This is a genomic window from Streptomyces sp. NPDC093801, from assembly GCF_040701585.1.
Classification (GTDB): domain Bacteria; phylum Actinomycetota; class Actinomycetes; order Streptomycetales; family Streptomycetaceae; genus Streptomyces.
In genome coordinates this window covers 57,366-114,250 of record NZ_JBFBDP010000012.1, presented here as the reverse complement: position 1 = coordinate 114,250, position 56,885 = coordinate 57,366, and the positions used below count along the sequence as shown (strand labels likewise).

Here is a 56,885-nt window from a genome sequence, read left to right as displayed (position 1 = left end):
CGACGCCGCCGCACCCGCCCCGGGTCCGGCGGCGTCCGCACGTCCCTCAGCCCCGCCGGGCGGCGTCCTCGTACACGCCGAGCAGGGTGTCCAGGACCGAGTCCATGGAGAAGGACTTCGCCGCCAGCTCGCGGGCCGCGGTCGACGCCGCGGTGTTCGCGGCCGGGGACAGGAGGTCCAGGACGGCCTCCGCCACGCCCTGCGGGCCCGGGTCCACCGCCCGGCCGGCGCCGGACGCCGCGATGTCGCGGGCCAGGCCGTTGGAGTGGGTGACCACCGTGGGGACTCCCACCGCCAGGGCCTCCAGGACCGACATGGGGAACGGTTCGTCCACCGAGGGCAGGACGTAGACGTGGGCGCGGCGCAGCTCCGTGAGGACCTCCGCGGTGGAGAGGGCGCCCGGGACCGTGAAGCGGTCCGCGAGGCCCAGGGCGGCGATGCGGGCGCGCACGGCGGCGAGTTCGCCCTCGTCCGGGCCCGCCACCACGAACTGCGCGTCCGGGTGGACGGCCAGGACCGCCGGGGCCGCGTCCACGAAGTCCACCGGACGCTTGCGGGCCTGGAGGCGGGCCGAGTACAGGATGCGGGGCGGGCCGCCCAGCGGCGGCCGCTCCTCCTGCGACGGGGTGCCGTTCACCAGGCGGACCGCCTGGGAGAGGGGCGGGGTGCCGACCACCGCGTCCAGGCCCGCGCGCTCGTGCGGGGTCAGGTACAGCACCGCGTCCGCGCCGCGCAGCAGGCGGCGTACGGCCACCGCGTCCAGGACCTTCGCGAGGAGCTTCCCGCTCGGGTCCACCATCCCGTGCGTCTGGAGGACCAGCGGCCTGCCCGCCCGCAGGGCCGCCAGCGCGACCGGCAGGGTGACCAGGTCGCGGGCCAGGTGGACGTGGACCACGTCCGCGTCCCGGACCAGACGCGACGCCGAGGCCAGCAGGGCCGGCGAGGTCATCCCGCTGAAGCCCAGCGGCAGCAGGCGGCGGGCCGGGAACAGCTTCGCCGGGACGCCCTCCACCGACGTCGGCCAGGGGTCGAAACCCTCGCCGAGGGCCACGAGCCGCGCCTCGTGGCCCCGGTCCCGCAGCCCCTGGGCCAGGTTCAGGGCCACCCGCACCGGGCCGCCGAAGGCGTGCGAGGGGGAGTGGAGGGTGACGGCGTGCAGGATCTTCACTGGGGCTCCTCCACCGGGCGGCGGCGGCCGTCCTGGGTCTGCAGGGTCAGGGCGGGGAGGTCCTGGTGGACCACCGAGCCGGCGCCGGCCACCGCGCAGCGGCCCACCGTCACGCCCGCCAGCACCGTCGCCCGCACGGCCACCCACGCGCCGTCCTCGACGGTGATCGGGGCGTTGCGGTAGCGGAAGTCGGCGGCGCGGTGGTCGTGCGAGCCGGTGCACAGCATCGACTCCTGCGACAGGCACACGTGCGCGCCGATCTCCACCGGCTCCAGGTTGAGCAGCCAGACGCCCTCGCCGATCCAGGTGTGGTCGCCGACCTTCAGCTTCCACGGCCACAGCACGCGCACCCGGTGGCGGATCAGCACCCCCTCGCCGATCTCCGCCCCGAACGCCCGCAGCAGCGCCACGCGCAGCCGTGCCGGGCAGAACCAGGCCATGAACAGGGTGTTCATCACCGCGAACCACAGGGCCTGCGCCAGCAGCCCCCGCCCCTTGTCGTATCCGCCCAGCGTGAAGGCAGGAAGATTGCGCACCGGTCGCCCCCGTCGTCCCACGCGCCTCCCCTGGCGCGGAACGCTCAGATTAGACTGCGCGCGGATCACGCACATGGGGTGGGGGCAAAGGTGGCTACGGACATACGCACGCCCAGCGTGAAGGAGGCGCCGCCGACACCCGGGGACGAGGCGCAGTGGGGGCGGGTCACCACCCCGCGCACGCTGCTCTCCCGGGCGCTGTCCGTGCCGCTCGCGCTCGGATTCACCGTCTTCCTGCCGGTGTTCGTCGCCGCCCAGTCCGGCGACGGCCAGGAGGACGCGGCCTTCTGGCTCCAGCTGCTGCTCACCATGTACGCGGGCGCCCGGCTCTCCGCCATGGTGCTGACCAGCCGCCGCAAGCTCCTCCAGGGGTCCTTCTGGCTCTTCGTCTACATGGCGATGGGCGTGGCGCCGCTCGCCCAGGCCGTGTTGGGGAGGGTGCCGACGCCGGTCGTCGGGCCGCGCTCCGACCTCACCCTCGCCATCGGGCTGGTGCTCCTCGGCTGCGCCGCCTTCGACGTCGGCGTGCTGCTGGCCCGCCACCGGCCCGCGGGCCGCGCGGGCGGCTCCCCGAAGGAGCCCCGCCCCGTCATGGCGCACCGGCGGCGGCTCCAACTCCTCACCGTCATCGCCTTCGTGTGCAGCACGGCGTTCATCCTCAAGCTGGGCGGCCCCGCCGTCTTCTTCTCCAGCCGCCAGGAGATCATCGCCGGCATCCAGGACGCGGGCGTCTCCAACGGCGACGGGCAGGCGGGCCAGGCCCTGCTGCGCGGCTTCGGCACCGTCCCCGCGCTGCTCGCCATGCTGCTGTACACGCGCTGGCTGATCACTTCGACGTACGCCCGCCGCAAGGTGTCGGTCATCGTCACCTGGGCGGGGCTCCTCGCCCTCAACCTCGTCGTCAACAACCCGGTCTCGAACCCGCGCTACTGGTTCCTGACCGTCATGTTCGCGATGCTGTTCACCCTCTTCCCGGTGAGCGCCGCCATGTACCGCGTCGCGCTGTCCATGGCCGTGGTCGTCGCCCTCCTCGTCTTCCCCTTCGCGGACCGCTTCCGCTACGACGAGAAGAACTACAAGCCCGTCGAGACGACCTCGTTCCTGGAGCCCATGGCGCTCAAGGACTACGACCAGATCGGCATGTTCGCGAACACCATCACCTTCGCCGACTCCGGCCCCGGCCACTCCTACGGCCGCCAGCTCGCCGGGTCCGTCCTCTTCGCGGTGCCCCGCTCGGTGTGGCCGGGCAAGCCGCGCGACACGGGCGTGATGGTCGGCCAGTGGATGGGCACGGTCAACACCAACCTCTCCTCCCCGGTCTGGGCGGAGCTGTGGCTGGACTTCGGCCCCCTGGGCATGGGCGCCGGCCTGCTGGCCATCGGGTACGCCGCCGCGCGCGTCGACCGCCGCTACGCCAGGCGCGCCACGCGCAGCTCGCCGCCCGGGAGCCTGATCTCGGTGGTGGTCCCGCTGGTGGCCGGGTACTCCTTCATCCTGCTGCGCGGGCCGCTCCTCCAGGCCTCGGGCCGGGTCGCGATCGCCGCGATGTGCCTCGCGCTGGTGGCCACGTACCGCACGGACCCGAACACCACCCTGCGCCGGTGATCCCGGGCATGCGGGGCCCGGGCCGGGCGCGCAGCATGGAAGCAGTGCGGGAGCAGCCCACGCCCCCGTACGCCGGGAGCCCCGCATGGACCACCGCCCGCTGGCCGCCCGGCGCCGGGCGGCCCCCGCGGTCGCCGCGGGCGTCCTGGCCGCCGTCCTGGCCGCCGCGGCGGCCGGTGCCGCGCCCGCCTTCACCGGCGGCAACCACGAGGAGGTCACCCGGGCCGCGCTGCCCTGGCAACCGCTCACGCTGACGGCGATGGCCGACGCCCGCGACGGGGCGGTCAACGCCGACGACCGCCACCCCTACTTCGACATCGGCCCCCTGCACTGCGACAACGCCGACTACCTCGCCCCCCGCTACGACCCCCGGTACCCCCGCTCCCGGGCCGAGGCCACCGACGAGCTCCTCGCCTGCATCCGCTCGGCCGTCGTCCGCTTCCGCAGCGGGGTCCGGGCCGCCGACGGCCTCGTCGACGCCGACGGCCGGGTGCGCGCCGACCAGAGCGACCTGTCCACCCCCTGCACCTGGACCGGGCGCTCCGACCGGGCCAAGTGCGCGGTCCTGGAGCAGCTCGGCCGCGGCTGGCACCAGATCGAGGACTTCTACGCGCACTCGAACTGGGCCGACCGGGCCGCCCCGGGAGAGATCGGCACCGACAACCCGCCCGGCCTGGGGCGCACCGGCGTGGCGCCGTTCCTCGACATCCGCCGCTACAGCACGATGAAGGACGCCGACTGGATCCGGCAGGTGCGGGAACTGATCCCCGCGGACCTCACCACCGGCTGCTACCCCGACGCCGATTCCACCGGCGCCAGGAGTCTCGACTGCCGCGGCCGCGTCACCCACAACCGGGCCCTGAACAAGGACACGGCCGGGTCCGTCCGCTCGCGGACCGACGACGACTTCCGCCGCGCGACGGCCGGAGCCACCGCCGAGATCACCCGCCAGTGGAAGGGCTTCGAGGCCGCACTGCGCGCGGCGTACCCCGGGCACCGGCGCGGCGAGCGGATGATCTGCGCGCTCACCCACGACACCCCGGCCACCGCCTGCGCCTGACGCGCGGGGCCGGCGAGGCTACGCCGCGTCCTGCGCGGCGGCCGGTGCCGGGACCGGGGCGGGCGGCTCCAGCCGGGCCACCCGCAGCCAGCCCGCCGCCGCCTTCGCGGCCGAGCCCAGGGCCAGGCCCCAGGCAGCCCCGGCCACGCCCCAGGCGGCGTACCCGCCCAGCAGCAGGGCCACCGACAGCAGCGAGAACACCACCTGCAACGACAGGGTGGCCTTCGGGTTCAGCACGCGCAGGGTCAGCAGCGCACAGGTCCCCAGGCCCATCACGGCGTACTGGGCGCCCGTCGCCGGCAGGAGCGCGGAGGCCGCCTCCCAGGTGTCGCCCAGCAGCTGCCGGCCCAGCCGGTCCGGCAGCGCGTACAGCACGGCCGCCCACCCGGCGCCGACCACGGCGAGGGCGGCGCCCGCCAGGGCGGTCAGCCGGACCACGCCCCGCTTGCCCGCGGCGCGCCCGACGATCGGCGGCCCGAAGGCGTTCGCCGAGTTGAACAGCACGTTCAGCGGACCGAACAGGGTCGTGGCCCCGCGCAGCGCGCCCACGGCCAGCGGGGTCGCGAAGGCCCCGAGGCCCAGCACCGCGAGCTGGCTGGAGCCGTTGCCCACGGCGAACTCGACCACGAACCGCTGCCCGAGGTGCCCGCGCCGCAGGTACGGCCGGACGTCGGCACGGGCGCCGCGCACGTACGGCCGCAGCAGCCACAGCCCCAGCCCCAGCGCGGGCAGCGCGGACAGCCCCCACACCAGCACCAGCCGTCCCGCGGAAGCCCCCTGCGGCTGCACGGCCAGCGCCGCGACCACGCACACCAGCCGCAGCGCGTCGGCGGCCAGTGCCCGCTCGGGCACCCGCAGGGCGGAGAAGCAGTACCGCAGCCCGTCCTGGACGAGGACCGGCGCCAGGACGAGTCCCAGCGCGGCGAACGCCCATCCGGCGTCCGCCGGCACCAGGGGGCCCGCCGCGGCCAGCAGCAGCCCCGCCACGGCGGCCGCCCCGGCCGTGAACAGCACCGACGAGCGGCACACCGCCCCCAGCCCCGGGCCCTTCTCCAGCACCACGGTCTGGCCGACGTAGGCCATGTTCAGCCCGAGGAGCACGCTGAAGGCCACGTACACCATCGAGAAGTCGGCGAAGCCCGACGCCGAGGACAGCCGGGCGGCCAGCACCAGCACCAGGATGTTCGTGGCGCTGGAGGCGGCCTGGTCGAGGACCGAGGAGACCGCGGCGAGGCCCCGCCGGCTCACCTCCGGCCCGAACGGACCGTGCGCAGGGCCACGGTGTCGCCGCCCTCGCCGGGGAGCCGTCCCCCGGCCGCGTCCGCCTCGCGGGCCGGCGGGGGCTGCACGGCCTCCGGGGCGGGGGCGGCGGACGCCGCCTTGCCCTTGCCGCGCTTCTCGCCCGGCAGCGGGGAGTGCAGCACCGCGCCCAGCACGGTCCCGCCGGCCCCGCTGATCAGCTCGCGGATCCGGGCCAGGTCGCTGCGGTGCACCGCGCGCGGGTCGCAGACCACCAGGACCCCGTCGACGCGGTCGACGAGCGCGAGCGCGTCGGCGTACGAGAGCACCGGCGGCGCGAGCACGACCACGGTGGAGTTGGGGGAGTCGGCCTCGGAGATCAGCCGGGTCGCGCGCGGAGAGGTCAGCGCGCGGGCCACGTTGCGCACCCGGTCGCCCGGGATCAGGTCGAAGGCGCCCGACTCCCCGGCGTCCACCACCAGCTGCCGTCCGTCCGGCCAGTCGGACTCGGGCCCGCCCGTACCGGGGCCGCCGGTCATCTGGCTCCAGCGCGGCCGCCCGCCCGCGTCCGTCGGCAGCTGGCTGGCCAGCACCGGCGTGCGCAGGTCGGCCTCGATCAGCAGGACGTCCTTGCCGGTCTCGGCGAAGGAGGCGGCCAGGTTCACGGCCACCGCGGCGGCCGTCTCGCTGCTGCCGCGCGGCGCGACGACCAGCAGCCGCCGCCGGTCGGCGAAGCGCGCGTCGTAGGCCAGCCGGAAGGCCACGGAGCGGTACTCCTCGGCCAGCCGCGGATCGGCCTCGCCGGCCGCGAGCAGCGGACCGCCGCCCGTCTTGTCCCGCGGCAGGTAGCCCAGGACGGGTGCGCGCAGGGCGCGGGCCACGTCGCCCTCGGAGCGCGGCGCCGGGTCGAAGACCAGCCGCACCCAGGCGGCGAGCAGGCCGAGGGCCAGGCCCGTGGCCGCGCCGAGCGCGAGCGACATGGGGATGCCCGGGCCGTCGGCGGCGGCGGGCGGGGCCGCCGGGCTGGTGACCCGTCCCGGGGTCATGTCCAGGGCCTGGAGCTTGGTGATGTTGTTGTTGAGCGTGTTGACCTTGCTCTGGAGGTCGGTCTTGGAGCCCAGCGCCGCGTCGCGGGCCGCGCCCGCCGGCATGGCGTTGATCTGCTTGGCCAGGTCGTCGAGCTGCTTGGCGACGGGGTCGCGCTGGTCCGCGTAGCCCTTGACCATCGTGTTGCGGGTGACGTCGAGGGCTTCCTGCCGCTTGTGCAGGTAGGCCTGGGCCATGCCGTTCGCACGCTTGGCGGCCTCCTTGGGGGAGGAGGCGGTGTAGGTGAAGCGGAGCACCATCGTCTGCGGCGGGTTGGTCACCTGGAGGCCGGCGCGCAGCGCGGGCACGCCCTTGTCCGGGACGCCGAGGGTCTTCGCCGCCTGCTCGGCTATGGAGCTGGAGAGGGCGACCTGCCGCTCCGAGCCGATGTTGATCGCCTTGTCGGGCGCCAGGCTCGGGTTGAACGGGTCGTCGGTGGGGGCCCGCAGCACCACGTCCGCGACCGACACGTAGGTGTCCGCCGTGGAGATGCCGAGGTAGACGCCGCCCAGCAGGCCGATGCCCACGCCGGCGCCGAGCAGCCGGCGGTAGCGCAGCAGCTGCCGGAACTGGTCCCTCAGGAGGTCCGGTTCGTCCTCGGGCGGGGCCGCTGCCGGGCGGTTCGTCTCGGTCACGACTGGGGACCCCCAAGTGCTTCGTCGATCAGTGCGTCGATGCGGGCCAGGCCCGCTTCACGGCTCAGGTGGGCCGCCACGTGGACGGGACCGGCCGCGCCCAGCGCGTCCGCGCCCTCGGGGTCCTCCACCAGGGACCGGACGGCCCCCAGCAGGGCCTCGGGGTCCTCCGGCGGTACGAGCACCCCGGCGCCCGAACGCTCCACCTCCTGGGCGGTCCCGCCCTGCGCCGCGACGGAGGCGACGACGGGCCGGCCGGCCTGGAAGTAGGAGGTGAGCTTGGACGGAACGCTCATGTCCAGCACGGCCGCGTGCTGCGTGACCGCGAGCACGTCCGCCGCGGCGAGGATATCCGGGAACTCCCCGTCGGCGGCAGGGGGGATGATGTCCAGGTTGGGCACGTCGGCGGCCAGGGCCGCGAGGGCCGCGCGCTGGCTGCCGTCGCCCATCAGGACGAAGCGGACGCGGGGGTCGAGCCGGGCGGCGCCGACGAGGACCTCCAGCCCCTGCTTGAGGCCCATGTTCCCGGAGTGCAGCACCACGGTCTGGTCCGGCGCCCAGCCCAGGTGGTGGCGGGTCTCCCCGCGCGGCCGGGTGGGCCGGGGGACGTGCGACCAGTTCGGCACCAGGCGGATCCGCGCGGGGTCCACGCCCATGCCGACGACCCGTTCCACGAAGGTCTCGTGGATGACGCCGACCAGCGCGGCCCGCTTGAGGGCGTACGCCTCCGCCCGCCCGGCCAGCGCGGCCGCCTTGTCCCCGCCGCTGATCCCGCTCTGCGCGGCCGCGGCCCCCATCAGGTCCTGGACCACCGGGACGAACGGGACCTTCCAGCGGGCGGCGAGCCGCGCCGCGAGCACCCCGCCGGCCAGGCTGGGCATCTGGGCCATCACCGCGTGCGGCCTCGGCATCCGGGGCGGGGCCGCGGCACCGTGCAGCAGAATCGATCCTTCGAACAGGGCCCGCTTCACGGCGGTCTGCTGCGCCGGCACGGTGTGCGCACGCCGGTGCACGGTGACCCCGGCGCGCCGTTCGGTGCGCCGCAGCGCCCCTTTGTACTCGGGTTCCAGGGACCAGGCCGGGTAGTGCGGCATGCCCGCGAGGACGTGGGTGTCGTGGCCGGTGCTCGCCCAGTGCTCCGCGATCTGGGTGGCGTACGGGCCTATGCCCGCGTGCTCCGGGGCGTAGTTGGTGGAAACCAGCAGCAGCCGCCGCCGGTGGCCGGATGTGGACACTGGACGTCCCCTTCTCCCCTGGATGATGCGCACGTCACCCTATGCGTTCACCGTCGGGCAGTGGAACGTGCGCGCTATTGTCTGGTCATTCCGCCGCACCGGGGGGTGCGGCCTGTGGGGGGGTAATCGATGACGGAGCATCACATGTCCGATGCCGCGCGGTCCGCGCGCCGGCCGTACCGGGTGGGCTACGCCCCCGGTGCCTACGACCTGTTCCACATAGGACACCTCAACATCCTCCGGCACGCCCGCAGCCAGTGCGACTACCTGGTGGCGGGCGTGGTCTCGGACGAGATGGCCGAACTGGCCAAGGGGCGCCGCCCGATGATCCCGCTGGTCGAGCGGCTGGAGATCGTCCGCAGCGTCAAGTACGTCGACGCCGCCTTCGTCGAGACGGTCCCGGACAAGGTCGAGACCTGGAAGCAGGTCCGCTTCGACGTCATCTTCAAGGGCGACGACTGGCGGGGCACGCCCAAGGGGGACAGGCTGGAACGGGACTTCGCCGCCCACGGGGTCGACGTCGTCTACTTCCCCTACACCGTGCACACGTCCAGCACCCAGCTGCGCCGGGCCCTGGACGCCCTCGCCCAGCCGCAGGCCGTCCCCCTGCACCAGCCGCCGGCCGGCCCCCTCACCGCCGAACGGCGCTGAGCTCCCGGAACCACTTCGCCAGGAACGCCAGCAGGAACAGCACGGCGACCGCGCCCAGGCCCGCGTACGCCCAGCGGAACAGCGTCCCGCCGCCGAGCAGCAGGAACACCAGGCAGAACACCCCGTAGTCCACGGGGAGCAGCGCCACCGCGCGCAGGGTCGACGGCGCGGCGGCGGGGCTCCCCGGTGCGGCCTTGGGCTTGAGCTTCTCGGTGAGCAGCCCGCCGAAGAAGGTGACCACCGCGGCGAACTGGAAGCCCAGCGGCACCAGCAGCCAGCCGTCCGGGCCCGTGCCGTAGGCGTCGGGGAAGCGGTAGAAGGCGATCAGCACGCAGGAGTGCAGCGCGGTCAGCTTGGCGGCGTCCACGACGTGGTCCAGCCATTCGCCCGCCGCGCTGCCGCCCCCGCGCAGCCGGGCCAGCTGTCCGTCGGCGGAGTCGAAGGCGAAGCCGACCGCGAGCGCGGCCCACACGGCGATCCCCAGCCCCCACGAGGGCGCGGCCAGGGCGACCGCCGCCACGGCGGCGAAGCTGAATGCGGCACTGACCAGCGTCACCTGGTTGGGCGTCAGCCCCAGCGCGTACGAGCCGGCGGCCAGGTACCGGCCGGCGGGCCGGTTCACGAACCGGGAGTAGAGCGACACGCCCTTCGCCGTCTTCTGCGCCCCGCGCAGCTCCCGCAGCGCCGTCCCTGCTCTGCCCATGCGTACTCCTGTTCGTGTGCCCGTGTGTTCGTGTGTTCACGGGAAGGGCACATCATCGCAGGGTGACCGAAGGATTCCGCTCCGGATGTACGCGGACGTCCGGAATCGGCCGCTTGTACCTCCCCTCCGCGGCCCGGCCGCCCCCTCAGCCCGCCACGCGCAGCAGCAGCACCGACCGCGCCGGCACCGTCAGCGGCCGCCCGCCCCGGTGCCGGGTCCCCGGCGCGGCCTCCTGGTCCTCCCGCGAGGTGTCCAGGACGAGGTCGTACTCCCCGGCCCACGGCGGCCCCGGCAGCACCCACTCCACCGGCCGGTCCCCGGAGTGCAGCAGCGCCAGGAAGCTGTCGTCCGCCACCTGCCGCCCCCGCTCGTCGCGCCCGGGGATGTCCCGCCCCGACAGGTACAGCCCCACCGCGGACGCCGGCGCGTACCAGTCCCGCTCCGTCATCTCCGCCCCCGCCGGGGTGAACCAGGCCAGGTCCCGCAGCCCGTCCGCGCCCTGCGCCCGCCCCGAGAAGAATGCCCGCCGCCGCAGCACCGGATGGGCCCGGCGCAGCGCCACCAGCCGCCGGGCCAGCGCGAACAGTCCGCTCCACGCCGGATCGGAGAGCAGCGACCAGTCCACCCAGCCCGTCTCGTTGTCCTGGCAGTAGGCGTTGTTGTTACCGCCCTGGGTCCGCCCGAACTCGTCCCCCGCCACCAGCATCGGCACGCCCGTCGACAACAGCAGCGTGGTCAGCAGGTTGCGCAGCTGCCGCCGGCGCAGCGCGGCGATCCGCGGATCGTCCGTCTCGCCCTCGGCCCCGCAGTTCCACGACCGGTTGTCGTTGGTCCCGTCCCGGTCGCCCTCGCCGTTCGCCTCGTTGTGCTTGCGTTCGTACGACACCAGGTCGCGCAGGGTGAACCCGTCGTGCGCCGTCACGAAGTTCACCGAGGCGTAGGGCCGCCGCCCGCCCCAGGCGTACAGGTCGCTCGACCCCGACAGCCGGTACCCCAGGTCCCGTACGTCGGGCAGTGCGCCCCGCCAGAAGTCCCGCACGGCATCGCGGTAGCGGTCGTTCCACTCCGTCCACAGCGGCGGGAACGCCCCCACCTGGTAGCCGCCCGAGCCCACGTCCCACGGCTCCGCGATCAGCTTCACCCGGCGCAGCACCGGGTCCTGGGCGATCACCGCGAGGAACGGCGACAGCATGTCCACGTCGTGCATGGACCGGGCCAGCGCCGCCGCCAGGTCGAAGCGGAAGCCGTCCACCCCCATCTCCGTGACCCAGTACCGCAGCGAGTCGGTGATCAGGCGCAGCACGTGCGGCCGCCCGGCGTGCAGGGTGTTCCCGCAGCCCGTGTAGTCGGCGTAGCGGCGCTGGTCGGACTGGAGCCGGTAGTAGCCCCGGTTGTCGACGCCCCGCAGCGACAGGGTCGGACCCAGCTCCCCGGCCTCCGCCGTGTGGTTGTAGACCACGTCGAGGATGACCTCGATCCCCGCCGCGTGCAGCGCGCGCACCATCCGCTTGAACTCGCCCACCTGCTGCCCGGCGGTCCCGCTGGCGGAGTAGCCGGCGTGCGGGGCGAAGTAGCCGACCGAGTTGTAGCCCCAGTAGTTGCGCAGCCCCCGCCGGAGCAGGTGGTCCTCGTGCGCGAACTGGTGCACCGGCAGCAGCTCCACCGCCGTCACCCCCAGCCCCACCAGGTGCGCCACCGCCGCCGGATGCGCCAGCCCCGCGTAGGTGCCGCGCAGCTCCGGCGGAACACCCGGATGGCGCATGGTGAACCCGCGCACGTGCAGCTCGTAGATCACCGAATCGGCCCAGGGCGTCTTCGGCCGGACGTCGTCCGCCCAGTCGTCGTCATCGTGGACGACGACCCCCTTCGGGACGAACGGCGCCGAGTCCCGGTCGTCGCGCACGGTGTCCGCGATGTACTGCTGGGGCCAGTCCCGGACGTGCCCGTACACCTCCGGCGGCAGCGAGAAGTCCCCGTCGACGGCCCGCGCGTACGGGTCCAGCAGCAGCTTCGCCGGGTTGTACCGGGCCCCCGTCCAGGGGTCCCAGCGCCCGTGCACCCGGAACCCGTACCGCTGCCCGGGCCGCACGCCCGGCACGAAGCCGTGCCAGATCTCGTGCGTCAGCTCGGTCAGGGTGCAGCGGGTCTCCGTGCCCAGGGCGTCGAACAGGCACAGCTCCACCGCCTCCGCGCCCTGCGCCCACAGCGCGAAGTTGGTGCCCGCGACCCCGCCGGGGCCCTCGTGGAACCGGGCCCCCAGCGGGTGCGCGGACCCCGGCCACACCGCCGGCCCCGGGTGCGCGGCCGCCCGCAGCACCCGTGCCTGGACGCGGTCCCGTACGGCGTCCATGTCCGGGCCGCCCCGGGGGGCGGCCTCGGTGGTATCGCTGGCGGCGGCATCCACCGCCTCTTGCTCGGCTGCGCTCGACACTGCCCGCCTCCACGGCTCCTGGGTACCGGCGGGGGAGTGCGGCCCGGCGTCCCGGCCGGGGCCCGCCCCCGTCTGGTCCTTCCCACTGTTCTGCCCTGACTGCCGTACCCGGAACGTGTCCGGCCCTCACGTTTCCCCCGGAGGGCCCCGGTCGTTGGACGGGACGTGACACTTCTGACGAGGCGGGCAGGGGCGGGATGGGCCGCCGTGGCGGTGTGGGCGGCGCTGCTGGGCGGGCTCACCGGCTGCACCGGGGACGGCGGGTCCCCGGTCGAGGTGGCGCTGCCCGGCAAACCCCGCTCGCCCGACGAGGCCATCCGCATCACCCCCGCCGACAACGCCAAGGGGGTCCCGGCCGACGGCCCGCTGAGGGTCAACGTCCCGGAGGGCCGGCTGGAACGGGTCGTGGTCACCAAGGTGGAGGACGCCCAGCAGGAGCAGGTCCCCGGGTCCATCGCCGCGGACGGGCTCAGCTGGAGCCCCGACCCGGAGGCCGGGCGGCTCTCGCTCGCCGCCAAGTACACCGTCGACGCGGTCGCCCTCGACGGGCACGACCGCCGCCAGGCCCGCCACACCACCTTCACCACCTATGTCCCCGAGGAGCGGTTCATCGGCTACTTCAAGCCCGAGAACCGCTCCACCGTCGGCACCGGCATGATCGTCTCCTTCAACTTCAGCCGGGGCGTCAAGAACCGCGCCGACGTCGAACGGGCCATCACCGTCACCGCCGAACCGGCCGTGCCCGTCGTCGGCCACTGGTTCGGCTCCGAGCGCCTGGACTTCCGGCCCCGGGAGTACTGGAAGCCGGGCACCCAGGTCACTGTGCGGATGAAGCTGCGCGACGTCGAGGGCGCGCCGGGGGCGTACGGCATCCAGGACAAGAGCATCCGGTTCACCATCGGCCGCTCCCAGGTCTCCACCGTCGACGCGGCGGCGCACACCATGGAGGTCCGGCGCGGCGGCGAGCTGCTGTCCACCATCCCCATCAGCGCCGGGGCCCCGAAGAACACGACCTACAACGGCAAGATGGTGGTGACGGAGATGTTCGACGTCACCCGGATGAACGGCGCCACCGTCGGCTTCACCAGCGACGACGGCAAGGGCGAGTACGACATCCCCGACGTCCCGCACGCCATCCGGCTCACCGCCTCCGGGACCTTCCTGCACGGCAACTACTGGGCCAGCCCCGACACCTTCGGCACCACCAACACCAGCCACGGCTGCGTGGGCCTGCGCGACGACAAGGGCGGCGGCTCGGACACGCCGGCCGGCTGGTTCTTCGACCGGACCCTGATCGGGGACGTGGTGGAGGTCGTGAACTCCCAGGACAAGACCGTGGCGCCGAACAACGGGCTGGGCGGCTGGAACATGTCCTGGGCCGACTGGGTCGCGGGCTCCGCCATCAGCTGACCGGCGCCGCAATCGAGTGATCGTCGGACCGGAATGCCGTAGCCGGGGAGTGTCGTCCGTCCGCCACACCGGGCCCCGCCCGCAGCCTGGCAGGGCCATCAGCGCAGGCGATGGCCCGATTTCCTGGACGGAGCGTCATGTCAGCAAGGAACTGGACCCTCGGGCTGGCCGTGGGAGCCGTACTCGCGGCCACCGCCGGGGCCCCCTCGGCCCTCGCGGCGGGCCCCGGCGGCTCCCCGCCGGCGGCCCGCGCCCTGCGGGCCCCGCTGCCCGGCGGCCTCGGTCCGTGCATCCCCGGCGGGACCGGCCCGAACCAGGGCTGCCCGCCCGTCTGGCCCGAGCCCAACAACGGGACCTTCACCGGCCGGGACAACGGCATCAACCTCTTCGTCGGCGGCGACATGCAGGTCCGCCGGGGAGCCGCAGAGGCCGAGGGCAAGGTCGTGGTCCTCGGCGACTTCGACATGAACAAGTCCGCCGGAGGCAACGTCTACAACGTGGGCATCGCCGGCGTCGGCTCCCGGGTCCCCCCGGCCGACGGCTCGGACTTCCTGACCACCGGCGACGACGTCACCGTCGCCGCCGGCCAGCGGCTCCTCGCGGACAACGGCGTCGTCCGCTACGCGGGCACCCTCACCGGCACGGTCACCGGCACCCCCGCCAAGGACCCCGCGGCGGTGGCCCCCTACACCGCGCTGCGCGGGCAGCTCGGCGCCGCGAGCACCTGCTACGCCTACCCCCAGGGCGCCCCGCGCCCCGCCACCGGCCGGGCCGTGTGGAGCGCGCAGGAGACCGTCTTCACCGGCGACGGCGCCTCCATGCTCCAGGTCTTCAACGTGGACTTCGACCTCGCCGGCCCCGGCACCGCCCAGCAGACCGTCCGCTTCGCCGGCATCCCCACCGGCGCCACCGTCCTGGTCAACGTCACCGGCGAGACCCGGGCGCTGCGCGTCAACAACGTCATGCTGCCGGCCGGGCTGCGCGAGCGGCTGCTGTGGAACTTCCCCGACGTCCGCACGGTCGGCATCGCCGGCTCCGCCCAGCTCGGCGGCAGCGTCCTGATCGGCCCGGAATCCTCCCTCGCGACCGTCTCCGTCATCGGCGTCAACGGGCGCTTCTTCACCGCCGGCAGCGTCACCCACACCAGCCCGACGGAGACCACCGGCCTCGGAGCGGAGTTCCACGCCTACCCCTTCGACGGGGACCTGCCCCAGTGCGCCCCCAACCCGCCCGTCACGGGACGGCTGTCCGTGCTGAAGACCGACGAGGAGGGCCGGCCGCTGGCCGGCGCCCGCTTCGAGCTGTGGCGCGAGACCAACGGCATCCCGGGCCTCCAGACCGAGGGCCTGAACCCCGACACCCGGGTGACCGACTGCACCACCCCCGCCGACGGCACCTGCACCCGTGAGGAGGGGCTCGGCGCCTACTACTGGCGCGAGACGGCCGCGCCCCCCGGGTACGACCTGTCGCCCGACCCGGTCTTCCTGGTGGTCCTGACGCCGGACAACGTCGAGGAGGGGGTGGAGGTCGTCACCGAGAACCGCCGCACGGAGCCTCCCGGCGACCGGGCCCGCGTGGTCCTGCACAAGGTCGACCTGGAGAACGGCGAGCCCGTGCCCGGCGGCCGCTTCGAGCTGTGGCGCGAGACCAACGGCGTCGCCGACCTCCAGACGACGGGCCAGGACCCGGACACCCGGGTCGGCGGCGTCTGCGTCACCGACACCCAGGGCACCTGCACGGTCGAACTGCCGGTCGGCGACCGCTACTACTGGCGCGAGGTGGGCGTCCCCGACGGCTACGAGCGTCCCGCCGACCCCGTCACGGCCTTCGACCTCGACGGGAACGACGTCGCCCAGGGCGTCGTCGTCACCATCCGCAACCAGCGCAAGGACGTGGAGCACCCCGGCTCCCTCAAGGTCCTGAAGAAGGACGCCAAGACGCGCAAGCCGCTGGCCGGAGCGGTGTTCCAGCTGTGGAAGGAGACCAACAACACCGAGGGCCTCCAGACCGCGGGCCGGTACCCCGACGAGCGGATCGGCGAGCCCTGCACCACCGGCGGGAACGGGGCCTGCGCCTTCGACGGGCTCGCCCCGGGCTCGTACTACGTCCTGGAGACCGCGGCCCCCGACGGCTACGTCCTGCCCGCCGACCGGGTCACCGGCCCGCTGTGGCTGGAGGGGGCCACCCCCGGCCGCGAGATCGTCGTCCCGGTCCTCAACAAGCGGGACAAGCACGGCAAGCCGGACCACCACAAGCCGGGCCACGACAAGCCGGACCACCACAAGCCGGGCCACGAGGAGCACGGCGACCACGACGGCCCCCATGCGCCGGGTCACGACAAGCCCGGCCACGGCGACCACGAAGGCCTCGGCCTCCCGGGCCTCGGCGGCGACTGGGCCGCCCCCCGCGGCTGACGCACGGGACGGCCGGTGCCCGCGCACCGGCCGTGTCCGCCGTCCGTCCCCGCAGGCAGTTGGGACGGAACGGTGACATGACCGTGCCTATTCGTAAGCCCCCCGTGTGATTTCCTGTCGACGAAGCGCGCGACTGTCCGCGTGCGGGGGACATGGGGAGAACACGAGTGAACGTGCAGCCGATACGCGGCCGCGTCCGCACCGGCCTGCCGGCCCTGATGCTGGGCGCGGCCCTTCTGCTCACCACTGCGTGCAGCGGCGGCGGCGGTGGCGCCGGCGGCGGTGGCGGTGGCGACAACGGCAAGCCCGGCGGCGGCAACGCCGCCAAGGCCAACACGGAGGCCTCGAAGGCCGTCGTCAACGTCAAGCCGGACGACGGGGCCAAGGAGGTCGCCACCAGCGGCGTCCTGAAGGTCTCCAGCACCGGCGGCAAGCTGACGACGGTCACGGTCGCCGACACCAAGGGCAACGCGGTCGAGGGCAAGCTGACCCCCGACGGCTCCGGCTGGGAGCCCGCCCGCAACCTGGCCTCCGCCACCGAGTACAAGGTGCACGCGGTCGCCAAGGACGAGGCCGGCCGGGAGTCCGCCAAGGACACCACCTTCACCACCCTCACCCCGCAGAACACCTTCGTCGGCCACTACACCCCCGAGGACGGTTCGACCGTCGGCGTGGGCATGCCGGTGTCGATCAACTTCACCCGCGGCATCACCAACACCGAGGCCGTCGAGAAGGCCATCACGGTCACCGCCGAGCCCTCCGTGCCGGTCGAGGGCCACTGGTTCGGCAACGACCGCCTCGACTTCCGCCCGGAGAAGTACTGGGCCGCCGGCACCAAGGTCACCGTGAAGCTCGCCCTCGACGGGGTCGAGGGCCGCCCGGGGGTCTACGGCAAGCAGACCCGTACGGTCACCTTCACCATCGGCCGCTCCCAGGTCTCCACGGTCGACGCGACGGCGAAGACGATGGAGGTCGTCCGCGACAACCAGGTGATCAAGACCCTTCCGATCACGGCCGGCTCCCCCGCGACGACCACCTACAACGGGCAGATGGTCATCAGCGAGAAGTACAAGGTGACCCGGATGAACGGCGCCACCGTCGGCTTCGGCGGCGAGTACGACATCTCGGACGTCCCGCACGCGATGCGCCTGTCGAACTCCGGCACCTTCGTCCACGGCAACTACTGGGCCCCCTCCAGCACCTTCGGCAAGGAGAACGTCAGCCACGGCTGCGTCGGCCTGGAGGACGAGCGCGGCGCCGGGGACCCGAACACCCCCGCCGCCTGGTTCTTCAACGAGTCGCTGATCGGCGACGTGGTGGTCGTGAAGAACTCCAAGGACAAGCAGATCGCCCCGGACAACGGCCTCAACGGCTGGAACATGGACTGGGCGGAGTGGAAGAAGTAGGCGGATCGGCGAGCTGATCCGGTGGCCCGGTGCTGTGACCCACAGCACCGGGCCACTTCTCGTTAACCACCGCTAACCTTCCCCGTATGACCCTCTCTCTCGAAGTCTCCGAAGGCGTCGGCACCATCCTCCTGGACCGCCCGCCCATGAACGCCCTGGACATCGCCACCCAGGACCGGCTGCGCGAGCTCGCCGTGGAGGCGACCGACCGCGCCGACGTGCGCGCCGTCGTCATCTACGGCGGGGAGAAGGTGTTCGCGGCCGGCGCGGACATCAAGGAGATGCAGACCATGGACCACGCGGCCATGGTCGCCCGGTCCCGCGGCCTCCAGGACGCCTTCACGGCCGTCGCCCGGATCCCCAAGCCCGTCGTCGCCGCCGTCACCGGCTACGCGCTCGGCGGCGGCTGCGAGCTCGCACTGTGCGCCGACTACCGGATCGCCGCCGACAACGCGAAGCTGGGCCAGCCCGAGATCCTGCTCGGCCTGATCCCGGGCGCGGGCGGCACCCAGCGGCTGTCCCGGCTGATCGGCCCCTCCAAGGCCAAGGACCTCATCTTCACGGGCCGGATGGTCAAGGCCGACGAGGCCCTCGCCCTCGGTCTGGTGGACCGGGTCGTGCCCGCCGCCGAGGTGTACGGGCAGGCGCACGCCTGGGCCGCGAAGCTCGCCCAGGGGCCGGCGATCGCCCTGCGTGCGGCCAAGGAGTGCGTGGACGCGGGCCTGGAGGCCGACATCGACACGGGTCTGGCGATCGAGCGCAACTGGTTCGCGGGCCTGTTCGCCACCGAGGACCGCGAGCGCGGCATGCGCAGCTTCGTCGAGGAGGGCCCCGGGAAGGCCAAGTTCGTCTGAGCCCGGCCGTCGCGGTGCGGCCCGCCCGGGGGAACCCCTGCGGGTGGTTTATCCAGGCCTTAAGGCAACCTTAAGGCGAAACGGTTGATCAACACAGGGTGATCACCTCCCGGCGGACCGTCACCGCAGGTCAACATGGCCCGGCAGTAAGCCGGTTGCCCCTTGCATATGCCAGTGCGCCCTCTCGGAATCCCTAATTCCGGGGGGCGTATTCCGTGGAACGGCCCGGGCGGGCGCGGCGGCCGTCCATGATGGGGGCATGGCGGGCCTGGAGGGTGTGGAACAGCCGCGGCAGCGCGGCAACGCTATGGCCGTACGGCTCACGGCGGCGGTCGAGGACGAGCAGGGACTCAAGGCGCTGGAGCTGCACGGGAACCCGGCGGAGGCGGAGGTGACCCTGCCGTCCATGCCGCAGTCCGCGGGGACGGCCCGCCGGCTCACCCAGAGCGTGGTGATCCGCTTCTGGGGCCTGTCGCCGCAGATCGCCGAACACGCCGTCCTGCTCGTCTCGGAGCTCGTCGGCAACGCCGTGCGCCACACCGGGGCCCGCTCCTTCGGCTTGCGGATGCTGCGCCGCCGCGGCTGGATCCGCGTGGAGGTGCGCGACCCCTCGCGGGGGCTGCCCTGCCTGATGCCGGTCCACGAGCTGGACACCACCGGCCGGGGGCTCTTCCTCGTCGACAAGCTGTCCGACCGCTGGGGTGCCGACCTGCTGCCGCGTGGCAAGATCACCTGGTTCGAGATGCGGGTCGCGGACCGCTGACCCCCCTGAAACGCCGGAAACCCCCTGTCGCCGAGGTGGGGCGCTACGGGGGTTTCGTGGGCGCCGAGGACCGGTGGGGTGTGTGGCCCTCGGCGGGTGGGCTTCGCTCGGGTCAATGGGAAGCCGTGGTTCCGACTATGGCAGACGAGGGCCCGAACGCCAAAAGTCCCTACTCGGACATAAGTGTGCATATCCTAAGACTTTTCATCTAAATCTTAGGTGAGGTGAGCCACTCACCTCGCAATCCATGAATGACTATCCACTCCTCTGCGTAATTCGTTGATCGAATACCGGGTGGTGGTCTCCCGCGACGCCACTACCGGAGGCCCCAAATTGGGTCAATCATTATCTTTGTGGGCGTTCGCCACTTAAATGGGCAGGTGCTCTGTTATCCAGACCGCCGTACCGCCCTCCGCGCCACGGCGGCGGTCGCCGCCGGCGCCCTCACCGCGGCCTGCGGCACGGGCGGCGGCGCCCCGTCGGCGCCCCGGACCGCCCAGGCCGCCCCCGGCCGCCCCGACGCGGTCCGGCCCGGTGCCGCCGAGCCCGCCGCCCCCCGCCGGTTCCCCGGGCAGCCCGTCGAGATCGCGCACGGCCCGCTCGACCGGCCCAAGGTCGCGCTGACCTTCCACGGCAACGGGGACCCCGCCACCGCCCGCGCCGTGCTCGCCGAGGCGGAGAAGGCCGGCGCGCGGATCACCGTCCTGGCCATCGGCACCTGGCTCGACGACCACCCCGAGATGGCCCGCCGGATCCTGGACGGCGGCCACGAGCTCGGCAACCACACCCAGCGCCACCTCGCGATCAACTCCCTGCCCGAAGCGGAGGCCCTTGCCGAGATCACCGGCTGCGCCGAGCGCCTCAAGCGCCTCACCGGCTCCATCGGAACCTGGTTCCGCCCCTCCCAGACCCAGTACGCCAGCCCGCTCGTCCAGAAGCTGGCCCAGCGGGCCGGCTACCCGCACGTCCTCTCGTACGACGTGGACTCCCTCGACTTCACCTCGCCCGGCGCCGCGGCCGTCCTCCGCAACGTCACCGGGACGATCCACGGCGGATCGGTGGTGAGCCTGCACTTCGGCTACGCGGACACGGTCGACGCGATGCCGCCCCTCCTCGAAGAACTCGCGCGCCGCGAGCTGCGCGCGGTGACCACCACGGAGCTGCTGACCCCATGACGACCACCCGCCTTCCCCGGAAGGCCACCGTGCTGCTGGCCGGACTGGTCCTCGCCGCCCTGGCCGGCTGCGGATCGGGCGACAAGTCGCCCGCCGAGGCACTCGGCTCCAAGGGGCCGGCCAACCCCGTCAAAGCCCTGCCGGCCGTGCCGCCGGGGCTGCCGGGGATGCCCCCGGTGCTCGATCCGGCCGACGTCTACGCGGCGGACCGGCCGAACCAGCTCTCCCCGGTGGTCAAGGACTTCCCCTCGCGCGTCTACGTGCCGAACACCAACTCCAACACGGTGTCCGTCATCGACCCGGCCACCTACAAGGTCGTGGACACCATCCCGGTCGGCGTCCAGCCCCAGCACGTGGTGCCCTCGTGGGACATGAAGACCCTGTGGGTCAACAACAACCGGGGCCACACCCTCACCCCCATCAACCCCGCCACCGGTGAGGCGGGGGAGCCCGTCGAGGTCCACGACCCGTACAACCTCTACTTCACGCCCAACGGCAAGTACGCCGTCGTGATGGCCTCCATGGACCGCGAGCTGGTCTTCCGCGACCCCCACACCATGAACCGGGTCAAGACCGTCCCGGTGACCTGCTTCGGCGTCAACCACGCCGACTTCTCGCTCGACGGCCGCTACTTCATCGTCAGCTGCGAGTTCTCCGGCGAGCTGCTCAAGGTCGACACGGAGAAGATGGAGGTGATCGCCCAGCAGAAGCTCCCCTTCGAGGGCGCGATGCCGCAGGACGTCAAGGTCTCGCCGGACGGGAAGACCTTCTACGTCGCCGACATGATGGCGCACGGGATGTGGGTGCTCAGCGGCGACAAGTTCGACACCCCCAAGCTGCTGCCCACGGGCAAGGGCTGCCACGGCCTCTACGTCAGCCGCGACTCCCGCGAGATGTACGTCTCCAACCGCGGCGAGGGCAGCATCTCGGTCTTCGACTTCACGAAGAAGCAGCTCACCAAGAAGTGGGAGCTGCCCGACGGGGGCAGCCCCGACATGGGCGGGGTCTCGGCGGACGGCAAGGTGCTGTGGCTGTCCGGCCGCTACAACTCCGAGGTCTACGCGATCGACACCACCACCGGCAAGGAGCTGGCGAGGATCCCCGTCGGCAGCGGACCCCACGGCCTGGCGGTGTACCCGCAGCCCGGCCGCTACTCCCTCGGCCACACCGGGATCTTCCGCTAGCCGGCCCGCCGCGCGGGAACGCGACGGTGTCCCGGGGCCGGACGGCTCCCGGGACCCGTGGGCGGGACCCGCCCCCGGTGCGGCTACCCTGAGCCGGTCAACAAGCACCAGGAAGGGGTGGCCCCAGTGGCGGACATCGACAAGGCACGCGAGACGTTCGACCGGTTCGACGCGAACGGCGACGGCGTCATCACGGCCGACGAGTACAGCGCGGCCATGAAGGCGATGGGGGACCACTTCGTCACCCCCGCGATCGCCGACGCGATCATCGCGGCCAAGGACATCAACGGCGACAAGCTGCTGAGCTTCGACGAGTTCTGGGCCGACCTGAACAAGTAAGGGCCCGCCGACGGCCCCGCGCCCGCCTCCGCCCCGCCCGCCGGGGCGGGGGCGCGTCAGGCGCCGGCCGGCGGTCCGTCCCCTCCCGCGCCGGGACGGGTCATGTCCTCGACCTCGCCGAGGGCCTCCTCCAGCCAGCCGAGCCAGAAGCCCTCCAGGGCGATCCCGCCGTGCAGCACCAGCCGGCGCAGCCGGTCCGGGTCCGCGTCGCGCCCCGGCGGGAAGTCCTTCGCCTCGATGGCCTCGTACTCCGCCAGCTGCGCCCGGTGCAGCTCCAGGTGCCGCCGCAGCTCCGCGGCCAGCCCCTGCGGCCCGACCACGGCCGCCGCCCGGATCCGCAGCAGCAGCGCGTCCCGCATCGGCTTGGGATCCTGCCGCTCGTCCACCCACCGGGCCAGCTCGGCACTGCCGTCCGGCAGCACCTCGTACTCCTTCTTCTGCCCGCGCACCGGCACCTCGCTGGGCAGCGCCCGGATCAGCCCCGCCTCCTCCAGCCGCCCGAGCTCCCGGTAGATCTGCTGGTGCGTCGCGGACCAGAAGTAGCCGATCGACTTGTCGAACCGCCGCGTCAGCTCCAGCCCCGACGAGGGCTTCTCCAACAGCGCGGTGAGGATGGCATGGGGCAGCGACATGCCGCCATGGTAGGTGTGGGCGATCGTCCCGACCCCGCTCAGCCCAGCGCGGCCAGGCTCTCCGGCACGCGCGGCCCCGGCGCACCCGCGTCCAGGAAGCCGTGCGCGCGCAGGAACGCCGTCACCGCGGGGGACCACGCCTGACGCAGCCCCGCCGACGCCAGCAGCTCGGGGTCGGACAGCAGGACGCCGGCCGCTCCCACCCGGATCCCCGAAGGCGTGAGCACCGCCGCGTCGTCGGCCCACCGCACGGCCAGGTCCACGTCGTGGGTGGCCATCACCACCGTGGTCCCCGCAGCCCGCAGCCCCGCCAGGACGTCCAGCAGGCGCTCCTGCCCGTCCGGGTCGAGGCCCGCGGTCGGCTCGTCCAGGATCAGCACCCGTGGGGCCATCGCCACCGCGCCCGCGATCGCCGCCCGCTTGCGCTGCCCGTACGACAGCAGGTGCGTGGGACGGTCCCGCAGCGCGGTGATGTCCAGCGCGGCCAGCGCGGAGTCCACCCGCGCCCGGACCTCCGCCTCGGGCAGGCCCAGGTTCATCGGGCCGAAGGACACGTCCTGCTCCACGGAGGCCGCGAAGAGCTGGTCGTCGGGATCCTGCACCACCAGCTGGACGGTGGTGCGCAGCCGGATCAGCCCCCGCCGGCCGTACGCCACCTCCTCGCCCTCCAGCCGCAGCGTGCCCGATCCCGGCCGCAGGCCGCCGCTCAGCAGCCGCATCAGCGTGGTCTTGCCGCTGCCGTTGCGGCCCAGCAGCACCAGCGCCCGCCCCTCGGCGATGGCGAAGTCCACGCCCGACAGCACGGCCGGCCCGTCCTCGTACGCGTACCCGGCGCCGACCAGCTCCACCAACGGGGTCACAGCCCCAGCTCCTTCAGTACGAGGGTCCCCGCGACCAGGACGGCCAGCAGGGCGGCGGCGGCCGCCAGGAACCGCCGGGACAGCGCCGCCGGCGGGACCAGCACCCGCAGCGCGCCGTCGTAGCCGCGCCCCCCCAGCCCCTTCTGGAGCCGGGCGGCGCGGTCGAAGGCCCGGACGAACGAGGTCGCCGCGAGCCCGGCCACCGAGCGCCAGGCGGCCGCCCGCCCGGCCTGTCCGAGCCGGGCCGCCTGGGCCCGGCGGACCTGCGCCAGGGAGTCCAGCAGCAGGAAGCCGATCCGGTACATGACGAGGGCCACGTCGACCACGGGCGCGGGCACCCCGGCCCGCACCAGCCGGGGCAGCACGTCCGAGACCGGTGTGGTGAAGGCGAACAGCAGCACCCCGAGGGAGGCGGCCGAGGTGCGCAGCAGCAGGTCCAGCGCGTGCCGGGGCCCGTCCGGGGCGGGCGCGAGGAACCCGTCCGGGCCGCCCACCGACACCAGCAGCGGCAGCGCCCCGGTGACGCAGAACCCCAGCGGGACCCGGAAGGCCCGCCACAGCTGCCGTCCGGCCACCCCGGCGGGCCCCAGCAGCACGGCCAGGGTCGCGGCGGCCACCAGCGGCCCGCCGGGCCACGGGGGCAGGCACACCGCGGTGACGGTCAGCCCGAACCCCAGGAGGGCCTTCTCCAGTGGATGGCGGCCGCGCCAGCGGCTGCTGTGCGCCGCGACGTCGATGGGCAGCACCGGCTACGGCTCCCGCGTGGGCTCGGCGGGGGCCTGCGCCTGCGCGAGGGCCTGCGCCGCGCCCTGGCGGCGGCCCCTGCGGACCCCGAAGTAGTACGCGAGCACGCCCGCGCCCAGGGCCGCCTGGAGGGCGAACAGCGCGGACTCGATCTCGCCCGAGGGGGGTTCGTACAGCGGGGAGAACCAGGGCTCGTAGTCCGGCTTCAGCTCGGTGATGGCCGACTCCGCCTGGGCGTCGGCGCCCGTGAAGGGCTCCTCCTTGCCCTCGCCGAGCCCCAGTGCGAGCGGCAGCACGGCCAGCGCCGCCACCAGGAGCAGCAACAGGCTGTTGATCTTGGCGTTCCTGTTCATCGGGCGGTCGCCTCCTGCCCGGTCCGCTCGCCGCCGGTCAGCTTCGCGACCCCGAGCCGGACCAGGTCCGACCTGCTCGACTGCATCAGCAGCCGCATCACGAGCACCGTCAGCAGCCCCTCGCTGACCGCGAGCGGGATCTGGGTGAGGGCGAAGATGCCCGCGAACTTCTCCAGGGAGCCCAGGAACCCGCTCGCCGGGTCCGGGAAGGCCAGGGCCAGCTGGACCGAGGTCACGCAGTAGGTGACCAGGTCGGCGAAGAAGGCCCCGAAGAAGACCGTGACCATCAGCGGCGCACCGGACTTCCGCAGCAGCCTGTAGGCCGCGTACCCGGCCCAGGGCCCGGCGATCGCCATCGAGAAGACGTTGGCGCCGAGGGTGGTGAGGCCGCCGTGCGCCAGCAGCAGCGCCTGGAACAGCAGGGTGATCGTGCCGAGCACCGCCATGACGGGCGGCCGGAACAGGATGGCCCCGAGCCCGGTCCCGGTGGGGTGCGAGCAACTGCCCGTGACCGAGGGGATCTTCAGGGCGGACAGGACGAACGTGAAGGCTCCCGACGCGCCGAGGAGCAGCGTGCTCTCCGGGTGGGACTTCACCTCGCGGGTCAGGGCGCGGACCCCGTGGACGACGAACGGGGCGGACGCGGCGCCCCAGGCGGCCGCGTGCAGCGGGGGCAGGAACCCCTCGGCTATGTGCATGAGTTGGGAGACCTCTCCAGCACCTCGTGGATGGACGTACGCGCCCCGGCCGGTCTCCTGGCTGACGGGTACTGCCGCCCCGGCTCCGCCTTCCCGGGTCCGTACGGTCTCCCGTGCGGTCCCAGTGGCTCCCGCAAGGGGGTGGAGCTGGACTTCCCGATCACAGTGGCGAGGGCCGCACCGGTTTTCCACCGGTTTCCCGAACACCAAGGCCAGCTGACCCTAGTCGTCCGCACGGACCGGTATCAACCCGGACCGATCCGGCCGATCGGATGGCCGAATTCCGTTTCCTCCCCCGGACGGGCGCCGAGCGCTGGCGGGGCCGGCGGCCGGCCCGCAGGGTGGGGGCGTGCCCGACTTCGACTACTCCGACCTGTCCGCCGTCTTCGTCAACTGCACCCTCAAGCGCTCGCCCGAGACCAGCAACACCGAGGGGCTGATCTCCAAGAGCCGCGCCGTCATGGAGTCCGCGGGGGCCCGGACCTCGCTGATCCGCGCCGTCGACCACGACATCGCCACCGGCGTCTGGCCCGACATGACCGACCACGGCTGGGAGAGCGACCAGTGGCCGGTGCTCTACAGCCAGATCATGGACGCCGACATCCTCGTGCTCTGCGGCCCGATCTGGCTCGGCGACAACAGCTCCGTCATGAAGCAGGTCATCGAGCGGCTCTACGCCTGCTCCTCGCTGCTGAACGACAAGGGCCAGTACGCGTACTACGGACGGGTCGGCGGGGCGCTGATCACCGGCAACGAGGACGGCGTCAAACACTGCGCCATGAACGTCCTCTACAGCCTCCAGCACCTGGGCTACGCCGTCCCGCCGCAGGCCGACGCGGGCTGGATCGGCGAGGCGGGGCCGGGTCCCTCGTACCTGGACCCGGGCTCCGGCGGCCCCGAGAACGACTTCACCAACCGGAACACGACCTTCATGTCGTGGAACCTGATGCACCTCGCGGCGCTCCTCAAGCGCGCCGGTGGAGTCCCCGCCCACGGCAACCAGCGCTCCGCGTGGGACGCCGGCTGCCGTTTCGACTTCCCGAACCCGGAACACCGCTAGGGAGGGTCCTCAGCAGGTGTCCGGGTGTGCCACGTCCACCACGAGCCGCTCGGGCGCGTGCAGGACGGAGGTGCTGTAGGCGGGCTTGGTCTCGAAGGCGGCGCCGAAGGTCACGTACCCCTCGTAGTCGCCGGTCAGGGCGAGGCCCTTGAGCTTGCTCAGGCCGATCTGCTGGAGCCTGGGCCCCAGGTAGACGTTGTTGCCCGCGTCGTCGTGGCCGGCGGCGGGGTGCAGGCGGATCTGCAGGAAGTACTTCCCGGGCAGCGGCACGGGCTTGCCCGACCCGTCGTAGACCAGCTGGGAGACGGGCGTGACGGTGAACGGGGGCACGGAGCCCTGGAGGTCGACGACGATCCGGTCGTACGTGCAGTGACCGCCCCAGCGGGCGTTGACGACCAGCGGGGTGGCGGAGCGGACGGCCGCCGGGACGGCGGCCGAGGCCGGTGCGGCGAGCGCGAGCCCTGCGGTGAGCAGGGCACCCGTGGCCAGGGCCACGATCCGGCGGCGGTGCGGGTGGTGACGCATGGCGTCCCCCCGATCCTCTGAGACGGGAACCGACTGTCATCCGGTAGGACATTCCCGGGGGCCGTGTGGTTGCACGGGGCGGCCCGGCGGTCTCAGAAGGTCAGCAGCGCGCTCAGCTCGGCGTCCAGGTCGTAGTGGCGGTGCTCCTGCCCGCGCGGGACCAGCTCGGTCATCCGCCGGCACAGCCCGCGCAGGTCCTTGGCCCGCACGGAGACCACGCAGCCGTGCTCGCCGTTGGTCAGGGCCAGCAGGACCCGCGGCTCGGTGCCCGTCCAGCGCGGCCACACCTGTATGTCGCCCTCCCCGGTGGCGGAGGTCTGCCCGTCGATCAGCAGCTCCCGCGAGAACACCCAGCGGGCTATGCGCGCACCGCCGCCCCGGAACTCCACGGCGACCTCGTACGGCCGGTCCGTGCGGTAGACGAAGACGCCCTCCAGGGGGACCGCCGTCGGTGCGGCCTCCAGCCGCATCGGCAGTACACGGTGTTCGGTGATGGCCATGGCGGCTGCCTCTCTTCGCGGGGTAACAGCGCCCCCCGCAGCACGCTAGTGCACCGAGCGCCCCTCACCCGGGGGCCGAAGGTCCCGACCCGGGCGGGCCCTGGGACCCCTTTCGCCGGACGCGCGGAGGGGCCCGGCGCACCCGCCGGGCCCCTCGTCACGCTGCGTCGGTCAGGTCAGCACTCGATGACGTTGACCGCGAGGCCGCCGCGCGCGGTCTCCTTGTACTTGACCTTCATGTCCGCGCCGGTCTCCTTCATGGTCTTGATGACCTTGTCCAGGGAGACCTTGTGGCTGCCGTCGCCGCGCATCGCCATCCGGGCGGCCGTGACCGCCTTGACGGCCGCCATGCCGTTGCGCTCGATGCACGGGATCTGCACCAGGCCGCCGACCGGGTCGCAGGTCAGGCCCAGGTTGTGCTCCATGCCGATCTCGGCCGCGTTCTCGACCTGCTCCGGGGAGCCGCCCAGCACCTCGGCCAGGGCGCCGGCCGCCATGGAGCAGGCGGAGCCGACCTCGCCCTGGCAGCCGACCTCGGCGCCCGAGATGGAGGCGTTCTCCTTGAAGAGCATGCCGATCGCGCCCGCGGCCAGCAGGAAGCGCACCACGCCGTCCTCGTCCGCGCCGGGCACGAAGTTCACGTAGTAGTGCAGGACCGCCGGCAGGACGCCCGCGGCGCCGTTGGTCGGGGCGGTCACCACGCGCCCGCCCGCCGCGTTCTCCTCGTTCACCGCCATCGCGTAGATCGTCGTCCACTCGCTGCGGTGCAGCAGCGGGTCGCCCTCGGTGCGCAGCTGGCGCGCCGTGGCGGCGGCCCGGCGCTTGACGCGCAGCCCGCCCGGGAGGATGCCCTCGCGGGACATGCCGCGCGAGACGCAGGACTGCATGACCCGCCAGATCTCCAGGAGGCCCTCGCGGATCTCCTCCTCGGTGCGCCAGGCCTTCTCGTTCTCCATCATCAGGGAGGAGATCGACAGGCCGGTCTCGTTCGCGAGGCGGAGCATCTCGTCACCCGAGCGGAAGGGGTACTTCAGCACGGTGTCGTCGAGCTTGATCCGGTCCTCGCCGACCGCGTCCTCGTCCACGACGAAGCCGCCGCCGACCGAGTAGTAGGTCTTCTCCAGCAGCGGGGCGCCGGAGGCGTCGTAGGCGAAGAGGGTCATGCCGTTGGCGTGGTACGGCAGCGAGCGGCGGCGGTGGAGGATCAGCTGGTTCGGCTCGTCGAAGTCGATCTCGTGGACATCGCCTATCTCGGTGCCCAGCAGGCGCAGCTTCCCGGTGCGGCGGATCCGCTCGACCTCGTCGTCGGCGGTCTCGACGTCCACCGTGCGCGGGGAGTGGCCCTCCAGGCCCAGCAGGACCGCCTTGGGGGTGCCGTGGCCGTGGCCGGTGGCGCCGAGGGAGCCGAAGAGCTCCGCCCGCACGGAGGCGGTCTGGGCGAGGACGCCGTCCTTCTTCAGGCGCGACACGAACATGCGCGCCGCGCGCATCGGGCCGACCGTGTGGGAGGAGGAGGGGCCGATACCGATGGAGAAGAGGTCGAAGACGGAGATGGCCACTGGCGGACTCCCTTGTCGGCTCGTGGGGTGGAGAGGGGGGGCAGGGGTGTGGGTGGAGCGGGTGGTGCGGGGGGGATCTGCGGATTTTGTCCGGCAGACGAGCGTAACGCGTGGAGATGAACGTTTCGGCTCGCGGAAGGGTCCGGCGGACGTGAGCCGGCTCGCGTTCCGGTGCCCCGGCGTGGGGAGGGGGGCCGGGGAAGAAGACAGAAAGGGGCCCGGCCCTGTGCGGTACAAGGCCGGACCCCCTCCTGGCCCGCTGCTAGAGCGACGGGTACAGCGGGAACTTCGCGGCGAGCGCGGAGACGCGCGCCTTGAGGTCGTCCGCGTCGAACGCCGGCTTCAGGGCCTGCGCGATGATCTCGGCGACCTCGCGGAAGTCCTCGGCGCCGAAGCCGCGGGTGGCGAGCGCCGGCGTACCGATGCGCAGACCCGAGGTGACCATCGGCGGGCGGGGGTCGTTCGGGATGGCGTTCCGGTTGACCGTGATGCCGATCTCGTGGAGCCGGTCCTCGGCCTGCTGGCCGTCCAGCTCGGAGTTGCGCAGGTCGACCAGGACCAGGTGCACGTCGGTGCCGCCGGAGAGGACGGAGACGCCCACCTCGGTGACGTCCGGCTGGACCAGGCGCTCGGCGATGATCTTCGCGCCCTCCAGGGTGCGCTCCTGGCGCTCCTTGAACTCGGGCGAGGCCGCGACCTTGAAGGAGACCGCCTTGGCCGCGATCACGTGCTCCAGCGGACCGCCCTGCTGACCGGGGAAGACCGCGGAGTTGATCTTCTTGGCCAGCTCCTGCGTCGACAGGATGACACCGCCGCGCGGACCGCCGAGGGTCTTGTGCGTGGTGGTGGTGACGACGTGGGCGTGCGGCACCGGGTTCGGGTGCAGGCCCGCGGCGACCAGGCCCGCGAAGTGGGCCATGTCGACCATCAGGTAGGCGCCGACCTCGTCCGCGATCCGGCGGAAGGCGGCGAAGTCCAGCTGGCGCGGGTAGGCGGACCAGCCGGCGACGATCAGCTGCGGCTTGGACTCCTTGGCGAGGCGCTCGACCTCGGCCATGTCGACCTGGCCGGACTCGTCGACGTGGTAGGGGACCACGTTGTAGAGCTTGCCGGAGAAGTTGATCTTCATGCCGTGGGTCAGGTGACCGCCGTGGGCCAGGTTCAGGCCCATGATCGTGTCGCCCGGCTTCAGCAGCGCGAACATCGCGGCGGCGTTGGCCTGCGCACCGGAGTGCGGCTGGACGTTCGCGGCCTCGGCGCCGAAGAGCGCCTTGATGCGGTCGATCGCGATCTGCTCGACCACGTCGACGTGCTCGCAGCCGCCGTAGTAGCGGCGGCCCGGGTAGCCCTCGGCGTACTTGTTGGTCAGGACCGAGCCCTGGGCCTCCATGACGGCGACCGGAGCGAAGTTCTCCGACGCGATCATTTCCAGGGTCGACTGCTGGCGCACGAGCTCGGCGTCGACGGCGGCGGCGACGTCGGGGTCGAGCTCGTGGAGGGGGGTGTTCAGAACGGACATCAGGATCCCCTGGGGTGTCAGTTACTTGCCGGTGGTGAGGGCGGTGTACTCGTCGAAGGAGAGCGCGTCCTTGGGCTCCTCCGAGAGCTTCACCTTGAACAGCCAGCCACCCTCGAACGGGGCGGAGTTCACCAGCGCCGGGTCGTCCACGACGTCCTGGTTGAACTCGACGATCTCACCGGAGACGGGGGAGTACAGGTCGCTGACCGACTTCGTCGACTCCAGCTCGCCGCAGGTCTCGCCCTCGGTGACGGTGTCGCCGACCTCGGGGAGCTGGGCGTAGACGACGTCACCGAGCGCGTCGGCGGCGAAGGCCGTGATGCCGACCGTCGCGACGCCGTCGACGGCGTCCGACAGCCACTCGTGCTCCTTGGTGTAACGCAGCTGCTGGGGGTTGCTCATGGCCTGATTCTCCTGGATGCGGTGCGGTGGATGCGAACGGTGGTCTTGCGGGCCGACGGGGGCCGCCGGCGAGGGGTCCCGGGGACCCCGGGGGTCACTTCTGCCGCTTGTAGAACGGCAGGGCCACGACCTCGTACGGCTCATGCGTACCGCGAATGTCCACGCCGACACCGGAGGTGCCGGGCGCGGCGTGCTCCGCGTCGACGTACGCCATGGCGATCGGCTTGCCCAGCGTCGGGGACGGGGCGCCGGAGGTGACCTCGCCGATCACCTTGCCGTCGGCGACCACGGAGAACCCGGCGCGCGGGACGCGGCGGCCCTCGGCGACCAGGCCGACCAGCTTGCGCGGGGCCTGCGTGGCGGCGCGCTCGGCGGCGGCCTCCAGGGCGGCGCGGCCGACGAAGTCGCCCTCCTTCTCGAACTTCACGACCCGGCCCAGCCCGGCGTCGAAGGGCGTGAGGGAGGTGGTCAGCTCGTGCCCGTACAGCGGCATGCCCGCCTCCAGGCGCAGGGTGTCGCGGCAGGACAGGCCGGCCGGGACCAGGCCGACGCCCTCGCCGGCCTTGGTCAGCGCCTGCCACAGCTCCACGGCGTGCTCGGGCTTGATGAACAGCTCGAAGCCGTCCTCGCCGGTGTAACCGGTCCGGGCGATCAGCGCGGGCACGCCCGCGACGGTGCCCGGCAGGCCCGCGTAGTACTTCAGGCCGTCCAGGTCGGCGTCGGTCAGCGAGGCCAGGATGCCGGGGGACTCGGGGCCCTGGACGGCGATCAGCGCGTATGCGTCACGGTCGTCGCGCACCTCGGTGTCGAAGCCGGCGGCGCGCTCGGTCAGGGCGTCCAGGACCACCTGGGCGTTGGAGGCGTTGGCGACGACCATGTACTCGGTCTCGCCGAGGCGGTAGACGATCAGGTCGTCGAGGATCCCGCCGTCCTCCTGGCAGATGTGCGTGTAGCGGGCGCGGCCGACGCCGACGGTGGAGATGTTCCCGACGAGGGCGTGGTCGAGCGCCTTGACGGCCTCGGGGCCCTGGACGGTGATCTCGCCCATGTGGGAGAGGTCGAACAGGCCGGCCTTGGTGCGCACGGCGTTGTGCTCGTCGCGCTCACTCGCGTAGCGCAGCGGCATGTCCCAGCCCGCGAAGTCGGTCATGGTCGCACCGAGCGACCGGTGCAGCGCGTCGAGCGCGGTCAGGCGGGGGGCAGTGCTCATGGGTGTGGCTCCCGGGTCCCAGGGCATGACATGACGAGGACGATCCTCCCCATCTGTCATCGGAACCTGAGAGGTTCGCCGAGAGTCCCCACGCGGGGAACGCCGACTTGCACCTTGGGTGGAGCTGACGGACAGCTCGCTTTTCAGATCTGCCTCATCCACGCGGTACGGGGCCTGAGAGATTCAAGGGAGGTACTTGCTCCTTCGGCGCCCGGGCACGGCCTCGCGGCCAGCCGGGACTCTCCCGCGCGGATTCAAGCGGCCGGTATGCAGTTGGTGTCCAGATGGCGCACATCATTGCACGGGACGGGCGGAAGCGGGCAGCGGGGCCCGAAAGAACGTACGGAACACCAAAGGCACCGGGGGCCCCGGTGGTCCCAGGTGCTGGACGACCCGCCCGGAACCGGAGTGCCGGGATTACCGTCTCTTTACATTCAGCGGGCACAGGGCCCTCACGGCCCGAGTCGGGGGGAGACGATCACGTGCGGAGATTCGGAGTGGTGACCAGTACGGGAGCGGTGGACGGGACCCGCGTGCGACCTCTCGCCGCCCCGGCCGCCGGCACGGTCCGCGACCTGCGCGGATCGGCCGCCCGGAGCCCTCGGAGCCTGAGCTTCCGTGCTGGGGACATCGTCGTGGTGTCCGGCCTGCCGGGCGGCGGCAAGAGCACCCTGATCAAGCGGGCGGCCCCCGGCGGCGGCATCGACTCCCAGGACGTCCGCGAGCGCTGGGAGCGCAGGGTGCCGCAGGCGCTGCCGTACGCGGCGTACCGCCCGCTGGTCCGCGCGGCCCACTACTGGGCCCTGTGGCGCGAGCTGCGCTCCGGTGCGTCCGTAGTCGTCCACGACTGCGGCACCCAGTCCTGGGTCCGGGCCCTCCTGGCGGCCACCGTCCGCCGCCGGGGCAGCCGCCTCCACCTCCTCCTGCTGGACACCACCCCGGAAGAGGCCCTCGCGGGCCAGGAGTCCCGCGGCCGCGGGGTCTCGCCGTACGCCTTCGCCCGCCACCGCGCGGCGGTCGGCCGCCTCCTGGCGGCCGCGGAATCCGGCCACTCCCCGGCCGGCTGCGCCACCACCACCCTCCTGGACCGCCCGACGGCGGCGACCCTGACGCAGATCACCTTCACCTCCTGACCCCGGCGGCGGGTGGGGGACGACCGCCCCGCGCAGCGGCACCCGGGCCCACCGGATAGCCTCGGGGCCACATCCACGGGACGGACACAGAGGCAGGGGCGCATGCAGGGCAACGGCTGGCCGGCGAACGAGTTGGAACAGGTGCTCGGGACGGCCCTCGGGCAGCCGGACGCCGGCCCCCGCATCCTGGAGGCCCTGGGCCGCAGCCGGGTCTGGGTGCCGCTCCCGCAGGGCGGCGGCCCCGACAGCACCTCCCTCGACCTCCCCACCATGCTGATCGCCGGCGAGGCGTACGTCCCCGTCTACAGCTCCGAGGCCCAGTTCCGCTCCGCCGCCGGCCCCGCCATGGACTTCGCCGTCGCCCCCGCCGTGGAGTTCGCCCGCGGCCTGCCCCCGCAGCTCGGCATCGCCGTCAACCCCGAGGGCGCCGTCGGCGTCCCCCTGCCGCCGGCCGCCGTCGCACAGCTCTGCCGCACCGGCCGGACCGAGCTCGACGGCCCCGCCAGCGGCGCCCGCGTCCGGCTCTTCGAGCCCGACTGGCAGGACGACCCCGTCGACTTCCTCACCGCCGCCGCCGAGGAGTTCCGCGCCACCGGCGTCGTCTCCGCCGCGCACCGCTGCCTCGCCAGCGTCGAGGGCAAGGACCCCGAGCTCTACATCGGCGTCCAGCTGGTGGGATGGGACGCCGGATCCCGGACCGCCCCGCTGGAGGCGCTCGGCCGGGCGCTCGCCCGGGTGCCGGCGCCCTGGCCGGTGCAGTTGATCCTGCTGGAGGCCGCCGAGGACCCGGTCACGGACTGGATTCGTGAGCGCGTGCGCCCCTTCTACCTCCCGTAGCGCCGCTTAAGCTGTTCGGGACGTGGAGACGACGGGCGGACGAAGACGAAGAGGGGTACCGGGTGAGTGCGTCAGGCACGGCCGCGGCCGGGCAGGTCGAGCACATGCTGCGCCAGGTGACTCCCGGGCGCTATGAGAGCTACGAGTCATTCCTGCACGCCCTCGCCGAGGGCCGGCTGTGGATGCTGCTCTGGCAGGGGCAGCCGGGCTCACCGGACGCCCAGTACGGCGGCATGGAGGTCGAGGGGCTCGGCTACGCGCCCTGCGTGACCTCCCCGCAGGAGCTGGCCGCCAGCGGCTGGAACCGGGGCTACGAGGTGGTCACCGGCCGGGACATCGCCCGCGCCCTCTACCCCGACCGCTGGGGGCTGTGGGTCAACCCGCACGCCCAGGGCGGCGGCCTCGGCATCCCGTGGGCGGACCTCCGCCGGGTCGCGACCGGCCTGGAACGGATGCCGGCCGGCCCGCTGCGGCTGTCCGAGCCCGCCCTGGAGCTCCCGCAGTTCTACGGCCTGCTGACCCAGCACGCCCACCGCACGCCCGCCGTCCGCTCGCTGCGCCGCGCCTGGGTGCAGCCCGCGCTCGGGTCGGCGTACCTCGCGGTCGGCCTCGACCTCTACGACGCCTCCGCGCCCGCGCTGGAGTCCGTCCGGGAGATGATGCGCCAGTCGGTCGGCGTCGTGCCCGAGGGCGTGCCGGTGTGCACGGTCGCGCTGGCGGACGAGCACGATCCAGTGGCCATGTGGCTGCGCGCCCAGACCAGGCCCTTCTACGACCGCGAGGGGCAGGCGGCCGCGTACTGAGCCGCCGCGGGCCGAACACCGAGCCTGTTACAGGGACATTTCCGGGTATGCCCGCACCATGAGACGGGCCGTCCGAAGCGACCTCCGGCCGTCGGGAACCACCGTTCCCGGCGGCCTTTGCCTTGTCCGGATTTCGCCCTCATTGGGCGCCCAATTGGCGTGCTCCTCCGTAGAGTTGGGAGCCATGTCCGTTTGGCTACCGAACGGACGGTGTTGCTCCGCTGAGCCGCCACCGGAGTCCGGATAACGGGAACTCAAGCCTCAGATCACGGTTGCGCATCCTTTCATCTGCGGGTCTGGCGGCTGGTCGAGCGCCCGATGAAGACTCCCCACCCAAGAGCCGGTCAGTCCTCCAGGACCCGGCTCGGCACGTGCACTCCGCTTGTCGTTCCGCACAGCACTTCCCGCACTTCCGCACGGCCGCAGTCTTCGCATTCCACGCGTCACCACCTGCACTTCCCGCATCTCCTGCACTTCCTGCACCTCCCGCAGTTCTCGCAGTACTCACGCACCTCCCGACGCACCTCACCCGCGTTCCACCGTGTCCCGAGCACTCCGAGCGCCACTCCGCACCAACGCCGCCACAGCGGCGGGCATGGGCCGACCACCCGTCGGCCGAGAGGGGTCCCCACCACGATGACGGCACCACTGCACGACACGAGCGCGGAAACGCCCGCACCCGTGTCCGTAGCCGACGTCCCTGCCAAGGCCATCGAAGGCCGCTCGCCCGGCCGCATCGCCTGGATGCGGCTCAAGCGCGACAAGGTCGCGCTGACCGGCGGCGTGGTCGTGATCCTGCTGATCCTGGTGGCGATCTTCGCGCCGCTGATCGTGAACCTGCTGGGCCACGACCCCAACGAGTTCCACGAGGACCTGATCGACCCGGACCTGGGCACGCCGCTCGGCTCCTTCGGCGGCATCAGCTCCGACTACCTGCTGGGCGTCGAGCCGACCAACGGCCGCGACGTGTTCAGCCGGATCGTCTACGGCGCGCGCATCTCCCTGATCGTCGCCTTCCTGGCCGCCTTCGTGTCGGTCGTGCTCGGCAGCTTCCTGGGCGCCCTCGCCGGCTTCATCGGCGGCTGGGTCGACGGCGTCATCAGCCGCCTCATGGACCTGCTGCTGGCCTTCCCGCAGCTGCTGTTCACCATCGCCCTGGTCTCCGTCGTCCCCAACTCCGTCTGGGGCTTCGAGGGTTCGGGTGTCCGGATGGGCGTGCTCATCCTCGTCATCGGGTTCTTCGGATGGCCGTACATCGGACGCATCGTCCGCGGCCAGACGATCTCCCTGCGGGAGCGCGAGTACGTCGAGGCGGCGCGCAGCCTCGGGGCGGGCCGCGGCTACATCCTCGTCAAGGAGCTGATGCCGAACCTGGTCGCGCCGATCCTCGTCTACACCACGCTGATCATCCCGACCAACATCCTGACGGAGGCGGCCCTCAGCTTCCTGGGTGCCGGCGTCAAGCCGCCCACCTCCTCCTGGGGAAAGATGCTCTCCGACGCCGTCCCCATCTACCAGGACGACCCCATGTACATGGTGGTCCCCGGTATGACGATCTTTATCACCGTCCTGGCGTTCAACCTCTTCGGGGACGGGCTGCGTGACGCACTCGACCCCAAGGGCAGCTGAACCGCTTCTTCGATTCACCCACCTCTGGAGGTTGGACAACCGTGATCCGCAGAAAGCAGGCTCTCGCGATCACCGCCGTGATCGCCGCCCTGTCGCTGACCGCCGCGTGCGGTGGCAACGGGGACAAGACGGACGACACCAAGCCGGACGCCGACAGCGCCAAGGGCTACAGCGGTGCCGCCGAGGGCGTGATCAATGCCTCCGACGCCAAGGGCGGCGAGCTCAAGCTCTGGTCCCCGCAGGACGTCGACTACCTCGACCCGGCCCGCGCCTACTACGGCTTCGTCTGGGACATGCAGCGCCTGTACGTCCGCAGCCTGCTCGCCTACGACGCGAAGCCCGGCAAGGACGGCACCAAGGCCGTCCCGGACCTCGCCGAGGCCCTGCCGGTCGTGACCAACGACGGCAAGACCTACACCCTGAAGCTCAAGGACGGGGTGAAGTTCGAGGACGGCACGCCGATCACCTCGAAGGACGTCAAGTACGGCATCGAGCGCGTCTTCGCTCAGGACGTGCTGTCCGGCGGCCCGACCTACCTGATCGACGTCCTCGACCAGGGCCAGAAGTACCCCGGCCCGTACAAGGACACCGACCCGGACAAGATGGGCCTGAAGTCCGTCCAGACGCCGGACGACAAGACCATCGTCTTCAACCTGGCGAGCGCCAACGCAGACTTCAGCTACCTGCTGGCCATGCCGACCTCCTCGCCGGTCCCGGTGGGCAAGGACACGGGCGCCACCTACACCAACAAGCCGGTCTCCACCGGTCCTTACAAGGTGGAGAGCTTCACCGCCGGCAAGGGCGCGACCTTCGTCCGCAACGAGAACTGGGACCCGAAGACGGACCCGATCCGCAAGGGCCTGCCGGACAAGGTCTCCTTCACGGTGACCACCAACCCGGACGACATGGACCAGCGCCTGCTCTCCGGCGACATCGACCTCGCCATCGACGGCACCGGTGTCCAGCAGGCCGCCAAGAACAAGATCCTCAAGGACGCGAACCTCAAGAAGAACGCGGACAACCCGTTCACGGGCTACATCCGCTACTTCGCCTTCCCGACCACGGTCGCGCCGTTCGACAACATCGAGTGCCGCAAGGCCGTCATCTACGCGGCCGACCCGAAGTCCCTCCAGACCGCCCGCGGCGGCCCGACCAGCGGTGACCTCGGCGCGAACATGCTGCCGCCCGGCGTCCCCGGCTCGGACAAGGCCTACGACCCGTTCGGTCTGACGAAGGGCAAGCCGCAGGAGGCCAAGGCCAAGGAGGCCCTCAAGGCCTGTGGCAAGCCGGACGGCTTCGAGACCACCATCGCCGTGCGCAACAACAAGGCGCCCGAGGTGAAGACGGCCGAGTCCCTCCAGGCCTCGCTCGCCAAGGTCGGCATCAAGGCGACGATCGACCAGTACGACGGCAAGCTCAACTCCTCCGTGATCGGTTCGCCCGAGAACGTGAAGAAGAAGGGCTACGGCATCATCGTCATGGGCTGGGGCGCCGACTACAACTCCGGCTCGGGCTTCCTCCAGCCGCTGGTCGACGGATCGTTCATCCTGCCCAACGGCAACAACAACTACACGATGATCAACGACCCGGAGATCAACGGCCTGTTCAAGACGGCCGCCACCAAGACTCCGGAAGAGGCCGCGCCCTTCTACACGGACATCAACAAGAAGGTCATGGAGAAGGCGCTCTACCTCCCGATCAACTTCGACAAGGCGCTCGTGTACCACAACCCGCGCCTGACGAACGTCTACTTCAACGAGTCCTTCGGCAAGATCGACCTCGCCACCGTGGGCATCAAGCAGTAACACCGGCCGGCCCCCGGCCCGAGTCGTCACGTACCACGTAACACCACAGGCAAGTGCCTTCACCGCACATGCGCTAGTCCGAAGGGCAGGTGAAGGCCGCAGGCGGTGGCCGCCGTCCCCACGAGGGGTGGCGGCCACCCGCGCCGGGCGGCCGACTGCAGTGCTCGTCTACCTCATACGGCGGCTGTTCAACGTCGCCGCCACGCTGCTGGTGGTCTCCGTGGTCACCTTCGGCATCTTCTTCGCGGTCCCGAAGCTGACCGGCAGCGATCCCGCGCTCATGTACGCCGGACGCGAGACCAACGAGACCGCCCTGGCGGGCATCCGCGTGAAGATGGGCTTCGACAAGCCGATCTCCGAGCAGTACCTGCTCTTCGTCAAGGGCATCTTCGCCGGCCGCGACTACGACGGCGGCACGGGCGTCACCCACTGTGCGGCCCCGTGCTTCGGCTACTCGTTCAAGACCGAGGCGCCCGTCTGGCAGACCATGATGGACCGCATCCCGGTCACCCTCTCGCTCGCCCTCGGCGCGGCGGTCATCTGGGTGATCGCGGGCGTGGCCACCGGCGTCGTCTCGGCCCTCAAACGCAGGACCGCCATCGACCGCACGGTGATGGTCGGCGCGCTCGCCGGAGTCTCCCTGCCGATCTTCTTCACCGGCATGGTGGCCCCCGCCATCTTCGTCTACAGCCTCGGCTGGCTGGACGTCTCCAACTACAAACCCCTGACCGAGGATCCGCTGGCCTGGCTCAACAGCCTGATCCTGCCCTGGGTCACCCTCGCCTTCCTCTTCGCCGCGACCTACGCCCGCATCACCCGGGCGACCATGCTGGAGGTCCTCGGCGAGGACTACATCCGCACGGCGCGCGCGAAGGGCCTCAAGGAGGGCGTGGTCATCCGCAAGCACGCCCTGCGCTCCACCCTCACGCCGATCGTCACCATGTTCGGCCTGGACCTCGGCGGCCTCCTCGGCGGCGCCGTGCTGACCGAGACCACCTTCAACTTCCAGGGCCTGGGCACGGCGGCCGTCGCCGCCATCAGCCAGGGCGACCTCCCCGTGATCATGGGCGTCACCCTGCTCGCCGCGCTGTTCGTGGTGCTGGCCAACCTGATCGTGGACCTGCTGTACGCCGTCATCGACCCGCGCGTGAGGCTGACGTGACCGAGAACCAGAACAACGGCGCGCCCGCCTTCGTGCCCGAGCAGGGAGGCCCGCGCGACGGGGCACCCTTCCTCTCCGTGCGCGACCTGAAGGTGCACTTCCCGACCGACGACGGCCTCGTGAAGTCCGTCGACGGCCTCTCCTTCGACCTCGAACGCGGCAAGACCCTCGGCATCGTGGGCGAGTCCGGCTCGGGCAAGTCCGTCACCTCGCTGGCCATCATGGGCCTGCACCGCACCGGCAACGCCCGCAGCCGCCCGCACATCTCGGGAGAGGTCGTCCTCGACGGCGAGGAGCTCGTCGGCGCCGACGCCGACCACGTGCGCCGGCTGCGCGGCCGCAAGATGGCCATGGTCTTCCAGGACCCGCTCTCCGCGATGCACCCGTACTACTCGGTCGGCAAGCAGATCATCGAGGCGTACCGGACCCACCACGACGTCGACAAGAAGACGGCCCGCACCCGGGCCGTGGAAATGCTCGACCGCGTCGGCATCCCCGAGCCCCACCGGCGCGTGGACGCCTACCCGCACGAGTTCTCCGGCGGCATGCGCCAGCGCGCGATGATCGCGATGGCGCTGGTCAACAACCCCGAGCTGCTCATCGCGGACGAGCCGACCACCGCCCTCGACGTCACCGTCCAGGCGCAGATCCTCGACCTGATCCGCGACCTCCAGAAGGAGTTCGGCTCCGCGGTCATCATGATCACGCACGACCTCGGCGTGGTCGCCGAGATGGCCGACGACCTCCTCGTGATGTACGGCGGCCGCTGCGTCGAGCGGGGCTCCGCCGAGAAGGTCTTCTACGAGCCCCGGCACCCCTACACCTGGGGCCTGCTCGGCTCCATGCCGCGCATCGACCGCGACCAGACCGACCGGCTGATCCCGGTCAAGGGCTCGCCGCCCAGCCTGATCAACATCCCGAGCGGCTGCGCCTTCAACCCCCGGTGCCCCTACGCCGACGTGCCCAAGGGCGGCATCACCCGCACCCAGCGCCCCGAACTCACCGAGGACGGCAGCCGGCACTGGTCCGCCTGCCACATGTCGCAGGAGGAGCGGACCCGGATCTGGACCGAAGAGATTGCGCCGAAGCTGTGACCGACATGAAGAAGGACGCCGCCCCCGCCTCCGCCCCCGCCTCCGCGAAGCCCTCCGAGCCGGAGACCCTGCTGAAGGTCTCCGGCCTGGTCAAGCACTTCCCCATCAACAAGGGGCTGCTGCGCCGCCAGACCGGAGCGGTCAAGGCCGTCGACGGGATCGACTTCGAGGTCCGGCGCGGTGAGACGCTCGGCGTCGTCGGCGAGTCCGGCTGCGGCAAGTCGACGATGGGCCGGCTCATCACCCGCCTGCTGGAGCCGACGGGCGGCCGCATCGAGTTCGAGGGCCAGGACATCACGCACCTCGGCGTCTCCCGGATGCGCCCGCTGCGCCGCGACGTGCAGATGATCTTCCAGGACCCGTACGGCTCCCTGAACCCGCGCCACACGGTCGGCGCGATCGTCTCGGCCCCGTTCCACCTCCAGGGGGTCACCCCGGAGGGCGGGATCAAGGCGGAGGTCCAGCGCCTGCTGTCCCTGGTCGGCCTGAACCCGGAGCACTACAACCGCTACCCGCACGAGTTCTCGGGCGGCCAGCGCCAGCGCATCGGCATCGCCCGCGCCCTGGCCCTCAAGCCGAAGCTCGTCGTCGCGGACGAGCCGGTCTCGGCGCTGGACGTGTCGATCCAGGCCCAGGTGGTCAACCTGCTGGACGACCTCCAGCAGGAGCTCGGCCTCACCTACGTGATCATCGCGCACGACCTGTCGGTCATCCGGCACGTCTCGGACCGCATCGCGGTGATGTACCTCGGCAAGATCGTGGAGCTGGCCGACCGCAAGTCGCTGTACGAGTCGCCCATGCACCCGTACACGAACGCCCTGCTCTCCGCCGTGCCGGTCCCGGACCCCCGGCGGCGCGGGGCCAAGAGCGGCCGCATCCTGCTCAAGGGCGACGTCCCCTCGCCGATCTCCCCGCCGGCCGGGTGCCGCTTCCACACCCGGTGCTGGAAGGCCACGGAGGTCTGCAAGACCCAGGACCCGCCGCTGGTCCCCCTCAAGACGGGCCACGAGGTCGCCTGCCACCACCCGGAGAACGCGGAGGCCGCCCCGGTCGCAGCGGAATCCAGCCCCGCCGACGCCTGACCCCGGCCCCGCGGCGTTTGAGGCGCGGTGTCCGGGGCGGAGCCCCGGGAAACGGTGAAAGGGCGGGTCGGGGACTGCTCCGCGCAGCGGCCCCCGGCCCCGCCCCACCCACCGGCGGAGCTCCTGTCCCAGCGGCCCCGCCCGCCGGGCGACAATGAGGCGTGCTCCACGATCTCTTCCCGCCCGGAGTCCAGCACGCCCTGGACCTCGCCGGCATCTTCGTCTTCGCCCTCGCCGGCGCCCTCCTCGCGGTCCGCAAGAACTTCGACGTCTTCGGCATCGCCGTCCTCGCGCTCGTCACCGCCCTCGGCGGCGGCCTCTTCCGCGACCTCTGCATCGGCGCCGTCCCGCCCGCCGCCTTCGGCGAGCTCAGCTTCTTCGTGACGCCCCTGCTCGCCGCCGCGCTCGTCTTCTTCCTGCACCCCGAGGTGCAGCGCATCAACCGGGCCATCAACGTCTGCGACGCCGCCGGCCTCGGCCTGTTCTGCGTGTCGGGCACCACCAAGGCCTACGAGTACGGCCTCGGGCTGACCTCCTCCGCCGCCCTGGGCGTGGCCACCGCCGTCGGCGGCGGCGTCCTGCGCGACGTCCTCGCCAACGAGGTCCCCTCACTGCTGCGCGACCGCGAGATGTACGCCGTCCCCGCCGTCGTCGGCGCCTCGATGGTGGCCCTCTTCATCAGCTTCGACGTCCTGAACGCCATGACGACCGCCCTCGCGATCGTCACCACGTTCGTCCTGCGCATCCTCGCCATGCAGTACCACTGGCGCGCCCCGCTGGCCTGGAACCGCCGCTCCTCGGTGGCCGAAGAACCCTAGGTCCTCCACCGTCAAAACAAAAGCTACCGCTTAGTAGCTTCCGCGTGTACCGTCGTCGCCATGTCACACGCAGCGGCCCAGGCATCCATCGGCGACAGCGAATTCGACCGCGACACCACCATCACGCCCCGCGCGGGCGAGCCCGGTGTCTACGACGCGGAGCTCTCCGCCGGCTGGACGATCATCACCGCCGTGAACGGCGGCTATCTGCTGGCCCTGGTCGGCCGGGCCCTGTCGGCGGCCCTGCCGCACCCGGACCCCTTCACCGTCTCCGCCCACTACCTGACCTCCTCCGTGCCCGGCCCCGCCGTGATCCGCACCGAGATCGTCAGGGTCGGCCGCACCCTCTCCACCGGCCAGGCCTCGCTGTTCCAGTACGACGAGAGCGGCGCCGAGGTCGAGCGCATCCGCGTCCTCGCCTCCTACGGGGAGCTCTCCTCGCTCCCCGACAGCGTCCACACCGTGGCGCTGCCCCCCGCCATCCCGCCCTACGAGGACTGCCTCGGCGCCGAGGCGGGCCCGGCCCCGATCCCCGGCAGCAGCGCCATCGTGGACCGGCTCCGGCTGCGGCTGGACCCGGCGACGGCGGGCTGGGCCGTCGGGGCGCCGTCGGGCAAGGGCGAGATGCGGGCCTGGTTCGAGCTGGCGGACGGCCGTGACGCGGACCCGCTGTCGCTGCTGCTCGCGGTGGACGCCCTGCCCCCGACCGCCTTCGACCTCGGCCTCCTCGGCTGGGCCCCGACGGTCGAGCTCACCACCCACGTCCGCCACCGCCCGGCCCCGGGCCCCCTCCGCATCGGCATCGTCACCCGCAACCTGGCGGGCGGCTTCCTGGAGGAGGACGCGGAGGTCTGGGACTCGGCCGACCGGCTGGTCGCCCAGTCCCGCCAGCTGGCCCGGGCGCCGCGCCTGCCCTGACCGGGGCCGGCCGCCGCCCCCTCGCGGCGCCGGCGGGCGGGCCCGCGCCCGCCCGGCCGCCCCCGGGCGGCACCGGCCGGCCGCCGCCCCCGGGCCCCGCGGTGGTCGGACCAACCGCCCCCGGGCGCGGACGGGCGGGGCGGGGGACTCGTAGAATCAAAAAATCATGGCCTACCTCGACCACGCCGCGACCACGCCGATGCTCCCGGAAGCCGCCGCGGCGATGACCGCGCAGTTCGCCGCCACCGGTAACGCCTCCTCCCTGCACGCCGCCGGCCGCCGCGCCCGCCGCACCGTCGAGGAGGCCCGCGAGGCCCTCGCCGAAGCGCTCGGCGCCCGCCCCAGCGAGGTGGTCTTCACCGCCGGCGGCACCGAGGCCGACAACCTCGCCGTCAAAGGCCTCTACTGGGCCCGCCGCGACGCCGACCCGGCCCGCACCCGCATCCTCGCCAGCCCCGTCGAGCACCACGCCGTCCTCGACGCCGTGCACTGGCTCGCCGAGCACGAAGGGGCCGACGTCGAGTACCTCCCCGTCGACCACCACGGCCGGGTCCGCCCCGAGGCCTTCCGGGAGGCCGTCGAGCGGGGCCCCGACGACATCGCCCTGGCCACCGTCATGTGGGCCAACAACGAGATCGGCACCGTCATGCCGGTCCGCGAACTCGCCGCCGTCGCCCGCGAGCACGGCGTCCCGCTGCACTCCGACGCCGTCCAGGCCGTCGGACAGCTCGACGTCCGCTTCGGCGACAGCGGGCTCGCCGCCATGACCGTCAGCGGCCACAAGATCGGCGGCCCGTACGGCATCGGCGCCCTGCTCCTCGGCCGCGACCAGACCCCCGTCCCCGTGCTGCACGGCGGCGGCCAGGAGCGGCACGTCCGCTCCGGGACCCTCGACGTGCCCGCCATCGCCTCCTTCGCGGTGGCGGCCGTCCTCGCCGCCGAGCGGCGCGAGCGGTTCGCCGCCGAGGTCGGCGCGCTGCGCGACGAGCTGATCGGCGCCGTCCTGGCGGCCGTCCCCGACGCCGTCCTCGGCGGGGACCCCGAGGACCGGCTCCCGGCCAACGCCCACTTCAGCTTCCCCGGCTGCGAGGGCGACTCCCTGCTGCTGCTCCTGGACGCGCAGGGCATCGAGTGCTCGACCGGCTCCGCCTGCACGGCGGGCGTCGCCCAGCCCAGCCACGTCCTGCTCGCGACCGGCACCGACCCCCAGCTGGCCCGCGGCACCCTCCGCTTCTCCCTGGGGCACACCTCCACCAAGGAGGACGTGGCGGCGGTCGCGGCGGCCATCGGCCCGGCGGTGGCCCGGGCCCGCACGGCCGGCCTCAGCTAGCCGCCCTGCGCGGGAGCGGTCCGGGCGAGCTCCTCCCGGACCGTCCGCAGGTAGCGGTCCCAGTCCCAGTGCGGTCCCGGGTCGGTGTGGTCGGCGCCCGGGACCTCGGAGTGGCCCAGGAAGTGCGTGCGGTCGACCGGTATGTGATACCTCCGGCAGACGTCCGCCGCCAGCCGCGCCGACGCCGCGTACATCGCGTCCGTGAAGTCCTGCGGGCGGTCGACGAAGCCCTCGTGCTCGATGCCGACGCTGCGCTCGTTCATGGACCGGTTCCCGGCGTGGAAGGCGACGTCCAGCTCGCGCACCATCTGCTCCACGTGCCCGTCCTGGCGGACTATGTAGTGCGCCGACGCCTTGTGGAAGGGGTTCTTGAACGCGTCCACCGACGAGGCGAAGTCCCCCTGTGTGACATGCACGACGATCCGGTCCACCCGGTAGTCGTCGGGCCGGTCCGCCATCCGCCAGTTCGCCGGCGAGGCCGCCGTCCAGCCCGCCCCGGGGGAGTCCACCTCCCCCTCCTTGCGCGGCTTGGCCACCCCCGGCAGCAGCCACCAGGCCCGCCGGAGCTCGTCCTGCGCCGCCAGAGCCCCCACGCCGAGAACCCCGAGTACGCCGAACAGCACCGCCCGCCGGGTCCGGCCCCCGCCCTTCGCCTTCGCGCCCTCTTCGGTCATGTGATCCACCCCCCACCGCCGACAACGCGCCGTGACCCCGCGCGGTTCCCCGTACCCTGGAAGGCGCTATGACTGAGAACCTGCCGCGCACCGCCCGCCCCCTCCGCGTCCTCGCCGCCATGTCCGGCGGCGTGGACTCCGCCGTCGCCGCCGCGCGCGCGGTCGAGGCCGGGCACGACGTCACGGGCGTCCACCTGGCGCTCTCCGCGAACCCCCAGTCCTTCCGGACCGGCGCCCGCGGCTGCTGCACCATCGAGGACTCCCGCGACGCCCGCCGCGCCGCCGACGTCATCGGCATCCCCTTCTACTGCTGGGACCTCGCCGAGCGCTTCCGCGAGGACGTCGTCGAGGACTTCGTCGCCGAGTACGAGGCCGGGCGCACCCCGAACCCCTGCCTGCGCTGCAACGAGAAGATCAAGTTCGCGGCGCTCCTCGACAAGGCCCTCGCCCTCGGCTTCGACGCCGTCTGCACGGGCCACTACGCGACCATCGTCGAGAAGGAGGACGGCACCCGCGAGATGCACCGCGCCTCCGACATGGCCAAGGACCAGTCCTACGTCCTCGGCGTCCTCGACGAGAAGCAGCTGGCCCACGCCCTCTTCCCGCTGGGCGACACGGTCACCACCAAGGACGAGATCCGCGCCGAGGCCGAGCGCCGGGGCCTGGCCGTGGCGAAGAAGCCCGACAGCCACGACATCTGCTTCATCGCCGACGGCGACACCCAGGGCTTCCTCGCGAAGCGCCTGGGCAAGGCCGAGGGCGACATCGTCGACGGGGCGACCGGCGAGAAGGTCGGCACCCACGACGGGGCGTACGGCTTCACCATCGGCCAGCGCAAGGGCCTGCGCATCGGTCACCCCGCCCCCGACGGCAAGCCCCGCTACGTCCTCGACATCTCGCCGGTGAACAACACCGTCACCGTCGGTCCCGCCGAGGCCCTCGACGTCACCGCCCTCACCGCGATCCGCCCCCGCTGGTGCGGCTCCGCCGCCGCCCCCGCGGGCACCTACACCGCCCAGCTGCGCGCCCACGGCGGCGAGACGGAGGTCTTCGCCGAGGTCGTGGACGGCGAGCTGCGCGTCCGCTTCGCCGAGCCGGTCCGCGGCGTGGCCCCCGGCCAGGCGATCGTGCTCTACGACGGCACCCGCGTGGTCGGCTCCGCCACCATCGCGGCGACCACCCGGGCCACCGCCACCGCCGCCTCCGCCTGAGGCCCTGCTAGGCCACCGTCAGGACGATCTTGCCGGTGGTCCGGCCCCGCTCGCCGAGCTCATGGGCCTCGGCGGCCCGCTCCAGCGGCAGCACCGCCTCCACGAGCGGCTTCAGCGCGCCGCCGTCGGCCAGCGCCGCGATCTCGCGCAGCCCCAGCCGGTCCGGCTCGACCAGCACCCAGTCGGCGCGGAAGCCGCGGGTGTCGGCCGGGACGTCGTCCGGGCCGGGCAGGGTGACCAGCCGGCCCCCCTCGCGCAGCACCGCCAGGGAGCGCTCGGCGACCTCGCCGCCGAGGCCGTCCAGGACCACGTCCACGTCCGAGACGACGTCCTCGAAGGCCACGGCCCGGTAGTCCACGACCTCGTCCGCGCCCAGCGCCCGCAGCAGCTCGTGCTTGCCCGCGCTGGCCGTGCCGATCACGTACGCCCCGCGCGCCTTGGCGATCTGCACCGCCAGGTGCCCGACGCCGCCGGCCGCCGCGTGGACCAGGACCCGCTCGCCGGGACGCACGTCCGCGGTGTCCACCAGGGCCTGCCAGGCGGTCAGCGCGGCCAGCGGCAGCGCCGCGGCCTCGACGTGGCTCAGCGAGGCGGGCTTCGCCGCCAGCTGCCGGGCCGGGGCCACCGCGTATTCGGCGTAGCCGCCCGCCTGGCGCGGGAAGTGCGGCATCCCGTACACCTCGTCGCCGGGGGCGAAGAGGGTGACGCCGGGGCCGACCGCCTCGACCGTGCCGGACACGTCCCAGCCCACGATCGGGGTCTCGCCCCAGGCGATCAGGCCCCCGCTGGCCCGGGTCTTCCAGTCGACCGGGTTCACGCCGGCCGCGTGGACCCGGACGAGGACCTCGCCGAGACCGGGCTCGGGCCGGTCGATCTCCCGCTCGACCAGGTTCTCCGGGCCGCCCCACTCGTTCACGACGATCGCGCGCATGTCCGTATGCCTCATTCCATCCGTTTGCCTCTGATTCCGGGCTCTTTCCCGGCGGCATGTCTCAGATTGGGGCACCGCGCACCTCCGCAGTGTTGGCCGTTTGGCCACTATGTGACAGGATCTGGCCATGAGTGAGGCACGGGACGGCGTCGAGGGCGAGACCCGCACCGGGAGCGGCGCCGGCGGCAGGCACCTGGTCGCGGTGCTGGCCCTGCCGGGCTTCCCCCCGTTCGAGCTGGGCATCCCCTCCCGGGTCTTCGGCAGCGCCGTGGACGAGGACGGCCAGGCCCTCTACGAGGTCGTCGTCTGCACCGCCGACGGCCTCCCCGTGCCCAGCGACTCCGGCTTCGCCCTCCAGCCCGCCGCCGGGCCCGAAGCCCTCGCCGCCGCCGACACCGTGATCGTCCCGCCCACCCACGCCATGCCCGAGCTGGGCCGGGGCGGGCCGCTGCCGCCCGCCGTCGCCGCGGCCATCGCGGGCATCCGCCCCGGCACCCGCCTGGTGTCCATCTGCACCGGCTCCTACGTCCTCGCCGCCGCCGGGCTCCTCGACGGCCGGCCCGCCACCACCCACTGGAACCTCGCCCGGGAGTTCCGCACGGCCTACCCGAAGGTCCGCGTCGACGAGGACGTGCTCTTCGTCGACGACGGGGACGTCCTGACCTCGGCCGGGGTCTCCGCCGGCGTCGACCTGTGCCTGCACCTGATCCGCCGCGACCACGGCGCCGCCGTCACCAACCGGGCCGCCCGGATGTGCGTCGTACCGCCCTGGCGCGACGGCGGGCAGGCCCAGTACATCGACCGCCCCGTCCCCGAGCCCACGGTCGCCACCACCACCGCCACCCGGGCCTGGGCCCTGGAGCGCCTCGCCGAACCGGTCAGCCTCGCCGAACTCGCGGCCCACGCCCGGATGAGCCTGCGCACCTTCACCCGCCGCTTCCGCGACGAGGTCGGCATGACCCCGGTGCAGTGGCTGACCGCCCAGCGGCTCGAAGTCGCCCGCGACCTGCTGGAGTCCAGCGACCTGCCCGTCGACCTGGTCGCCCACCGCGCGGGCTTCGGCACCGCGAACTCCCTGCGCCAGCACATGCGCGCGTCCCTCGGCGTCTCCCCGATCGCCTACCGCCGCACCTTCCGGCCGGCCGTGCCCGCCGAGGCCCGCCGGCCCGTGTGACACATGACCCCGGAGGTAATCGACCGGTCCTCCGCGCGCTGCCAGGATGAGATCGACAAGCCGTCCGGGCAAGGGAATCGGAGCCAGACATGACCGCGTACGCCATCGGCCACATACGCCCCTCGACCATGAACGAGGACGTCCTCCGCTACATCGAGGAGATCCAGTCGACCATGGCCCCCTTCGAGGGCCGCTTCCTCGTCCACGGCAACCCGGTCGAGGTACTGGAGGGCTCCTTCCCCGGCGACCTCGTGATCATCGCCTTCCCGGACATCGAGCGCGCCCGCGCCTGGTACGCCTCCCCGGCCTACCAGGAGATCCTGCCGCTGCGCACCCGGCACATCCCCGGCGACATCCTCCTCGTCGACGGCGTCCCGGCGGGCTACGACGCCACGAAGACGGCCGCCGCCCTCCGCGAGTCCGCGGGGCTCTGACACCGCGCGCCCCGGCCCGCCCCGGGTGGCGGGCCCGGTACCCGCCCCGGGGTGCGAGCATGGGCCGTATGCCTACTCACCTGATCACCGGCGCCGGCTCCGGCATCGGTGCCGCCGTCGCCGCCCGCCTGCACGCCCGGGGCGACGACCTCGTCCTGCTCGCCCGCGACGCCGCCCGCGCCCGGCAGCTCGTCGAGCGCTACCCCGGAGCCCGGACCCTCGTCGGCGACCTCGCGGACCCCGACCGGCTCTCCTGGGCCTTCTCCAAGCAGCCGATGCCCGAGCGGATCGACTCCCTCCTGCACATCGCCGGGATCGTCGACCTCGGCCCCGTCGGCGAGCTGCGCCCCAAGACCTGGCACCAGCAGCTCAACGTCAACCTGATCGCCCCCGCCGAGGTCACCCGCCTGCTGCTGCCCACCCTGCGGGCCTCCAAGGCGACCGTCGTCTTCGTGAACTCCGGCGCCGGCCTCAACGCCCACGCCGAGTGGAGCGCCTACGCCGCCTCCAAGCACGGCCTCAAGGCCCTCGCCGACTCCCTGCGCGGGGAGGAGAAGGCCAACGGCATCCGCGTCACCTCGGTCTACCCCGGCCGCACCGCCAGCCCCATGCAGGCCAAGGTCCACTCGCAGGAGGGCAAGGAGTACGACCCCTCCGCCTGGATCGACCCCGAGTCCGTGGCCACCACCATCGTCATGGCCGTCGACCTGCCGCGCGACGCCGAGGTCAACGACCTGAGCGTCAGGCCCGGCCGATGACCGCGGGCGCCACCGGCGTCGGATCCCTGCCGGGCGGCGACGCCCGCGAGGCCGCCAAGACCGCCACGGGCTCCTTCGAGGACTTCCCGTACCTGCCCGAACTGCCCGCCCGCGGACCCGGTGCCGACATGATCGGCCGCTCCCTCGGGCTGCTCGTCGACCTGTACGCCCACGTCGAGCCCAGCGGCTGGCGGATCAGCGACCGCCCCGGCCGCGACACCCGGCGGGCCCGCTCCTGGCTCGGCGAGGACCTCGACGCGCTGGAGGAGTTCACCCAGGGGTACACCGGCAGGCTGAAGGTCCAGGCCGTCGGGCCCTGGACGCTGGCCGCCGCCCTCGAACTGCACGGCGGCGAGGCCGTCCTCCAGGACGCCGGAGCCTGCCGCGACCTCGCCGCCTCCCTCGCCGAGGGCCTGCGCGGCCACCTCGCCGACGTCCGCAAGCGCGTCCCGGGAGCCGAGGTCGTCCTCCAGTACGACGAGCCCTCGCTCACCGCCGTCCTGCGCGGCCGGGTGCGCTCCGCCAGCGGCTACCGCACCTACCGGGCGGTCGACCGGCAGGTCGTCGAGAGCGCCCTGCGCGACCTGTTCTCCGTCCACGACGGGGAGGTCGTCGTCCACTCCTGCGCGCCCGACGTCCCCTTCGCGCTGCTGCGCCGGGCCGGTGCCGCGGCCGTCTCGTTCGATTTCTCCCTGCTCACCGAGCGCGAGGACGACGCCATCGGCGAAGCCGTCGAAGGCGGGATGAAACTCTTCGCCGGAGTGGTGCCGGGCACCGACGGCCCGTTGTCGGACCCGGGCGGTAGCGTCATGGGTGTCAGGAAGCTCTGGCGCAGGCTGGGGCTGGCTCCGGGGACTCTCGCCGAGTCCGTCGTGGTCACCCCTTCGTGCGGTCTGGCGGGCGCCTCGCCCGCCTACGCCCGTGCGGTGCAGGCCCACTGCGTCAGGGCGGCGAGGTCACTCGCAGACAACCCTGAGTGACGGTCGAGGACGGGCCACGGGAGGACACGGCATGGCAGCCGAACAGCAGGACACGGCAGTACCGACGGCTGCGCGCGAGCAGCACCAGCTGCTCGCCGAGCAGGTCGAGGAGCACCGCTTCCGGTACTACGTGAACGACCAGCCGGTCGTCAGCGACGCCGAGTTCGACCAGCTGCTGCGCTCGCTGGAGGCCCTGGAGGAGCAGTACCCCGAGCTGCGCACGCCCGACTCGCCCACCCAGAAGGTGGCCGGGGCGTACGAGACGGACTTCGCCTCCGTCGAGCACCGCGAGCGCATGCTCTCCCTCGACAACGCCTTCGACGACGAGGAACTGTCCGCCTGGGCCGACCGGGTCGCCCGTGACGTGAACACCCCGGACTACCACTACCTGTGCGAGCTCAAGGTGGACGGCCTCGCCGTCAACCTCACCTACGAGAACGGCCGCCTCACCCGCGCCGCCACCCGCGGCGACGGCCGCACCGGCGAGGACATCACGCCCAACGTCCGCACCATCGCCGAGATCCCGGACCGCCTCAAGGGGGACCGGGTCCCGGCCCTCGTCGAGATCCGCGGCGAGGTGTACTTCCCGATGGAGAAGTTCGAGGAGCTCAACGCCCGTCTGGTGGAGGCCGAGGGCAAGCCCTTCGCCAACCCGCGCAACGCGGCGGCCGGCTCCCTGCGCCAGAAGGACCCCAAGGTCACCGCCACCCGCCCGCTGCACATGGTGGTGCACGGCATCGGCGCCCGCGAGGGCTTCGAGATCGAGCGCCAGTCGCAGGCCTACGAGCTGCTGCGCGAGTGGGGCCTGCCCACCGCCCGGCACAACGCCGTGGTGTCCTCCCTGGCGGAGGTGCGCGCGTTCATCACCCGCTTCGGCGAGGACCGGCACTCCGTGGAGCACGAGATCGATGGCGTCGTCGTCAAGCTCGACGAGATCGCCCTCCAGGGCCGGCTCGGCTCCACCGCCCGCGCCCCGCGCTGGGCGATCGCCTGGAAGTACGCCCCCGAAGAGGTCAACACCAAGCTGATCAACATCAGGGTGGGCGTCGGCCGCACCGGGCGCGTCACCCCGTACGCCCAGGTCGAGCCGGTGACGGTGGCCGGCTCCGAGGTGGAGTTCGCGACCCTGCACAACCAGGAGGTCGTCAAGGCCAAGGGCGTCCTCATCGGGGACACCGTCGTCCTGCGCAAGGCGGGCGACGTCATCCCCGAGATCCTCGGGCCGGTGGTGGACCTGCGGGACGGCAGCGAGCGGGAGTTCGTGATGCCGACCGAGTGCCCCGAGTGCGGGACGGCCCTGCGCCCGATGAAGGAAGGCGACATCGACGTCCGCTGCCCCAACGGGCAGACCTGCCCAGCCCAGTTGCGCGAGCGCCTCTTCTACCTGGCCGGCCGGCAGTCCCTGGACATCGAGAGCTTCGGCATGGTGGCCGCCGCCGCCCTCACCGGCCCGCTGGAGCCGGCGCAGCCGCCGCTGCTCGACGAGGGGGACCTCTTCGACCTCACCATCGAGCAGCTGCTGCCCATCAAGGCGTACGTCCTCGACCCGGACAGCGGACTGCCCAAGCGGGACCCGAAGACGGGCCAGGAGAAGATCGTCACGGTCTTCGCCAACCAGAAGGGCGAGCCGAAGAAGAACGCCCTGGCGATGCTGGAGAACATCGCGGCGGCCAAGCACCGCCCGCTGGCCCGCATCATCAACGGCCTGTCCATCCGGCACGTCGGCCCGGTCGCCGCGGAGGCCCTCGCCCGCGAGTTCCGGTCGATCGACCGCATCGAACAGGCCACCGAGGAGGAGCTCACCGCGACCGAGGGCGTCGGCGCGATCATCGCCGCCTCCCTCAAGGAATGGTTCGCCGTCGACTGGCACCAGGAGATCCTGCGCAAGTGGCGGGCGGCCGGCGTGCGGATGGAGGAGGAGGGCTCCGGCGAGGAGGAGGGCCCGCGCCCCCTGGAGGGCCTGACCGTCGTCGTGACGGGCACCCTCCGGAACCACACCCGGGACGGCGCCAAGGAGGCCCTGCAGAGCCGCGGCGCCAAGGTCACCGGCTCGGTGTCGAAGAAGACCTCCTTCGTCGTGGTCGGTGACAACCCCGGCTCGAAGTACGACAAGGCCGTCCAGCTGAAGCTCCCGGTCCTCGACGACGCCGGCTTCGAGGTCCTGCTCGAACAGGGGCCCGAAGCGGCCCTGGAGGCGGCCCTTCCGCTGGACGGCGGCGGCGAAGGGCAGTAGTACCGCGAACGGATGCGCGGCGTGCGGCCGTACGGGCGGGCGCACGCCCCGGCGCGGCGCCCGGTGGTAAACGGCCGGTACATGGCTGGTCGAGGGCCGGTGAGCTGTCGGATCATCGGTGGGGTGACGGGGGGTCCTGGTCCAAACTCACCCGTTCGGCGGATACCGTACTGATGAGGATGGCTGGGTCGCATTCGGGCAACCACCGCCGACTGCTGCCCCTGGGAGCCTCTCCCGTCCTACTGTTGTGGGGTGCGCCTGTCGTGCGCGGCTGCCTGATGTGCCTTCCAGCCGTGATGGCATGACATCGGGGCCATCGCGCGACATCGGCATCGCCGGCTGTGAGAGGGACGGGCATGAAACCCACCGAAAGCGCCGACCCGTCACCTGAACTCGGCGGGGACCCCCCGTCCTTGCGGGTGGGCCGGCTCGGTGTCCTGCGTGCCAGGACACCGCAGACCCGCCCCCTGGACACCGGAGCGGGAGACCAGCGGCGCACCGTGCTGCCCGCCGTCGTCGTGGGCTCCGCCGCCGTGCTGCTCGTGGGCGGGATCGTCTCCGCCCTGACCGCCCGTCAGTCGCTGTTCCCGGGCGGCGCGGTCGGCTGGGCGCTGGCCCTGCTCACCGGCATCATCGTGGGCCACCTCGTCGCCCTCGGCCGCGACCGCTGGTGGGGCGGTACGGGCTCGGGCGCCGCCCTCACCCTCGGCGTGCTCATCCTCTACGGCTGGGTCCCCGCCGGACTCGTCTCGCTCGCCGTGGTCACCCTCGTCGGGGCCGCACGCCGGCACCGGTGGCGGCAGGGGCTGCTGCACGGCTCCGTCGACATCCTCGGCATCGGCGCGGGCGCCCTCGTCCTGGCCGCCTTCGGCGACGCGCCGACCGTGGAGTCACCCTGGCAGCCCACCACCTGGGACCTGGCGGCCGCACCCGAGGTGGCCCTGGTCGCCGTCTCCTACCTCCTCGTCACCCGCGTCCTGCTGTGGTTCGCGCTCACCCCGCCCGGCGGCGGCCTGCCCACGGTGGCCCGCACGGCCCTCCTGCGCCAGGCCCTGGTCGCGGCGGCGCTGCTCGGCATCGCCCCCCTGATCTGCGTGGTCGCCAGCACCCAGCCGGTGCTGCTGCCGCTGTTCGCCGTGCCGCTCATCGCCCTGGACTCCACCCTGTGGATCGCCCGCGCCCGCGCCGAGGAACAGCTGCGCGACCCGCTGACCGGGCTGCCGAACCGGCAGTGGCTGCTGGAGCGGACCTGGGCCGCCCTCGACGAGGCTGAACGTTTGGGCACCCGCTCGGCCCTCGTGCTGATCGACCTGGACCGCTTCCGCGCCGTCAACGACACCCTGGGCCACCTCGCCGGCGACCGCCTCCTGCTGCAGATCGCGGCCCGGCTGCGCCAGGCCCTCCCCGATGAGGCGGAGGCGGCCCGCCTGGGCGGCGACGAGTTCGCCGTCCTCCTCCCCACCACCGACTCCACCACCAGCGCCCAGCGGGTCGCCCGCCACCTGGTCGCCGAGCTCAGCTCCCCGCTGGACCTGGACGGGCTGACCCTCGTCCTGGAGGCCAGCGCGGGCCTCGCCGTCTTCCCGGACCACGCCCTGGACGCGGAGGGCCTGCTGCGCCGGGCCGACGTCGCCATGTACCAGGCCAAGCGGGACCGCACGGGCGTCGAGGTCTACGAGTCGAAGCGCGACAGCAACACCCCCGACCGCCTCGGCCTCCTCGGCGACCTCCGGCGCGCCCTGGACGCCGGCGAGGTCGAGCTCCACTACCAGCCCAAGGTCCGCTTCGACGGCCAGGTCGCCGGACTGGAGGCCCTGGTCCGCTGGGTCCACCCGGAACGCGGCCGCGTCCCTCCCGACGAGTTCATCGCCATCGCCGAGACCTCCGGGCTGATGCCGCACCTGACCGAGTACGTCCTGGAGACCGCCCTGGCCCAGGTCGCCCGCTGGCGCGCCCAGGGCCTGAAGGTCCCGGTCGCGGTCAACGTCTCCCCGCGCGACGTGCACACCCCCGGCTTCGCGGGCGCCGTGGCCGCCCGCCTGGCCCGCCACGGGGTCCCCGCGAGCGGCCTCCAGCTGGAGATAACGGAACACGTCCTCCTGGAGGACCCGCAGCGCGCGGCCGACACCATGGCCGGCCTGACCGGCCACGGCGTGAAGATGTCCCTGGACGACTTCGGCACGGGCTACTCCTCCCTGGTCCACCTGCGCCGCCTCCCGGTGAGCGAGCTGAAGATCGACCGCTCCTTCGTCGCCCGCCTGGCGGTCGACGCCCAGGACGCGGAGATCGTCCGCTGCACGGTGGACCTGGCCCACTCCCTGGGCCTCCTGGTCGTCGCGGAGGGCGTGGAGGACGACGAGACGTGGGAGCGCCTGCGGGACCTGGGCTGCGACGCGGTCCAGGGCTGGCTCGTCGCCGCCGCCATGCCGCCCCAGGAGGCCACGGCCTGGCTCCTGGCCCGGGGCGAGCGCGGCTGGCGCCGCCCGGCGGACATCACGGCGGAACTCGCCGCCACGGCCGACACCCCGGCCCCGTAGCGGTTCCCCGCGGGGCCCGGGCGGGGCCGGTCCGGTCCCGCCCGGGCGTCGGGTGCGGGCGGTGGGCCGCCGCGCGGGCTGGATCTCGCGCAGCGAAATTCCAGCCCCGCCGGCGTTTGAGGCACGGGGGTGCGGGGGCGGAGCCCCCGGAACGGGGTTCGGGGCGGAGCCCTGGGGAACGGGCGAAGGGCGGGGCGGGGAGACGGCTCCGCGCAGCGGCACACCCGCCCTTTGCCGCAGGCCTGCGGCAAACCGTTTACCGGGTCCGGGGCCGGGCCCCATAGGATTGGGCCCGAAACTACACACTCACCACCCCCAGAGGATCGCTGCATGCCTGGCATCACGCGCGAGGAGGTCGCCCACCTCGCTCGGCTGGCGCGTCTGGAGCTGAAGAGCGAAGAGCTCGACCACTTCGCCGGACAGCTCGACGACATCATCGGCGCGGTCGCCCGCGTTTCCGAGGTCGCCGACCAAGACGTCCCGCCGACCTCCCACCCGCTCCCGCTGACGAACGTCATGCGCGCGGACGAGGTCCGTCCCTCGCTCACCCCCGAGCAGGCGCTTTCCGGCGCTCCCGCCCAGGAGCAGCAGCGTTTCAAGGTGCCGCAGATCCTGGGGGAGGACTAATCACCATGGCTGACACCCACATCATCAAGCTGACCGCCGCCGAGACCGCCGAGAAGATCGCCTCCGGCGAGCTCACGGCCGTCGAGGTCACCGAGGCACACCTCGCCCGCATCGACGCGACCGACGAGAAGGTCCACGCCTTCCTCCACGTCGACCGCGAGGGCGCCCTCGCCCAGGCCCGCGCCGTCGACGCCAAGCGCGCCGCGGGCGAGGAGCTCGGCCCGCTGGCCGGCGTCCCGCTCGCCCTCAAGGACATCTTCACCACGGTCGGCGTACCGACCACCGTCGGTTCGAAGATCCTCGAAGGCTGGATCCCGCCCTACGACGCCACCCTGACGCGCAAGCTCAAGGAAGCCGACGTCGTCATCCTCGGCAAGACCAACATGGACGAGTTCGCCATGGGGTCCTCCACCGAGAACAGCGCGTACGGCCCCACCGGAAACCCCTGGGACCTCACCAAGATCCCCGGTGGCTCCGGCGGCGGCTCCGCGGCCGCCCTGGCCGCCTTCCAGGCCCCGCTCGCGATCGGCACGGACACCGGCGGCTCCATCCGCCAGCCCGCCGCCGTCACCGGCACCGTCGGCGTCAAGCCCACCTACGGCGGCGTCTCCCGCTACGGCATGGTGGCCTTCTCCTCCTCCCTCGACCAGGGCGGCCCCTGCGCCCGCACGGTCCTGGACGCGGCCCTCCTCCACGAGGTCATCGCCGGCCACGACCCGCTCGACTCCACCTCCATCGACGCCCCGGTCCCGCCGGTCG

At 72.8% G+C, this 56,885-nt stretch carries 52 protein-coding genes and 2 riboswitches (1 of these 54 only partly in view); of the genes, 32 read left to right on the top strand and 20 right to left on the bottom strand.

The features are described from left to right. Positions 1-46: 46 nt before the first annotated feature. On the bottom strand, positions 47-1,168 hold the full coding sequence (locus AB0469_RS16005; protein ID WP_366451988.1) for a glycosyltransferase: 1,122 nt from the start codon (positions 1,166-1,168) through the stop codon (positions 47-49). Beyond that, entirely contained in the window at positions 1,165-1,704 is a 540-nt protein-coding gene (locus tag AB0469_RS16000) for a WcaF family extracellular polysaccharide biosynthesis acetyltransferase (RefSeq protein ID WP_366451987.1), read from the bottom strand. The genes AB0469_RS16005 and AB0469_RS16000 overlap by 4 nt, the downstream gene beginning before the upstream one ends. A 90-nt stretch (positions 1,705-1,794) precedes the next feature. On the opposite strand from AB0469_RS16000, the gene AB0469_RS15995 reads away from it, so the two are divergent. After that, a complete protein-coding gene (locus AB0469_RS15995) occupies positions 1,795-3,309 on the top strand; it encodes a hypothetical protein (RefSeq protein ID WP_366451985.1) in 1,515 nt (504 codons plus the stop codon). 85 nt (positions 3,310-3,394) lie between these two features. Further along, complete coding sequence (locus AB0469_RS15990; RefSeq protein WP_366451984.1) at positions 3,395-4,369, top strand: hypothetical protein; 975 nt, start codon at positions 3,395-3,397, stop codon at positions 4,367-4,369. An 18-nt stretch (positions 4,370-4,387) separates the two neighbouring features. Here AB0469_RS15990 and AB0469_RS15985 read toward each other — a convergent pair whose 3' ends face one another. From AB0469_RS15985 to AB0469_RS15975, 3 genes are read right to left on the bottom strand one after another with little or no spacing between them, the layout of a single operon-like run. Beyond that, positions 4,388-5,617, bottom strand: coding sequence for a hypothetical protein (locus AB0469_RS15985; RefSeq protein WP_366451983.1), 1,230 nt, complete (start codon positions 5,615-5,617; stop codon positions 4,388-4,390). Continuing rightward, complete coding sequence (locus AB0469_RS15980) at positions 5,614-7,329, bottom strand: lipopolysaccharide biosynthesis protein (RefSeq protein ID WP_366451982.1); 1,716 nt, start codon at positions 7,327-7,329, stop codon at positions 5,614-5,616. The genes AB0469_RS15985 and AB0469_RS15980 overlap by 4 nt, the downstream gene beginning before the upstream one ends. Next, on the bottom strand, positions 7,326-8,531 hold the full coding sequence (locus AB0469_RS15975) for a glycosyltransferase family 4 protein (protein ID WP_366452099.1): 1,206 nt from the start codon (positions 8,529-8,531) through the stop codon (positions 7,326-7,328). The genes AB0469_RS15980 and AB0469_RS15975 overlap by 4 nt, the downstream gene beginning before the upstream one ends. 177 nt (positions 8,532-8,708) lie before the next feature. Between AB0469_RS15975 and AB0469_RS15970 the strand changes: the two genes are divergently transcribed. Next, entirely contained in the window at positions 8,709-9,215 is a 507-nt protein-coding gene (locus AB0469_RS15970; RefSeq protein ID WP_042809112.1) for an adenylyltransferase/cytidyltransferase family protein, read from the top strand. On the opposite strand, the gene AB0469_RS15965 is transcribed toward AB0469_RS15970, so the two are convergent. Together AB0469_RS15965 and glgX are read right to left on the bottom strand one after the other, a co-directional pair. Then, on the bottom strand, positions 9,196-9,918 hold the full coding sequence (locus AB0469_RS15965) for a CDP-alcohol phosphatidyltransferase family protein (RefSeq protein WP_366451981.1): 723 nt from the start codon (positions 9,916-9,918) through the stop codon (positions 9,196-9,198). The two genes, AB0469_RS15970 and AB0469_RS15965, sit on opposite strands and share 20 nt — an antisense overlap. 145 nt (positions 9,919-10,063) lie before the next feature. Next, on the bottom strand, positions 10,064-12,349 hold the full coding sequence (gene glgX, locus AB0469_RS15960; RefSeq protein ID WP_366451980.1) for a glycogen debranching protein GlgX: 2,286 nt from the start codon (positions 12,347-12,349) through the stop codon (positions 10,064-10,066). Positions 12,350-12,523: 174 nt separating this feature from the next. Here glgX and AB0469_RS15955 point away from each other — a divergent pair, with 174 nt between their 5' ends. The 8 genes from AB0469_RS15955 (at position 12,524) to AB0469_RS15920 (ending at position 21,894) form a co-directional block, all read left to right on the top strand. Beyond that, positions 12,524-13,759, top strand: a complete 1,236-nt coding sequence (locus AB0469_RS15955) for an Ig-like domain-containing protein (protein ID WP_366452098.1) — start codon at positions 12,524-12,526, stop codon at positions 13,757-13,759. 137 nt (positions 13,760-13,896) lie between these two features. Then, on the top strand, positions 13,897-16,173 hold the full coding sequence (locus AB0469_RS15950) for a choice-of-anchor A family protein (protein ID WP_366451979.1): 2,277 nt from the start codon (positions 13,897-13,899) through the stop codon (positions 16,171-16,173). Positions 16,174-16,391: 218 nt separating this feature from the next. Further along, complete coding sequence (locus AB0469_RS15945) at positions 16,392-17,579, top strand: Ig-like domain-containing protein (protein WP_366452097.1); 1,188 nt, start codon at positions 16,392-16,394, stop codon at positions 17,577-17,579. 86 nt (positions 17,580-17,665) lie between these two features. Next, positions 17,666-18,433: an enoyl-CoA hydratase-related protein gene (locus tag AB0469_RS15940; protein WP_366451978.1), complete on the top strand. Its 768-nt coding sequence runs from the start codon at positions 17,666-17,668 to the stop codon at positions 18,431-18,433. 259 nt (positions 18,434-18,692) lie between these two features. Continuing rightward, positions 18,693-19,196 carry an ATP-binding protein gene (locus AB0469_RS15935; protein ID WP_366451977.1) on the top strand — a complete coding sequence of 168 codons (504 nt, stop codon included), beginning with the start codon at positions 18,693-18,695 and terminating at the stop codon, positions 19,194-19,196. Between the two features lie 380 nt (positions 19,197-19,576). Continuing rightward, entirely contained in the window at positions 19,577-20,371 is a 795-nt protein-coding gene (locus AB0469_RS15930; RefSeq protein ID WP_366451976.1) for a polysaccharide deacetylase family protein, read from the top strand. Beyond that, entirely contained in the window at positions 20,368-21,555 is a 1,188-nt protein-coding gene (locus tag AB0469_RS15925; RefSeq protein WP_366451975.1) for a hypothetical protein, read from the top strand. Before AB0469_RS15930 ends, AB0469_RS15925 begins: the two co-directional genes overlap by 4 nt. Positions 21,556-21,681: 126 nt before the next feature. Further along, positions 21,682-21,894: an EF-hand domain-containing protein gene (locus AB0469_RS15920; protein ID WP_042809485.1), complete on the top strand. Its 213-nt coding sequence runs from the start codon at positions 21,682-21,684 to the stop codon at positions 21,892-21,894. A 56-nt stretch (positions 21,895-21,950) separates the two neighbouring features. Here AB0469_RS15920 and AB0469_RS15915 read toward each other — a convergent pair whose 3' ends face one another. The 5 genes from AB0469_RS15915 to AB0469_RS15895 are packed head-to-tail and all read right to left on the bottom strand — an operon-like array spanning position 21,951 to position 25,181. After that, on the bottom strand, positions 21,951-22,526 hold the full coding sequence (locus AB0469_RS15915) for a PadR family transcriptional regulator (protein WP_366451974.1): 576 nt from the start codon (positions 22,524-22,526) through the stop codon (positions 21,951-21,953). 38 nt (positions 22,527-22,564) lie between these two features. After that, a complete protein-coding gene (locus AB0469_RS15910) occupies positions 22,565-23,386 on the bottom strand; it encodes an ATP-binding cassette domain-containing protein (protein ID WP_366451973.1) in 822 nt (273 codons plus the stop codon). Beyond that, positions 23,383-24,132 carry a cobalt ECF transporter T component CbiQ gene (gene cbiQ, locus AB0469_RS15905; RefSeq protein ID WP_366451972.1) on the bottom strand — a complete coding sequence of 250 codons (750 nt, stop codon included), beginning with the start codon at positions 24,130-24,132 and terminating at the stop codon, positions 23,383-23,385. Before cbiQ ends, AB0469_RS15910 begins: the two co-directional genes overlap by 4 nt. Before the next feature lie 3 nt (positions 24,133-24,135). Further along, entirely contained in the window at positions 24,136-24,483 is a 348-nt protein-coding gene (locus AB0469_RS15900; RefSeq protein WP_366451971.1) for an energy-coupling factor ABC transporter substrate-binding protein, read from the bottom strand. Beyond that, positions 24,480-25,181: an energy-coupling factor ABC transporter permease gene (locus AB0469_RS15895; RefSeq protein WP_366451969.1), complete on the bottom strand. Its 702-nt coding sequence runs from the start codon at positions 25,179-25,181 to the stop codon at positions 24,480-24,482. The genes AB0469_RS15900 and AB0469_RS15895 overlap by 4 nt, the downstream gene beginning before the upstream one ends. 29 nt (positions 25,182-25,210) lie before the next feature. Next, a riboswitch (cobalamin riboswitch) is annotated at positions 25,211-25,440 on the bottom strand. Between the two features lie 90 nt (positions 25,441-25,530). Here AB0469_RS15895 and AB0469_RS15890 point away from each other — a divergent pair. Next, positions 25,531-26,241, top strand: coding sequence for a flavodoxin family protein (locus AB0469_RS15890; protein ID WP_045949753.1), 711 nt, complete (start codon positions 25,531-25,533; stop codon positions 26,239-26,241). A 9-nt stretch (positions 26,242-26,250) separates the two neighbouring features. On the opposite strand, the gene AB0469_RS15885 is transcribed toward AB0469_RS15890, so the two are convergent. From AB0469_RS15885 to gcvT, 6 genes are all read right to left on the bottom strand, one after another. Then, positions 26,251-26,766, bottom strand: a complete 516-nt coding sequence (locus AB0469_RS15885; RefSeq protein WP_366451968.1) for a hypothetical protein — start codon at positions 26,764-26,766, stop codon at positions 26,251-26,253. Between the two features lie 92 nt (positions 26,767-26,858). Beyond that, a complete protein-coding gene (locus AB0469_RS15880) occupies positions 26,859-27,266 on the bottom strand; it encodes an SsgA family sporulation/cell division regulator (RefSeq protein ID WP_366451967.1) in 408 nt (135 codons plus the stop codon). A 176-nt stretch (positions 27,267-27,442) separates the two neighbouring features. Continuing rightward, complete coding sequence (locus tag AB0469_RS15875) at positions 27,443-28,825, bottom strand: L-serine ammonia-lyase (RefSeq protein WP_042811643.1); 1,383 nt, start codon at positions 28,823-28,825, stop codon at positions 27,443-27,445. Between the two features lie 262 nt (positions 28,826-29,087). Then, on the bottom strand, positions 29,088-30,344 hold the full coding sequence (gene glyA / locus AB0469_RS15870; RefSeq protein WP_042811644.1) for a serine hydroxymethyltransferase: 1,257 nt from the start codon (positions 30,342-30,344) through the stop codon (positions 29,088-29,090). A 21-nt stretch (positions 30,345-30,365) separates the two neighbouring features. After that, on the bottom strand, positions 30,366-30,746 hold the full coding sequence (gcvH, locus tag AB0469_RS15865) for a glycine cleavage system protein GcvH (protein ID WP_366451966.1): 381 nt from the start codon (positions 30,744-30,746) through the stop codon (positions 30,366-30,368). Between the two features lie 94 nt (positions 30,747-30,840). Next, on the bottom strand, positions 30,841-31,956 hold the full coding sequence (gene gcvT, locus AB0469_RS15860; RefSeq protein ID WP_366451965.1) for a glycine cleavage system aminomethyltransferase GcvT: 1,116 nt from the start codon (positions 31,954-31,956) through the stop codon (positions 30,841-30,843). A 153-nt stretch (positions 31,957-32,109) separates the two neighbouring features. Beyond that, positions 32,110-32,213: riboswitch (glycine riboswitch) on the bottom strand. 261 nt (positions 32,214-32,474) lie between these two features. On the opposite strand from gcvT, the gene AB0469_RS15855 reads away from it, so the two are divergent. The 11 genes from AB0469_RS15855 (at position 32,475) to AB0469_RS15805 (ending at position 44,567) form a co-directional block, all read left to right on the top strand. Then, a complete protein-coding gene (locus tag AB0469_RS15855) occupies positions 32,475-33,089 on the top strand; it encodes an AAA family ATPase (protein WP_366452096.1) in 615 nt (204 codons plus the stop codon). Between the two features lie 102 nt (positions 33,090-33,191). Then, positions 33,192-33,926 (top strand): enhanced serine sensitivity protein SseB, encoded by a 735-nt coding sequence (locus AB0469_RS15850; protein ID WP_366451964.1) that lies wholly within the window; start codon positions 33,192-33,194, stop codon positions 33,924-33,926. A gap of 62 nt (positions 33,927-33,988) precedes the next feature. Beyond that, positions 33,989-34,729, top strand: a complete 741-nt coding sequence (locus tag AB0469_RS15845) for an enhanced serine sensitivity protein SseB C-terminal domain-containing protein (RefSeq protein ID WP_366451963.1) — start codon at positions 33,989-33,991, stop codon at positions 34,727-34,729. Positions 34,730-35,365: 636 nt separating this feature from the next. Then, positions 35,366-36,358 carry an ABC transporter permease gene (locus AB0469_RS15840; RefSeq protein ID WP_358892284.1) on the top strand — a complete coding sequence of 331 codons (993 nt, stop codon included), beginning with the start codon at positions 35,366-35,368 and terminating at the stop codon, positions 36,356-36,358. A gap of 41 nt (positions 36,359-36,399) precedes the next feature. Further along, positions 36,400-38,163 (top strand): ABC transporter substrate-binding protein, encoded by a 1,764-nt coding sequence (locus tag AB0469_RS15835; protein WP_366451962.1) that lies wholly within the window; start codon positions 36,400-36,402, stop codon positions 38,161-38,163. A gap of 160 nt (positions 38,164-38,323) precedes the next feature. Continuing rightward, entirely contained in the window at positions 38,324-39,325 is a 1,002-nt protein-coding gene (locus AB0469_RS15830) for an ABC transporter permease (protein ID WP_042811653.1), read from the top strand. A gap of 32 nt (positions 39,326-39,357) precedes the next feature. Then, the gene (locus AB0469_RS15825; protein ID WP_366452095.1) at positions 39,358-40,419 is read left to right on the top strand and encodes an ABC transporter ATP-binding protein; all 1,062 of its coding nucleotides are present in this window, start codon (positions 39,358-39,360) and stop codon (positions 40,417-40,419) included. After that, positions 40,416-41,501 carry a dipeptide ABC transporter ATP-binding protein gene (locus AB0469_RS15820; RefSeq protein WP_366451961.1) on the top strand — a complete coding sequence of 362 codons (1,086 nt, stop codon included), beginning with the start codon at positions 40,416-40,418 and terminating at the stop codon, positions 41,499-41,501. The genes AB0469_RS15825 and AB0469_RS15820 overlap by 4 nt, the downstream gene beginning before the upstream one ends. Positions 41,502-41,662: 161 nt before the next feature. Then, complete coding sequence (locus AB0469_RS15815; protein ID WP_366451960.1) at positions 41,663-42,319, top strand: trimeric intracellular cation channel family protein; 657 nt, start codon at positions 41,663-41,665, stop codon at positions 42,317-42,319. Between the two features lie 60 nt (positions 42,320-42,379). Then, positions 42,380-43,237 (top strand): thioesterase family protein, encoded by an 858-nt coding sequence (locus AB0469_RS15810; protein WP_366451959.1) that lies wholly within the window; start codon positions 42,380-42,382, stop codon positions 43,235-43,237. Between the two features lie 166 nt (positions 43,238-43,403). Next, on the top strand, positions 43,404-44,567 hold the full coding sequence (locus tag AB0469_RS15805) for a cysteine desulfurase family protein (protein WP_366451958.1): 1,164 nt from the start codon (positions 43,404-43,406) through the stop codon (positions 44,565-44,567). Here AB0469_RS15805 and AB0469_RS15800 read toward each other — a convergent pair. Further along, the gene (locus AB0469_RS15800) at positions 44,564-45,241 is read right to left on the bottom strand and encodes an N-acetylmuramoyl-L-alanine amidase (protein WP_366451957.1); all 678 of its coding nucleotides are present in this window, start codon (positions 45,239-45,241) and stop codon (positions 44,564-44,566) included. The genes AB0469_RS15805 and AB0469_RS15800 overlap by 4 nt on opposite strands. Before the next feature lie 68 nt (positions 45,242-45,309). Here AB0469_RS15800 and mnmA point away from each other — a divergent pair, with 68 nt between their 5' ends. Further along, entirely contained in the window at positions 45,310-46,452 is a 1,143-nt protein-coding gene (gene mnmA / locus AB0469_RS15795; protein WP_366451956.1) for a tRNA 2-thiouridine(34) synthase MnmA, read from the top strand. 7 nt (positions 46,453-46,459) lie between these two features. On the opposite strand, the gene AB0469_RS15790 is transcribed toward mnmA, so the two are convergent. Further along, entirely contained in the window at positions 46,460-47,383 is a 924-nt protein-coding gene (locus tag AB0469_RS15790) for an NADP-dependent oxidoreductase (protein WP_366451955.1), read from the bottom strand. 127 nt (positions 47,384-47,510) lie between these two features. Between AB0469_RS15790 and AB0469_RS15785 the strand changes: the two genes are divergently transcribed. The 8 genes from AB0469_RS15785 to gatA form a co-directional block, all read left to right on the top strand. Continuing rightward, the gene (locus AB0469_RS15785; RefSeq protein WP_366451954.1) at positions 47,511-48,557 is read left to right on the top strand and encodes a helix-turn-helix domain-containing protein; all 1,047 of its coding nucleotides are present in this window, start codon (positions 47,511-47,513) and stop codon (positions 48,555-48,557) included. 89 nt (positions 48,558-48,646) lie between these two features. Then, positions 48,647-48,991, top strand: a complete 345-nt coding sequence (locus AB0469_RS15780; protein ID WP_366451953.1) for a DUF1330 domain-containing protein — start codon at positions 48,647-48,649, stop codon at positions 48,989-48,991. Positions 48,992-49,059: 68 nt separating this feature from the next. Further along, on the top strand, positions 49,060-49,749 hold the full coding sequence (locus AB0469_RS15775) for an SDR family oxidoreductase (protein WP_366451952.1): 690 nt from the start codon (positions 49,060-49,062) through the stop codon (positions 49,747-49,749). Continuing rightward, positions 49,746-50,729, top strand: a complete 984-nt coding sequence (locus tag AB0469_RS15770) for a methionine synthase (RefSeq protein ID WP_366451951.1) — start codon at positions 49,746-49,748, stop codon at positions 50,727-50,729. The genes AB0469_RS15775 and AB0469_RS15770 overlap by 4 nt, the downstream gene beginning before the upstream one ends. A gap of 31 nt (positions 50,730-50,760) precedes the next feature. Then, entirely contained in the window at positions 50,761-52,962 is a 2,202-nt protein-coding gene (gene ligA, locus AB0469_RS15765) for an NAD-dependent DNA ligase LigA (protein ID WP_366451949.1), read from the top strand. Positions 52,963-53,318: 356 nt separating this feature from the next. After that, positions 53,319-55,499, top strand: coding sequence for a bifunctional diguanylate cyclase/phosphodiesterase (locus AB0469_RS15760; RefSeq protein ID WP_366451948.1), 2,181 nt, complete (start codon positions 53,319-53,321; stop codon positions 55,497-55,499). A 330-nt stretch (positions 55,500-55,829) separates the two neighbouring features. Further along, complete coding sequence (gatC, locus tag AB0469_RS15755; RefSeq protein WP_007266718.1) at positions 55,830-56,126, top strand: Asp-tRNA(Asn)/Glu-tRNA(Gln) amidotransferase subunit GatC; 297 nt, start codon at positions 55,830-55,832, stop codon at positions 56,124-56,126. Next, positions 56,126-56,885 carry the 5' portion of an Asp-tRNA(Asn)/Glu-tRNA(Gln) amidotransferase subunit GatA gene (gene gatA / locus AB0469_RS15750; RefSeq protein WP_366452094.1) on the top strand. The gene runs 746 nt beyond the window's last position, so 760 of the gene's 1,506 nt are visible here — the first part of the coding sequence; it begins with the start codon at positions 56,126-56,128; its stop codon lies off the right edge, out of view. Before gatC ends, gatA begins: the two co-directional genes overlap by 1 nt.

Excerpts from the sequence above, each read along its gene's own strand:
- AB0469_RS15990 (WP_366451984.1), top strand. The coding sequence starts at position 3,395 with ATGGACCACCGCCCGCTGGCCGCCCGGCGCCGGGCGGCCCCCGCGGTC.
- AB0469_RS15970 (WP_042809112.1), top strand. The coding sequence starts at position 8,709 with ATGTCCGATGCCGCGCGGTCCGCGCGCCGGCCGTACCGGGTGGGCTAC.
- AB0469_RS15965 (WP_366451981.1), bottom strand. The coding sequence starts at position 9,918 with ATGGGCAGAGCAGGGACGGCGCTGCGGGAGCTGCGCGGGGCGCAGAAG.
- AB0469_RS15950 (WP_366451979.1), top strand. The coding sequence starts at position 13,897 with ATGTCAGCAAGGAACTGGACCCTCGGGCTGGCCGTGGGAGCCGTACTC.
- AB0469_RS15945 (WP_366452097.1), top strand. The coding sequence starts at position 16,392 with ATGCTGGGCGCGGCCCTTCTGCTCACCACTGCGTGCAGCGGCGGCGGC.
- AB0469_RS15940 (WP_366451978.1), top strand. The coding sequence starts at position 17,666 with ATGACCCTCTCTCTCGAAGTCTCCGAAGGCGTCGGCACCATCCTCCTG.
- AB0469_RS15935 (WP_366451977.1), top strand. The coding sequence starts at position 18,693 with ATGGCGGGCCTGGAGGGTGTGGAACAGCCGCGGCAGCGCGGCAACGCT.
- AB0469_RS15925 (WP_366451975.1), top strand. The coding sequence starts at position 20,368 with ATGACGACCACCCGCCTTCCCCGGAAGGCCACCGTGCTGCTGGCCGGA.
- AB0469_RS15915 (WP_366451974.1), bottom strand. The coding sequence starts at position 22,526 with ATGTCGCTGCCCCATGCCATCCTCACCGCGCTGTTGGAGAAGCCCTCG.
- AB0469_RS15900 (WP_366451971.1), bottom strand. The coding sequence starts at position 24,483 with ATGAACAGGAACGCCAAGATCAACAGCCTGTTGCTGCTCCTGGTGGCG.
- AB0469_RS15895 (WP_366451969.1), bottom strand. The coding sequence starts at position 25,181 with ATGCACATAGCCGAGGGGTTCCTGCCCCCGCTGCACGCGGCCGCCTGG.
- AB0469_RS15885 (WP_366451968.1), bottom strand. The coding sequence starts at position 26,766 with ATGCGTCACCACCCGCACCGCCGCCGGATCGTGGCCCTGGCCACGGGT.
- AB0469_RS15880 (WP_366451967.1), bottom strand. The coding sequence starts at position 27,266 with ATGGCCATCACCGAACACCGTGTACTGCCGATGCGGCTGGAGGCCGCA.
- glyA (WP_042811644.1), bottom strand. The coding sequence starts at position 30,344 with ATGTCCGTTCTGAACACCCCCCTCCACGAGCTCGACCCCGACGTCGCC.
- gcvH (WP_366451966.1), bottom strand. The coding sequence starts at position 30,746 with ATGAGCAACCCCCAGCAGCTGCGTTACACCAAGGAGCACGAGTGGCTG.
- gcvT (WP_366451965.1), bottom strand. The coding sequence starts at position 31,956 with ATGAGCACTGCCCCCCGCCTGACCGCGCTCGACGCGCTGCACCGGTCG.
- AB0469_RS15850 (WP_366451964.1), top strand. The coding sequence starts at position 33,192 with ATGCAGGGCAACGGCTGGCCGGCGAACGAGTTGGAACAGGTGCTCGGG.
- AB0469_RS15840 (WP_358892284.1), top strand. The coding sequence starts at position 35,366 with ATGACGGCACCACTGCACGACACGAGCGCGGAAACGCCCGCACCCGTG.
- AB0469_RS15810 (WP_366451959.1), top strand. The coding sequence starts at position 42,380 with ATGTCACACGCAGCGGCCCAGGCATCCATCGGCGACAGCGAATTCGAC.
- AB0469_RS15805 (WP_366451958.1), top strand. The coding sequence starts at position 43,404 with ATGGCCTACCTCGACCACGCCGCGACCACGCCGATGCTCCCGGAAGCC.
- AB0469_RS15800 (WP_366451957.1), bottom strand. The coding sequence starts at position 45,241 with ATGACCGAAGAGGGCGCGAAGGCGAAGGGCGGGGGCCGGACCCGGCGG.
- mnmA (WP_366451956.1), top strand. The coding sequence starts at position 45,310 with ATGACTGAGAACCTGCCGCGCACCGCCCGCCCCCTCCGCGTCCTCGCC.
- AB0469_RS15790 (WP_366451955.1), bottom strand. The coding sequence starts at position 47,383 with ATGCGCGCGATCGTCGTGAACGAGTGGGGCGGCCCGGAGAACCTGGTC.
- AB0469_RS15785 (WP_366451954.1), top strand. The coding sequence starts at position 47,511 with ATGAGTGAGGCACGGGACGGCGTCGAGGGCGAGACCCGCACCGGGAGC.
- AB0469_RS15780 (WP_366451953.1), top strand. The coding sequence starts at position 48,647 with ATGACCGCGTACGCCATCGGCCACATACGCCCCTCGACCATGAACGAG.
- AB0469_RS15775 (WP_366451952.1), top strand. The coding sequence starts at position 49,060 with ATGCCTACTCACCTGATCACCGGCGCCGGCTCCGGCATCGGTGCCGCC.
- AB0469_RS15770 (WP_366451951.1), top strand. The coding sequence starts at position 49,746 with ATGACCGCGGGCGCCACCGGCGTCGGATCCCTGCCGGGCGGCGACGCC.
- ligA (WP_366451949.1), top strand. The coding sequence starts at position 50,761 with ATGGCAGCCGAACAGCAGGACACGGCAGTACCGACGGCTGCGCGCGAG.
- AB0469_RS15760 (WP_366451948.1), top strand. The coding sequence starts at position 53,319 with ATGAAACCCACCGAAAGCGCCGACCCGTCACCTGAACTCGGCGGGGAC.
- gatC (WP_007266718.1), top strand. The coding sequence starts at position 55,830 with ATGCCTGGCATCACGCGCGAGGAGGTCGCCCACCTCGCTCGGCTGGCG.